At 28.9% G+C, this 57,671-nt stretch carries 62 protein-coding genes and 1 pseudogene; 16 read left to right on the forward strand and 47 right to left on the reverse strand.

Annotation, left to right across the window (positions count from 1 at the left end; all coding sequences use genetic code 11):
- Window positions 1–130 precede the first annotated feature (130 nt).
- A complete protein-coding gene (locus tag CSPA_RS27605) occupies window positions 131–1,039 on the reverse strand; it encodes a PhzF family isomerase (RefSeq protein ID WP_015395704.1) in 909 nt (302 codons plus the stop codon).
- 465 nt (window positions 1,040–1,504) lie between these two features.
- Here CSPA_RS27605 and CSPA_RS27610 point away from each other — a divergent pair, with 465 nt between their 5' ends.
- Window positions 1,505–1,849 (forward strand): winged helix-turn-helix transcriptional regulator, encoded by a 345-nt coding sequence (locus tag CSPA_RS27610; protein ID WP_015395705.1) that lies wholly within the window; start codon window positions 1,505–1,507, stop codon window positions 1,847–1,849.
- Between the two features lie 205 nt (window positions 1,850–2,054).
- Here the strand turns inward: CSPA_RS27610 and CSPA_RS27615 are convergent, their stop codons facing one another.
- From CSPA_RS27615 to CSPA_RS27640, 6 genes are all read right to left on the reverse strand, one after another.
- The gene (locus CSPA_RS27615; RefSeq protein WP_015395706.1) at window positions 2,055–4,658 is read right to left on the reverse strand and encodes a family 43 glycosylhydrolase; all 2,604 of its coding nucleotides are present in this window, start codon (window positions 4,656–4,658) and stop codon (window positions 2,055–2,057) included.
- A gap of 275 nt (window positions 4,659–4,933) precedes the next feature.
- Complete coding sequence (locus tag CSPA_RS27620; protein ID WP_015395707.1) at window positions 4,934–5,632, reverse strand: LiaF transmembrane domain-containing protein; 699 nt, start codon at window positions 5,630–5,632, stop codon at window positions 4,934–4,936.
- A gap of 1 nt (window position 5,633) precedes the next feature.
- Window positions 5,634–6,089, reverse strand: coding sequence for a LytTR family DNA-binding domain-containing protein (locus tag CSPA_RS27625; protein WP_015395708.1), 456 nt, complete (start codon window positions 6,087–6,089; stop codon window positions 5,634–5,636).
- Between the two features lie 177 nt (window positions 6,090–6,266).
- Entirely contained in the window at window positions 6,267–7,982 is a 1,716-nt protein-coding gene (locus tag CSPA_RS27630) for a methyl-accepting chemotaxis protein (protein ID WP_015395709.1), read from the reverse strand.
- Between the two features lie 347 nt (window positions 7,983–8,329).
- Window positions 8,330–8,866, reverse strand: coding sequence for an HXXEE domain-containing protein (locus CSPA_RS27635; protein ID WP_015395710.1), 537 nt, complete (start codon window positions 8,864–8,866; stop codon window positions 8,330–8,332).
- Between the two features lie 523 nt (window positions 8,867–9,389).
- Window positions 9,390–10,550, reverse strand: coding sequence for an iron-containing alcohol dehydrogenase (locus CSPA_RS27640; protein WP_015395711.1), 1,161 nt, complete (start codon window positions 10,548–10,550; stop codon window positions 9,390–9,392).
- Between the two features lie 657 nt (window positions 10,551–11,207).
- Here CSPA_RS27640 and CSPA_RS27645 point away from each other — a divergent pair.
- The 4 genes from CSPA_RS27645 (at window position 11,208) to CSPA_RS27660 (ending at window position 16,646) form a co-directional block, all read left to right on the forward strand.
- A complete protein-coding gene (locus CSPA_RS27645) occupies window positions 11,208–11,930 on the forward strand; it encodes an alpha/beta hydrolase (protein WP_015395712.1) in 723 nt (240 codons plus the stop codon).
- Window positions 11,931–12,178: 248 nt separating this feature from the next.
- Complete coding sequence (locus tag CSPA_RS27650) at window positions 12,179–13,489, forward strand: esterase/lipase family protein (RefSeq protein ID WP_026106464.1); 1,311 nt, start codon at window positions 12,179–12,181, stop codon at window positions 13,487–13,489.
- Window positions 13,490–13,957: 468 nt separating this feature from the next.
- The gene (locus CSPA_RS27655) at window positions 13,958–14,395 is read left to right on the forward strand and encodes a MarR family winged helix-turn-helix transcriptional regulator (RefSeq protein WP_015395714.1); all 438 of its coding nucleotides are present in this window, start codon (window positions 13,958–13,960) and stop codon (window positions 14,393–14,395) included.
- 1 nt (window position 14,396) lies between these two features.
- Window positions 14,397–16,646, forward strand: coding sequence for an ATP-binding cassette domain-containing protein (locus CSPA_RS27660; RefSeq protein WP_015395715.1), 2,250 nt, complete (start codon window positions 14,397–14,399; stop codon window positions 16,644–16,646).
- A gap of 196 nt (window positions 16,647–16,842) precedes the next feature.
- Here the strand turns inward: CSPA_RS27660 and CSPA_RS27665 are convergent, their stop codons facing one another.
- On the reverse strand, window positions 16,843–17,697 hold the full coding sequence (locus CSPA_RS27665) for a helix-turn-helix domain-containing protein (RefSeq protein WP_015395716.1): 855 nt from the start codon (window positions 17,695–17,697) through the stop codon (window positions 16,843–16,845).
- Window positions 17,698–17,845: 148 nt separating this feature from the next.
- Between CSPA_RS27665 and CSPA_RS27670 the strand changes: the two genes are divergently transcribed.
- Entirely contained in the window at window positions 17,846–19,000 is a 1,155-nt protein-coding gene (locus CSPA_RS27670) for an epoxide hydrolase family protein (protein WP_015395717.1), read from the forward strand.
- 1,244 nt (window positions 19,001–20,244) lie between these two features.
- On the opposite strand, the gene CSPA_RS30855 is transcribed toward CSPA_RS27670, so the two are convergent.
- Window positions 20,245–20,379, reverse strand: coding sequence for a hypothetical protein (locus CSPA_RS30855; RefSeq protein ID WP_015395719.1), 135 nt, complete (start codon window positions 20,377–20,379; stop codon window positions 20,245–20,247).
- A 488-nt stretch (window positions 20,380–20,867) separates the two neighbouring features.
- Between CSPA_RS30855 and CSPA_RS27680 the strand changes: the two genes are divergently transcribed.
- From CSPA_RS27680 to CSPA_RS29885, 5 genes are all read left to right on the forward strand, one after another.
- A complete protein-coding gene (locus CSPA_RS27680; protein WP_015395720.1) occupies window positions 20,868–22,274 on the forward strand; it encodes an aldehyde dehydrogenase family protein in 1,407 nt (468 codons plus the stop codon).
- Between the two features lie 95 nt (window positions 22,275–22,369).
- On the forward strand, window positions 22,370–23,023 hold the full coding sequence (gene ctfA / locus CSPA_RS27685; RefSeq protein ID WP_015395721.1) for a butyrate--acetoacetate CoA-transferase subunit A: 654 nt from the start codon (window positions 22,370–22,372) through the stop codon (window positions 23,021–23,023).
- A complete protein-coding gene (locus CSPA_RS27690; protein ID WP_015395722.1) occupies window positions 23,024–23,689 on the forward strand; it encodes a 3-oxoacid CoA-transferase subunit B in 666 nt (221 codons plus the stop codon).
- Between the two features lie 72 nt (window positions 23,690–23,761).
- Window positions 23,762–24,502: an acetoacetate decarboxylase gene (adc, locus tag CSPA_RS27695; RefSeq protein WP_015395723.1), complete on the forward strand. Its 741-nt coding sequence runs from the start codon at window positions 23,762–23,764 to the stop codon at window positions 24,500–24,502.
- Window positions 24,503–25,182: 680 nt separating this feature from the next.
- Window positions 25,183–25,371 carry a hypothetical protein gene (locus CSPA_RS29885; RefSeq protein ID WP_158399840.1) on the forward strand — a complete coding sequence of 63 codons (189 nt, stop codon included), beginning with the start codon at window positions 25,183–25,185 and terminating at the stop codon, window positions 25,369–25,371.
- A 39-nt stretch (window positions 25,372–25,410) separates the two neighbouring features.
- Here CSPA_RS29885 and CSPA_RS27700 read toward each other — a convergent pair whose 3' ends face one another.
- From CSPA_RS27700 to CSPA_RS27720, 6 genes are all read right to left on the reverse strand, one after another.
- A complete protein-coding gene (locus CSPA_RS27700) occupies window positions 25,411–25,602 on the reverse strand; it encodes a hypothetical protein (protein WP_015395724.1) in 192 nt (63 codons plus the stop codon).
- 24 nt (window positions 25,603–25,626) lie between these two features.
- Window positions 25,627–25,806, reverse strand: a complete 180-nt coding sequence (locus CSPA_RS27705; protein ID WP_015395725.1) for an aspartyl-phosphate phosphatase Spo0E family protein — start codon at window positions 25,804–25,806, stop codon at window positions 25,627–25,629.
- Window positions 25,803–25,994, reverse strand: a complete 192-nt coding sequence (locus CSPA_RS27710) for a hypothetical protein (RefSeq protein ID WP_017810903.1) — start codon at window positions 25,992–25,994, stop codon at window positions 25,803–25,805. Before CSPA_RS27710 ends, CSPA_RS27705 begins: the two co-directional genes overlap by 4 nt.
- A 51-nt stretch (window positions 25,995–26,045) precedes the next feature.
- Entirely contained in the window at window positions 26,046–26,210 is a 165-nt protein-coding gene (locus tag CSPA_RS27715; RefSeq protein WP_026106463.1) for an aspartyl-phosphate phosphatase Spo0E family protein, read from the reverse strand.
- Window positions 26,211–26,512: 302 nt separating this feature from the next.
- Complete coding sequence (locus CSPA_RS30380; RefSeq protein WP_015395727.1) at window positions 26,513–26,674, reverse strand: hypothetical protein; 162 nt, start codon at window positions 26,672–26,674, stop codon at window positions 26,513–26,515.
- A gap of 112 nt (window positions 26,675–26,786) precedes the next feature.
- On the reverse strand, window positions 26,787–28,067 hold the full coding sequence (locus CSPA_RS27720) for a helix-turn-helix domain-containing protein (protein ID WP_015395728.1): 1,281 nt from the start codon (window positions 28,065–28,067) through the stop codon (window positions 26,787–26,789).
- A gap of 1,214 nt (window positions 28,068–29,281) precedes the next feature.
- Here CSPA_RS27720 and CSPA_RS27725 point away from each other — a divergent pair.
- Window positions 29,282–29,965: a hypothetical protein gene (locus tag CSPA_RS27725; RefSeq protein WP_015395729.1), complete on the forward strand. Its 684-nt coding sequence runs from the start codon at window positions 29,282–29,284 to the stop codon at window positions 29,963–29,965.
- 472 nt (window positions 29,966–30,437) lie between these two features.
- Here CSPA_RS27725 and CSPA_RS27735 read toward each other — a convergent pair whose 3' ends face one another.
- Complete coding sequence (locus CSPA_RS27735; RefSeq protein ID WP_015395731.1) at window positions 30,438–30,917, reverse strand: N-acetylmuramoyl-L-alanine amidase; 480 nt, start codon at window positions 30,915–30,917, stop codon at window positions 30,438–30,440.
- On the opposite strand from CSPA_RS27735, the pseudogene CSPA_RS27740 reads away from it, so the two are divergent.
- A pseudogene (locus tag CSPA_RS27740) lies at window positions 30,918–31,772 on the forward strand (tyrosine-type recombinase/integrase); the annotation flags it as partial. It lies immediately after the preceding gene.
- A 262-nt stretch (window positions 31,773–32,034) separates the two neighbouring features.
- Here the strand turns inward: CSPA_RS27740 and CSPA_RS29890 are convergent.
- The 9 genes from CSPA_RS29890 to CSPA_RS27775 form a co-directional block, all read right to left on the reverse strand.
- Window positions 32,035–32,208 carry a hypothetical protein gene (locus CSPA_RS29890; RefSeq protein ID WP_017810901.1) on the reverse strand — a complete coding sequence of 58 codons (174 nt, stop codon included), beginning with the start codon at window positions 32,206–32,208 and terminating at the stop codon, window positions 32,035–32,037.
- A gap of 58 nt (window positions 32,209–32,266) precedes the next feature.
- Window positions 32,267–33,979 (reverse strand): methyl-accepting chemotaxis protein, encoded by a 1,713-nt coding sequence (locus tag CSPA_RS27745; protein WP_015395733.1) that lies wholly within the window; start codon window positions 33,977–33,979, stop codon window positions 32,267–32,269.
- 1,892 nt (window positions 33,980–35,871) lie between these two features.
- Window positions 35,872–36,045, reverse strand: a complete 174-nt coding sequence (locus CSPA_RS30385; protein ID WP_015395734.1) for a hypothetical protein — start codon at window positions 36,043–36,045, stop codon at window positions 35,872–35,874.
- A gap of 127 nt (window positions 36,046–36,172) precedes the next feature.
- Window positions 36,173–36,823 carry a hypothetical protein gene (locus CSPA_RS27750; protein WP_015395735.1) on the reverse strand — a complete coding sequence of 217 codons (651 nt, stop codon included), beginning with the start codon at window positions 36,821–36,823 and terminating at the stop codon, window positions 36,173–36,175.
- 38 nt (window positions 36,824–36,861) lie between these two features.
- Entirely contained in the window at window positions 36,862–37,323 is a 462-nt protein-coding gene (locus CSPA_RS27755) for a hypothetical protein (protein WP_015395736.1), read from the reverse strand.
- Window positions 37,324–37,430: 107 nt separating this feature from the next.
- Entirely contained in the window at window positions 37,431–38,231 is an 801-nt protein-coding gene (locus CSPA_RS27760) for a sunset domain-containing protein (protein ID WP_015395737.1), read from the reverse strand.
- Window positions 38,232–38,554: 323 nt separating this feature from the next.
- On the reverse strand, window positions 38,555–39,229 hold the full coding sequence (locus tag CSPA_RS27765; protein ID WP_015395738.1) for a hypothetical protein: 675 nt from the start codon (window positions 39,227–39,229) through the stop codon (window positions 38,555–38,557).
- Between the two features lie 86 nt (window positions 39,230–39,315).
- On the reverse strand, window positions 39,316–39,645 hold the full coding sequence (locus tag CSPA_RS27770) for a hypothetical protein (RefSeq protein WP_015395739.1): 330 nt from the start codon (window positions 39,643–39,645) through the stop codon (window positions 39,316–39,318).
- A 45-nt stretch (window positions 39,646–39,690) separates the two neighbouring features.
- Window positions 39,691–41,580: a DEAD/DEAH box helicase gene (locus CSPA_RS27775; RefSeq protein WP_015395740.1), complete on the reverse strand. Its 1,890-nt coding sequence runs from the start codon at window positions 41,578–41,580 to the stop codon at window positions 39,691–39,693.
- Window positions 41,581–41,748: 168 nt separating this feature from the next.
- Here CSPA_RS27775 and CSPA_RS27780 point away from each other — a divergent pair, with 168 nt between their 5' ends.
- Both CSPA_RS27780 and CSPA_RS27785 read left to right on the forward strand, forming a co-directional pair.
- Window positions 41,749–42,384, forward strand: a complete 636-nt coding sequence (locus CSPA_RS27780; protein ID WP_015395741.1) for a hypothetical protein — start codon at window positions 41,749–41,751, stop codon at window positions 42,382–42,384.
- A 468-nt stretch (window positions 42,385–42,852) separates the two neighbouring features.
- Complete coding sequence (locus CSPA_RS27785; protein WP_015395742.1) at window positions 42,853–43,200, forward strand: Rha family transcriptional regulator; 348 nt, start codon at window positions 42,853–42,855, stop codon at window positions 43,198–43,200.
- A 200-nt stretch (window positions 43,201–43,400) separates the two neighbouring features.
- On the opposite strand, the gene CSPA_RS27790 is transcribed toward CSPA_RS27785, so the two are convergent.
- The 4 genes from CSPA_RS27790 to CSPA_RS27805 form a co-directional block, all read right to left on the reverse strand.
- The gene (locus CSPA_RS27790; RefSeq protein WP_015395743.1) at window positions 43,401–43,640 is read right to left on the reverse strand and encodes a hypothetical protein; all 240 of its coding nucleotides are present in this window, start codon (window positions 43,638–43,640) and stop codon (window positions 43,401–43,403) included.
- A complete protein-coding gene (locus CSPA_RS27795) occupies window positions 43,641–44,375 on the reverse strand; it encodes a sigma-70 family RNA polymerase sigma factor (RefSeq protein ID WP_015395744.1) in 735 nt (244 codons plus the stop codon).
- Window positions 44,376–44,607: 232 nt separating this feature from the next.
- A complete protein-coding gene (locus CSPA_RS27800; RefSeq protein WP_015395745.1) occupies window positions 44,608–44,814 on the reverse strand; it encodes a helix-turn-helix domain-containing protein in 207 nt (68 codons plus the stop codon).
- A gap of 148 nt (window positions 44,815–44,962) precedes the next feature.
- A complete protein-coding gene (locus CSPA_RS27805; RefSeq protein WP_015395746.1) occupies window positions 44,963–45,547 on the reverse strand; it encodes a recombinase family protein in 585 nt (194 codons plus the stop codon).
- Window positions 45,548–45,792: 245 nt separating this feature from the next.
- Between CSPA_RS27805 and CSPA_RS27810 the strand changes: the two genes are divergently transcribed.
- Window positions 45,793–46,398, forward strand: coding sequence for a hypothetical protein (locus CSPA_RS27810; RefSeq protein ID WP_015395747.1), 606 nt, complete (start codon window positions 45,793–45,795; stop codon window positions 46,396–46,398).
- Window positions 46,399–46,785: 387 nt separating this feature from the next.
- On the opposite strand, the gene CSPA_RS27815 is transcribed toward CSPA_RS27810, so the two are convergent.
- The 18 genes from CSPA_RS27815 to CSPA_RS27860 form a co-directional block, all read right to left on the reverse strand.
- Window positions 46,786–47,067 (reverse strand): hypothetical protein, encoded by a 282-nt coding sequence (locus tag CSPA_RS27815; RefSeq protein ID WP_015395748.1) that lies wholly within the window; start codon window positions 47,065–47,067, stop codon window positions 46,786–46,788.
- A 23-nt stretch (window positions 47,068–47,090) separates the two neighbouring features.
- On the reverse strand, window positions 47,091–48,536 hold the full coding sequence (gene terL, locus CSPA_RS27820; RefSeq protein WP_015395749.1) for a phage terminase large subunit: 1,446 nt from the start codon (window positions 48,534–48,536) through the stop codon (window positions 47,091–47,093).
- An 8-nt stretch (window positions 48,537–48,544) separates the two neighbouring features.
- Window positions 48,545–48,970 carry a DNA-packaging protein gene (locus CSPA_RS27825; protein WP_015395750.1) on the reverse strand — a complete coding sequence of 142 codons (426 nt, stop codon included), beginning with the start codon at window positions 48,968–48,970 and terminating at the stop codon, window positions 48,545–48,547.
- 22 nt (window positions 48,971–48,992) lie between these two features.
- Window positions 48,993–49,943: an NlpC/P60 family protein gene (locus CSPA_RS30685; RefSeq protein ID WP_015395751.1), complete on the reverse strand. Its 951-nt coding sequence runs from the start codon at window positions 49,941–49,943 to the stop codon at window positions 48,993–48,995.
- A gap of 34 nt (window positions 49,944–49,977) precedes the next feature.
- Complete coding sequence (locus tag CSPA_RS30690; protein WP_015395752.1) at window positions 49,978–50,964, reverse strand: phage tail tip lysozyme; 987 nt, start codon at window positions 50,962–50,964, stop codon at window positions 49,978–49,980.
- Between the two features lie 6 nt (window positions 50,965–50,970).
- The gene (locus tag CSPA_RS30390) at window positions 50,971–51,108 is read right to left on the reverse strand and encodes a hypothetical protein (protein WP_015395753.1); all 138 of its coding nucleotides are present in this window, start codon (window positions 51,106–51,108) and stop codon (window positions 50,971–50,973) included.
- A gap of 490 nt (window positions 51,109–51,598) precedes the next feature.
- Entirely contained in the window at window positions 51,599–51,748 is a 150-nt protein-coding gene (locus CSPA_RS30395) for a hypothetical protein (protein ID WP_015395754.1), read from the reverse strand.
- Window positions 51,749–51,785: 37 nt separating this feature from the next.
- Window positions 51,786–51,947, reverse strand: a complete 162-nt coding sequence (locus CSPA_RS30400) for a hypothetical protein (RefSeq protein WP_015395755.1) — start codon at window positions 51,945–51,947, stop codon at window positions 51,786–51,788.
- Window positions 51,948–51,961: 14 nt separating this feature from the next.
- Entirely contained in the window at window positions 51,962–52,252 is a 291-nt protein-coding gene (locus CSPA_RS27835) for a hypothetical protein (protein WP_015395756.1), read from the reverse strand.
- A gap of 48 nt (window positions 52,253–52,300) precedes the next feature.
- Complete coding sequence (locus CSPA_RS27840; RefSeq protein WP_241393356.1) at window positions 52,301–53,140, reverse strand: hypothetical protein; 840 nt, start codon at window positions 53,138–53,140, stop codon at window positions 52,301–52,303.
- A 176-nt stretch (window positions 53,141–53,316) separates the two neighbouring features.
- Complete coding sequence (locus tag CSPA_RS27845) at window positions 53,317–54,243, reverse strand: hypothetical protein (RefSeq protein ID WP_015395758.1); 927 nt, start codon at window positions 54,241–54,243, stop codon at window positions 53,317–53,319.
- Window positions 54,244–54,287: 44 nt separating this feature from the next.
- Complete coding sequence (locus CSPA_RS30405) at window positions 54,288–54,431, reverse strand: hypothetical protein (RefSeq protein ID WP_015395759.1); 144 nt, start codon at window positions 54,429–54,431, stop codon at window positions 54,288–54,290.
- 81 nt (window positions 54,432–54,512) lie between these two features.
- The gene (locus tag CSPA_RS30410; protein WP_015395761.1) at window positions 54,513–54,683 is read right to left on the reverse strand and encodes a hypothetical protein; all 171 of its coding nucleotides are present in this window, start codon (window positions 54,681–54,683) and stop codon (window positions 54,513–54,515) included.
- Entirely contained in the window at window positions 54,683–54,853 is a 171-nt protein-coding gene (locus tag CSPA_RS30415; protein WP_015395762.1) for a hypothetical protein, read from the reverse strand. Before CSPA_RS30415 ends, CSPA_RS30410 begins: the two co-directional genes overlap by 1 nt.
- Window positions 54,854–54,958: 105 nt before the next feature.
- The gene (locus CSPA_RS30420; protein WP_015395763.1) at window positions 54,959–55,111 is read right to left on the reverse strand and encodes a hypothetical protein; all 153 of its coding nucleotides are present in this window, start codon (window positions 55,109–55,111) and stop codon (window positions 54,959–54,961) included.
- A gap of 10 nt (window positions 55,112–55,121) precedes the next feature.
- Window positions 55,122–56,432 (reverse strand): replicative DNA helicase, encoded by a 1,311-nt coding sequence (gene dnaB / locus CSPA_RS27850; RefSeq protein ID WP_015395764.1) that lies wholly within the window; start codon window positions 56,430–56,432, stop codon window positions 55,122–55,124.
- 11 nt (window positions 56,433–56,443) lie between these two features.
- A complete protein-coding gene (locus CSPA_RS27855; protein ID WP_015395765.1) occupies window positions 56,444–57,127 on the reverse strand; it encodes a hypothetical protein in 684 nt (227 codons plus the stop codon).
- Between the two features lie 122 nt (window positions 57,128–57,249).
- Complete coding sequence (locus tag CSPA_RS27860) at window positions 57,250–57,543, reverse strand: helix-turn-helix domain-containing protein (protein ID WP_015395766.1); 294 nt, start codon at window positions 57,541–57,543, stop codon at window positions 57,250–57,252.
- Between the last annotated feature and the right edge of the window lie 128 nt (window positions 57,544–57,671).

Raw genomic sequence — 57,671 nt, forward strand, 5'->3', positions numbered from 1 at the left:
ATATCTTCATAACATTTCTCATTATTTTTAAGACTCTTATTTAATTACTTAATTAAAAACTACCTCACTCACAAAAATTTCTCCTTTCACTATTAAATTAATTACATATTAGCACTAAACGAATAATTCTTCAATCATTTAATACTAATTCTGATTTAAATATTATTACAGCCTCTCCTGAAATCTTAACCTCAGCAGGCTCATTATTTTCTATTTTCACCTCAACTTCAATAATTCCTTGTCTCTTAATAGCTTCACCCTGCTTAGCCTTAAATTTTAATATAGAACCATCGTGTTCAACGAGATTATAATGAACAAGATATGCTCCCAAAGGTCCATTAGCGTTACCTGTAACAGGATCTTCATTAATCCCTATTGCAGGCGCAAACATTCTACCATTTACTAAAATATCACTATCCTCTGTCACTGTAAAAACGTAATATCCATTACATTTAATAGTTTCACTAAGCTTAGAAAGTGCATCATAATTAGGCTGCAAAGCATTTAAAGTTTCAATGCTTTTTATTCCAACCATAACCTTAGAGTGACCTGTTGATACAATTTGAATTTTATAATTTTCCAATAAATCACTAGGTTTAATATTCAGCGCTGCTAAAAGTTCTTCTTTATTCCTACCTTCAATTACATTACCAAACTCAATCTCCCCTTGTGTCATAACAATTTTATAATCTTCATTTTCTCTTATTATATCTACAGGCAAAATTCCTGCTCCTGTCTTATGATATATCCGTGAAGTATCTAATCTTTTTTCAATTGCACGTGCATAATGAGCTGCAATAGTCGCATGTCCACATATAGGAACTTCCTTCATAGGCGTAAAATAACGTAAATGAACTTCATATTCATTACTATCTGAAGAAAATATAAAAGCTGTTTCAGAGTTATTAAGTTCTCTAGCAATTTTCTGCATTTCAAATTCACTTAAACCATCTGCATTTGTTATAACACCTGCTGGATTTCCAGTAAACTTTTCTTTTGTAAATGAATCAATTTGATATAAATTATATTTTCTTATCATGATTTCCCTCCTATTTTATAATGAAAGTCATTTTTTAATTCATAGAAATTAATATCCATATATAGATATCCAAAGCAAGAATTATACATAGGCGGAACTTACCGAAATATGATCCATTTATCTTCCGCAGGACTAGTGAAATTTTCGCTGGATGGGTTCTAAGTGGAAGGTTGCCCCCATTTCTGCATGTTCCTAAAGTAAATTTATGACAAGCAGAAAGTGGAACAACCTTCCACTAATAACCATCACAGCTCAATTTCACATGCCTGCTCCAGAAAAAAATGTATCATATTTCTAGTGTAGTTTAGTAATTTTAATTTCTCAAGAGTGTATACATATTCCATTTATAAGTTTGATTATTCATTTGTATATCTATATAATTAATTATAATTTTACATCAACCTACAAACAAGTACGCACTTTTTAATCATATACTTACCATTTAGAAAGAAGGATTAAAAATATATGAATAAAGAACTATTTCCAAATCAAGAAAAAAGACAGAAGGATTTTAATTGTTCAATAGGTTTTGCTATGACTGTGATTGGAAGTAAGTGGAGAGCCATAATCTTATGGCATATTCTAAAAACAAGTTGTGTAAGATATGGTCAATTAAAAAAATCTATCCCTAACATAAGCCATAAAATCCTCGCTCAAGAATTAAAAAATCTTGAAGCTGATGGTCTTATTAATAGGATTGCTTATGCCACAATACCACCCAAAGTAGAATATACCCCTTCAGATAGAGGAAAATCTTTAGAAAATATCTTAAATGAATTATGTATTTGGGGTAAAAAATATATGTATTAATTTTAATTTGTCATTAATTTGACACATTAGAGAATTATAATAAAAACATAGAATTGATAAAATCTTTTTTTCATAAATATTTACCCCATAAATATTTAAATAATGAAGAGTAACATGCATATCCCCGTATGTATGTTACTCTTTATTTATCAGTATTTTTAGTCCTACCTCAATACCTTAATTCAAACTGTGATTATTAAACATCCTATTTTCCTACAGTTTCTGAAGCTTCTTGATTATATAGTGCTTCTACTTCTTCATCTGTTAATGAAGTATTATAAATAGCTATATTATCAAACTTTGCAGCTGCTATATCTGTATCTGACCAAATATCTCCACTTCCAACTCTAACGTCCTTCATATTTGAAAGGAAATCATCTTTAAAACATGCAGCTAAATCTTTTTGGGCACTTCCAACTTCATTTCCATTTACATACACATGAATTCCTTTAGAATTTACTGTATAAGTTACATATTCCCAAGTATTGACCTTTAATCCTTCTGAAATTTCTGTTGCATCTGTATAGGATCCATTAGCATTAATCCTTCCATAAAGATTTGCACTTATTCTTGTAACAGGATATTTGCCTTGTCCACCTCCGTTTGCTTCAAACAATGCGCTATGCTCCCAATAATTGCTATCACTAGTATTAACATTTACCCACATACCTACTGTATAACCTCTATCTGTAATTTTGCTGAAGGTATCAGTTGGTAAAGCTAAATAATTAGCTTTAATGGCACCTTTATTATTTGTAATGTTAAGAACTTTCCCTCTATTTTGATCTTTAACAATAGAGGCTGAACCTTTTAATATTGCATTTCCATTCTTACTTCCACTATTCGAAACCTCACTTAAACTATTTAATTTTTCAAAATCAAATTTATAAATTGGTGTTTCACTTATATTAGCTAATTTACCTTTAACAGTAACAGAAAATGTTTTAGTATAAACCGCTTGTCCTTTAGTTATTTTTGCTGTTAATATTGTACTTTCATCATTACCTGTACGCTTAATTTTTCCATCAACATCTATGGAATTTTTATTACTTGAAGACCAAGAAATTGTTGTATCAAGTGCTCCTGTTTTTGGTAATGTTATATTTGTTTTTGTAGTATTAGGAATTGAACTTTCTAAAGCTTTTGCTGCAAATTCTACTGCTTGCTTATCATTTAATTTAATCTTGCTGCCCCAAATACATTGATTATTGCTGCCAACAGCAGTAAAAGTCATTACTTTATTTTCATATTTAGATTCATCTTGTTGTTTAAAGAACACCCCCTTATAAGTCACTCCAGCTATTGTTGCATCCATATAATATGAACCATTTTTCACACTCCAAGTACCCGTTATATCACCAGTTATTGTGTTATCAGAATTCAATTTTGCAGTTACTGTATTCAACATTTTCGAACTATTCTCACTGCCATGATTGATAAATTGATAATAACCAACTATATCATCTTTTGAATAACCACTTGTATATATCTTGTCTCCATTATATTCATAAGGTGCAACTACAGGCCATCCTTCTTCATTAATAAACATTTGATGAACTCTTACTTGATGTTCTTCTGTTCCATTATTAAATCTTGTGTGATAAATTAGGTACATTTGACCATCTGAATCTATAAAGGATGAATTATGACCTGCTGACTTATATCCTACATCTAAACAATCAAATTTGTAGTTACCAATAAGCTTAATTCCACAATAGGTATTATCAACATTTCCTAATAGAGCTGCATTATTCCCTGCTTCATCTAAATATGGTCCATTTGAATTTTTAGCTCTGAACAATCTAATATTATATCCACCATTTGCAGCTAAACCACCATAAGACATGTAAAGATAATAATAACCATTTTCTTTATCATAAACAATTTCTGAACCTTCACCAGACTTAGTATATCCTCCAGCTATTCTAGTTCCAAAATATCTATCAGTAGGATTAACAGAATCTGCATTCTTATCTTGACCTGGATATATTGCTTTACCTGTTTCTTTATTTATTTGTAACATATATATACCGCCGGACCATGAACCATAATTCATCCATAGTGTTCCATCCTTATCATAAAACAATTCTGGATCAATAGCATTTGGAGCATAACTTGTATTATAAGCACCATCATTTGCAAACCAATTTGAATTTACTCCTGATAATGTACCATTATCAATAAGTTTTTTAATATTTGTATTTATATAATTTGTATTTTTAGTACTTTTACTATCATAGGCATCGCCCTTAGTAAACCCTGAATATATAATAGTATCTATATAAGTATATGGTCCCTCAATATTTTTAGCTACAGCATACCCTATATCAGAACGTTTATAGGTTGAAGATGTACAATAATACATCATATATGCTCCTTTTGTTCCATCTGCATTTATATAATCATTATTCCAAAAAACACAAGGTGCCCATACAGAATATCCACCATAACTATCAGAATCGTTTTCACCTGCCCATGCAAAAGACCCTGCTAGGTTTTTAGACAAATCTCCAAAAAGAGTATTATTAGGAGTAGTATAACTATTGGTAAACTTAGTCCAATTCTGCAGATCTTTAGATTTTGCAGCTTCTATATGAGATCCAAATACATAATATTCATTCCCATCCTTCACTATAGATGGATCATGGACAGATACTCTTTCCTTTGCTGCTATTGTTACTTTATTTTCAATATTGGCAGATGCTTGTACATTTTGAGTTGTCTCTTCTGCAAATGCCATTTTAGGACTAATTATTGTTGTAGCTATCATTCCTGCTAATAAATACGATGTTAATTTTCTTATTTTCATAATGATATCTTCACTTCCATTTCTTATTGTTAATCTTTTAGTCCAGTAAACCTTTTCTTTTATTGCGTTCCCTCCTTTATTTTATATTTACTTAAATCAACTTTGTTTTAATGGGATTTATAGTGTTTTATTTTAATAAACTTTATAATAATATTCTATATCTCAATTATATAAAAGTAAACATATTTTTCCAAAGTATGAAATATTTATTTATTCATATTTTTATGCACAAAAAAGGCTTAACTATTAAAGTTAAACCTATATCTCATTAAAAACTATATATAAATTATTTCTACTCCTGCAAAGCTAATATCACCGACTAATATTAAAGTATTTGTTTTTATTTGATCACTTTTATTCTTTTCACTGATTCCACCTAAAAATACGTGAGTTCTATCCTCAATCTTCCACGTTCTTGGTACAAATAATTCTATTCCCGAAAAAGAAGCATCAATTCTTACTACCGCAGTTTCATTGCTCATAACAGCATTATCGAAATAAACCTTCATACCTCCAAAAGAACAATTTAAATCTGCTTGTTCAAACTTATCTGTATTTATATATTTTATGCTTTCTCCAAAAGAATTTCTAAAACTAACATGACTTTCATCTTCAACATCAATTTTCTCAAACTTGTAATCTTCACAAAAATGCTTGTGCTTAAGGAAAGTAACGTGTTTATTAAAAATCATTGAAAGACCAATGCTACCAAATAATGCTGCAAGTAATATAGTCCAAGGTGTAATAGCTGTAATTCCTAATTGTTTATCATATATTATCCCAATAAATGCAATTGGAAATAGGATACCTGAAAAATTAAGACGTGGTACACTTTTTACAATAATTGAAACTAAAAAAACTGTTAATATTAAACTAATTGCATTCACACCTTCAAAATATCCAAGTTTGCTAATAACTAAGAAAATGCCAGCTACTATAAATAAAACTCCCCAAAAAACTCTTTCTTTTTTCATCTTACTTCCTCTTTTCTAATAATTTAATTTTTAATGGCTTATAATAATATCTTGAAACATATACCTGTTTGTGAGTATTCTGAAATTCAACTTTACTTGCTGATGATAAACTGCGGGTTATGGAGTAAATATGATTCGTATTTAAAATTGTCGATTTTGAAACTCTCATAAAATATCCTGGTAATAATTCCTCAAGTTCATAAAGCTTATATTTTACGTTATAAATATTGTCTGTGGTATGTGCACAAATACCACTTTCTTCAGTTTCAAAAAATAAAACTTCTTCTAATGATAAATAATACTCAGTTTCACCTTTGTAAAAAGTTAAGCTCTTGTTACTTGATAACATGTCACCCAGAACGACTTGAATGTTTTTAACTTCTTCATTTAGTTCATTACATTTAATAATTACTTCATTTTCCTCAATTTTATTATCCACTTCTATTCGTATTTTCATATTTTCACTCCCCACAATCTCATTATATTCAATGAATTTTCCCTTGTAAATGCAATAACAGTAAGTGGTTAGTTATCGCTGGTAAGTGGTATATTTTTTATGGTGATATGACAATTTACTATATTGTGACAAATTTAAAGAGAAGTCACTTATGGACTTCTCTTAATTCACATTTTACTAAAGTTTAAATTCTTGTACCATATCATTAAGTTTTTGAGCAAGTTCTGCTTGACTTTGTGCTGTTAAAGATACTTGTTCAATAGCTTTTGTGGTTTCATACATACTGTCTTTTATCATTTCAGCTCCTTCACTTGATTTTTGTGACGTTTCAGCCATGGTTTGAACTGCTTGGCTGACTTGACCCACAGTAGCTGTAATTTCTTCAGACATAGCAGCAATTTCTTCAGACATATTGCTTACAAAATCTGAATCCTTATAATATGTATTACCAACTTCACTATAATTATTGAATTGTTCATTAACATTTTTATTTATAAAGTCTAACATGTCTCCACCTGTACTAATACTACTGTTAAATGCTAACTGAACTTTAGTAATAGTGTCTTGAATATTTATTACTGCTTCAGAGGATTGCTCTGCCAGTGTTCTAACTTCTTCTGCTACTACTGCAAACCCTTTGCCCATCTCTCCTGCTCTCGCAGCTTCAATTGCTGCATTCAAAGCAAGTAGATTTGTTTGTTCTGCAATACTTCCAATTGTTTCTGCCATAGTCTTTATACTATCTACTACTTTTCCATCTTCTATAGCCTTTTGCATCTTTTCTTGCTTTTCAATATATATTGCTCTAGTTTCTTTAATTGCTTTTTGACTATTATTTTTAACTTCCATAGATCTTTCCTTCGATTGATTTGCATTGCTACTTCCTTCCATGGCTTTTGATGAAAGTATATTAACACTTGAATCTACTTCTTGAATAGAAGCACTTATTTCTTCACTTGTAGCACTAGATTCCTGCATTGCAGTTGCAATATTATTTACTGCTTGGTCTATTGTAATTGCTTTAGAGGATATTTCTTCAACAGTTGCTGAAAGTTCTTCTGAGGCTGCACTTAAATCTTGTGAATTTTCCATAATTGCTCTTACTAAAGAACTTACATTTTCTTGTGCCTTATTTAATGCCATACCTGTTTGTCCAAATTCATCTTTTCTTGTTATTAAAATTGGACTTGAAAAATCATAAACTGCTAGTCTCTCTGCAAGTTCTTTTATTTTTCTTAATGGAACCATTATATTTTTACTTAATATGTACGACATAAATAAAATAATAAAAAATGATACTGCTGTATAGATTATTGTTAAGTTTCTAACACTATTAAACTGGGTTGTATTATTTTGATTAACTTGCTCTGCAACTTTTTTATTTGCATCAATACTTTTTTGTATATTCCCCAGTAAAGAATTTTTAATTGTAGTTAGATCACCATTACTAATTTTGATTGCTTCATCATAGTTATCAGCCCTAGCAAGCTCAATTGTTTTATTCCTAATCTCAACATATTTTGCTAAGTCACTTTTTAAATCAGCATATGTTTTTTTCTCTTCTGAATCCGTAATTAATTTTTCGTACGCACTCATACTTTGATCATTTTTCTTGTCTATATCCGTTATGACCTTTACATAGTCATCCAATTTTGTTTTATCCCTTTCAAAAACCAACCTATTATAGGTAGCTCTCATATCATTAATATTACCTTTTATTTCTCCTAAATTTTCAATGGACATTAAATTATTTTTGTACATGCTTTCTGCATTACTATTTATTTTTGCAGAGCTTAATATTCCTTCTGCTCCTATTGCAATTATAAAAATGCAAATAACAAAAAATACTGAAATTAGTTTCTTCTTGACACCTAGATTAATAAATAAATTCATTCAATACTACTCCTTTTTATATTTTAAATTATTTTTTTTAGTCATGTAATTTACTTCAACCCATAAAATAACTGTCCTTACACAACTGATAGTTTAAATTTTGCTTGGTAAAATTACAAATCATATCTATAATAACTTTTACTACAATTTTATGTATTATATTATATTTTTTGATAATTTTCCCTTTAATAATTCTATCACAATTGTATAAATATGTATATGAATTTACATTTAGATTTATTTATAAATTTTAATTATGCTTTATTATATAATTGATAATTGAACAAATTTTTAAGAGAAGCCTTAAATGACTTCTCTTAACTCCAATTTTACTAAAATTTAATTTTCTATTTGCTTTGTCGTTCATATTTAACTAACCATTCGTTGAATATATCCATCCCTTTGTGAATAAAAACTAAATTAATCAACATTAACATTAAAGCCAAAATAGAATACAAAATAATAGTATCAAACTGAAATAATAATATTATATGCATAATTACATAAATACATATAGGTAAGCAAATAATACTTGTAATAATAGCTGGAACATATTTTCTTAATATTAAGGTTTGCATACAATGTATTACCAAATGTAAAGTAAATGCAATAAATAATCCTACCCATAAGGTATACCAATTTGTAAGATAAGAAATAACTGTGATTATGCTAATCAAAATAAATTCTTCTGCTACGCCAAATGCAAAAGATGACGTTGTAATATTATCAAAATGAGATAATAGCCTTTTTGATAAGGTAGGAAATCTTTCAATTAAGTATCCCCTATTCTTACAGATCCACGATTGCATAAAAATTATTTCTTCAAAATCATGAAATATAAAAAGCATAGGAAACAGCCATACTATTACTTTCATATTATCCATCTTTATCCTCCCATAAAAGCCATTATATATGTTATTTCCATGTATTATTATAGACAAAAATTACATCATAGTGTGCTTATATGCTAATTATAACATTCAGCTAAATATATTGTTACTATAACAAATTATTATTTCCCGTATAGTTAATATTACATTTTACTGCGATTGTATGGCATTCATATTATTATATACCTATAAATTATCTATTTTTGATTAAATTTATATATTAATATTCTAATGTATGCCTTATATATTCTATTTATATTACAATTACCTTACTATTTGAGAGTTATATAATAATGGATGTATTAATTGTATAGATAATATATACAATTAATACATCCTAGTATCACTAAATAAAACAATTTGAAATTAGCTTTCTTATATTTCTAATTAATGTTTATTTTTCATCGTCGCTCTTAATTCTTTCTTACTATTTTAAAATATACTTAATTTGATTTCCAATTCCTACTTTTTCTATTATCTCGTTTTTTCATAAGACTGTTAAATAATTATATTTATCTTAAAGGGACATTTCTAAAATTTTATATACATCCTCGGCATTTAATGAAACATATGCATATTCTAAAGCACCATGTTCTACTGCAGCTTTTGCCATCTTTTCAAAGTTTGCTTTATCTATTCCAAGTTCAGTTAAAGTCATTGGAATACCACAAGCTTTAAAGAATTTTTCTGTTGCATCTATTGCTTCATTTGCAAGAGCAAATTTATCTTCTTTTTGTTCTAAATGCCATACGTTAACAGCATAGTCAACAAACTTATCAACTGTTACATCACTTAAGATATATCTCATCCAACTTGGAGTTAAAATTGCAAGACCTACTCCATGAGTTATATCATAAAATGCACTTAATTCATGTTCTATTGGATGACAAGTCCAAGCTCCAGCTTTCCCACTTCCTAAAAGTCCGTTAAGAGCCATTGAACTAGCCCACATTATATTTGCTCTAGCTTCATAATTCTTTGGTTCCTTTAAAGCAACAGGGCAATATTTTATACAAGTTTGCAACAAACCTTCCGCAAATTTATCTTGTACAAAAGCATCTGTAGTTTTATTAAAATATTGTTCAAATATGTGTGACATAATATCAGCACAACCTGCAGCTGTTTGAATTGCTGGCAATGTATACAAATATTCTGGATCTAAAATAGAAGTTTGAGGAATCATCTTAGGTGATCCTGTTCCAAGCTTTTCATTTGTATCCATCTTTGAAATAACAGCATTTCTATTCATTTCAGAACCAGTAGCTGCCATTGTTAAAACTGTCACTATTGGTAAAACCTCACCTATTTTAGCTGGATTTTTTACAAGGTCCCATGCATCTCCAGCATAATAATAACCTGCCCCTATAACCTTTGAGCAGTCTATTGTACTCCCTCCACCAACAGCTAAAATAACATCTACTTTATTTTTTCTGCAAAGTTCAACTCCACGTCTTACAGTTTCAATTCTTGGATTTGGTTCAATACCACTTAATTCAACAATATTAAAATCTTTCAATAGCTTTTGGATAGTATCATAGAGTCCATTCTTTTTTATACTTCCACCACCATATGCAAGTAATATATTTTTACCATATCTTTTTAAAACCTCTGGAAGCTTCTCTATTTGTCCCTTTCCAAAAAGCATCTCTGTATATGCATTAAATCTAAAATTCTCCATTTCTTTTCCTCCTCTTACACACGCAATTTATTGCGTTTATCTTTACAATTAAAAGTATACTCCTTAGAGTTAACTCAAGGTCAATAAAAATTTTTAATTTCTGGGCTAAAATGAAAAAGTAACTTCATGATTGCAATAGTAAATTCATCTTACAAGAAGTTAGTCTTGCACATAAATCTAGTTGAACTATTTTTATCATGCATTTGAGATGATTGATCCTGGTAGTGGCTTAACTATTTCCTAATTATCTAAATAGAACTATTGAAAAAAACCGTATATGCAGTTCTGCTGTTCGTCTTACCATTGACATTCTATTGCCGTTGTGTTATTTATATCATATCTTATAGCAGAATACTAAGTTCAAGAATTTAGTATTGCAAATAATAAGGTAGGCGGAATTTAGTCTTGCACAGAAAGTTCGGCTACCTATTTCTGATGCCCAAATATGCTTATAATGATAAAATAACTGCATTATTTGGCATTTAGCTAACTTATTTTATCATCTAAATTTGAATTTAGTGTTGCATTTTCAATGCCTTATCTAAATCACGAATTTAACTTTTCACTTAACGCAATAAAAATAATAAGCTTTGGCTACTTACAACTTAATATGTCTAACAAATTTTATAAAATCTTTTAAGGAGTAAATATAAATGTATGAATGGAATCATTGAAAATTTAAACATAGATGAATATAATTGCTCATTATATCTTCCACCAGACTACAATAAAAATAATGCTAATTATCCTGTAGTCTATGTAAATGGTGGAAGTAATATAGAAGAAATAATAAGCTCCATCGAACCCCATTTTAATATAGACTGCAATTCCTTTATTCTTTTAAACATAGAATCAAAAGATTGGAACAAGGATTTTTCTCCATGGCCTGCACCAGCCTTAGGAAAAAACATGGACGCTTTTAGTGGCAATGCCTCTGAATATCTTAATGTTCTTTTCAATATTATTAAACCTTTCATGGATAAGAACTATAAGACAAAAGCTGATTCTGAAAACACTATACTTATTGGCTATTCTCTAGCTGGCCTTGCTACTTTATACAGCCTTTATAAATTTGAAATCTTTGGTAAAATAGGCTGTCTTTCTGGTTCATTATGGTATGATAACTGGATTGAATTTATAACTTCAAATTCACCTCCAAATTCTAAGGCTAAAGTATATCTTTCTCTTGGCAATAATGAAGAGCGAAGTCGAAATAAACGTATGTCCATAGTTGGAGATAATACTAGAAAAACTTATGATATATTATCAGAACAACTTACGTCCAAAGAAAATGTATTATTAGAATGGAATAATGGAGGCCATTTTACAGAAATCACTCAACGATTCATTAAAGGCTTGTTATGGTTAATGCACCTTTAACGATTGTTCAATAAACTTAAATATTTCCTTTTGAGAACTATACTTTTTATATAATTTTTTCATACATGGAGTCTTTTGGAGAAGACATAAAGAAAAGCGTACTAATTTTAAGGAATTTAAAGCTTTTTACTTATACTAATCAGTACAATGACTTGCTTTATTAATTACAGTATTTTACATTTTTGTGCTAAATATATAAATAGTGCTATATTATACTTGTCAGTATAATATTAATTAATGGGGGTTTTATGATGAGAAAACATATAAAAAATTTTTTAACTTTAATGTTATCAATTACGCTACTAGCATTTGCTCCTTCAACCAAATCTTTTGCTGTAACTGATAACTCTGAAAATTCTAGTACAAGTTCATCTTCTTACAAATTAGATAATAATTATCCTATAGTAATGGTTCACGGGTTATTTGGATGGGGAAATGATGAACTTTTTGGAATAAATTATTGGGGAGGACATAACAGTTTAAAAGATCTGTTAACTGAAAAGGGATATACTGTATTTACTCCAACTATCGGTTCCATATCTAGTAACTGGGATAGAGCTTGTGAATTATATGCATATCTAAAAGGTGGTACAGTAGACTATGGCGAAGAACATTCAAACAAAGCTGGCCATTCGCGCTATGGAAGAACTTATCCTGGAGTTTATCCTGAACTAGGAACTGAAGGTAAAAATGGATTAAAAAAAATACATTTAATTGGTCACAGTATGGGTGGAGAGACAATAAGAGTATTAGCTCAATTATTAGAAAATGGTGATCCTAATGAAATAAAGCACAACACTACTGATATAAGTCCATTACTTGCAGGAAATCATCATTGGATTGAAAGCATTACCACAATAGCAACTCCTCATGATGGAAGTCAAGAGGATGAAAAAAAAGACACTTTAGAACCACATTATCATAAATTTTTCGCTGCTATAGCAGCAGCTACTGGAGTGACTCATTCTGATAATCCTTGCTTCGATTTTAGAATGGATCAATGGGGACTAAAAAAGCAATCCTATGAATCTTTTGATAGTTATGTCCATCGAGTGTTTAACAGTAATCTTTGGAAGCAAACTAAAGATTTAAGCATATGGGATTTATCACAAGAAGGTGCTAAAGAATTAAACAGCTGGGTTAAAGCACAAAGTGATATTTACTATTTCTCTATCTCTTGTTTAGACACACATGAAGATTCATTAACCAAACATCAAATTCCTAATATTAACATGGATCCTCTACTTTTAAAAAGTTCCATATTTATGGGACAATATACAACTACCACTGGAGCACAAGTTAAAGTGGACAGTAGTTGGTGGCCAAATGACGGCATAGTCAGTGTTATATCTGCTATAGCTCCTCATCAAGGATCTAAAGATAAAATTGTAAACTATGACCCAGACTCTACTCCTGAAAAAGGGGTGTGGAATTATATGGGAGTAATAGATGACGTAGATCATATTGAAGTAGTATCTCAAGATAACCCAATTTATAGGAAAGTTCTTCAAGACAAGTTTATAGATTTAGCTAAAATGCTAAACCAACTTCCATCTTAATTAATTCAAAATAATATATTTTGATTAATAATTATATATAATAATTTTCTATTACAATTAAAAAGACTGCAACCTAGTCACTTGAAAAGTTGCGGTCCTATGCTTAGTACTCTCAGCAAGTAAAATATCACTTGTCTCATAATGTGATATAATATAAATAAGAAAAAGTTAGTGCTGGTAACACTAACTTTCCCTAGAACGTTTTTTAGGTTTAGGGCTATTAGATTTATATAATACTTACAGAATTATGAACGCTTAATCTTGGTCTGATGGGGCGTTCTTTTCTGTTGTCTTAAAATTTATTTTAAAACCTTTTTTGTTAACTCCGAGATTAAACTCGCAGCTCTTTGAATTACTTCTTAGTGCTCTATTAAAAAATAGTTTCCATATTGCAATCATCTTGCAAAAATGTTAAAATAGTTTCCATAAAGAAACTACTTTTATAAATATCAAGGAGATACTTACTTTATGAACAAACAATTATATACTTCTAAATTAGAAGAGGGATTATCGAGGCTTCAATGTGAACTTGTTGCCGAAAGGAATACGATAAATACAGAGAATATTTCTTGGTTTCAATATGATTTATTAGAATCCTTATATCACACAAATGGAAGTCGCCCTGCAGAATTAAGTATTAACTTAGGTGTTTCACGTTCTAAAATATCTAAGGGATTAAAAGCTCTTAAAGATATGGGATATGTAAAACAAGAAAAAAGCGATTACGATGCAAGGACACTATGGACAATATTAACAGATAAAGGTTTCAAGTTTTTAAAAGAAATAAAAAAAGGTCATGAACATTTAGCTGAAATTGCATCCTCTGCCTTAACTCCAAGTGAACAAAAACTTTTTGCTGAGCTATGCCTAAAAGTGAGCAGTGTTTTTGAAGAGAGAAGGCGCTAATATGTCAAAAGAAATGATTGAAATCTTCCATGCAAATGAAAATAATCTTAAGGATATATCTATAAATATACCTAAGAAGAAAATCACAATAATTACAGGTTTATCTGGTTCAGGAAAGTCTTCTCTAATCTTCGATACCTTAGCTGCTGAATCTCAAAGGATGTTAAATGATACATATTCCACTTATGTTCAACAATTATTACCTCACTATGGCAGACCTAATGTTGAAAAAATCAACAATCTTCCTGTTTCTATAATTATAGACCAGAAGAAAATAGGTGGAAATGCACGTTCAACAGTTGGTACCGTCACTGATATATATACCTTATTGCGTCTTCTATTCTCTAGAATAGGGAAACCTTTTGTTGGCTACTCAATGAATTTTTCTTTTAATAATACAAATGGTATGTGTACTCATTGCCAAGGATTAGGAGTAATTAAAGATATTGATATTCATAAATTAATAGACTTTAATAAAAGCTTAAATGATGGTGCTATTAAGTTTCCAACATTTCAACCCGGAGGATGGAGATTAAGCCGTTATACAGAGTCTGGTTATTTTGATATTGAAAAACCAATTAAAGATTACTCAGATTTAGAACTTAATACTCTACTTTATGAAGAAGAAAAAGCTCCTGATAATCCCACAAGTAATTGGCATAAGACAGCAAAATATATTGGCCTTATTCCAAGAATCAGAAGCTCATTTTTAGAAAAAGATCAAAAGCAATATAAAAAAGAACTTGAGCAGCTTGTTGATGAACAAATCTGTCCTCATTGTAATGGAAAACGTCTTAATGATACTACTTTATCCTGCAAAATCAATGAAAAGTCAATTGGTGATTGTACTGATATGTCAATAAGTGAATTGAAGTCTTTTCTTCAATTAGTCCATGATCAAAAAGTTCAAACAGTTATTGATGATATTCTCAAGCGTTTACGCACATTAGAAGAAGTGGGATTAAATTATCTTACATTGAATCGTACAACTAATACTTTATCTGGTGGTGAATCTCAACGAATTAAAATGTCAAAACATTTAAACAGCAGTCTGAGTGATGTCCTCTATATATTCGATGAACCTAGCATTGGATTACATCCTCATGATATAACTGGTATAAATAAGATATTCAAAGGGCTTAAAGAAAAAGGAAATACAGTTATAATTGTGGAACATGATCCTGATGTAATAAATATAGCAGATCACATTATTGACATGGGGCCTGAATCAGGAATTAAAGGTGGAGAAATTACTTTTGAAGGTACATATAAGCAGCTCTTAAATAGTGATACTACCACTGGAAATGCTTTATCTAATAAACATGATATAATTACAAAGAATAAGGAGTTTCACGAATTCTACGAGCTTAATAATTCAAATATGTTTAATTTGAAAAATATCTCTATAAAAATACCTAGAAATGCCTTAACAGTTGTAACTGGAGTAGCAGGTTCAGGTAAAAGTACATTAATCACACGTCTTTTCCGTAACAAGTATCCAAGCAGTATACTTTTAAACCAAAAAAAAATCCATACCACTTCTAGGTCAATACTCGCAACTTACATAGGCTTCTTTGATAAAATTAGAACCATCTTTGGTAAAGCAAATAGTAAGTCCCCTTCATTATTTAGCTTTATTGGAGACGGTGCATGTCCTTTGTGTAAAGGGAAAGGTATACTAAAAACAGATTTAGCTTTTATGGATGATGTTGAAGAAACTTGCGAACTATGTAATGGAACCAAATACAAACAGGAAATATTAAATTATAAGTACAATTCATACACAATAAGTGATATCCTTGACCTCTCTGTTGATGACGCTATGGAAGTCTTTATTGACAAAGAGCTAAAGAAAATATTGTATACTATTTCTGAAGTAAATCTAGGGTATATTAAACTTGGTCAATCTCTTGACACCATGTCAGGTGGAGAACTTCAAAGATTAAAAATTGCTATAACGCTTTTAAGTAATACTGGTGAAATTTACATATTAGATGAACCAAGCACAGGATTACATGAGTCAGATATAAAAAAATTGATAAAGTTATTTAGTAAATTAATTAATAAAGGAAAAACAGTTATAATATTAGAACATAATTTAAGTATAATGTGCCAAGCTGATTGGATTATTGATTTAGGTCCACTAGGAGGCTTTAATGGAGGAGAACTAGTATATATGGGATATCCTAGTGGCATTACAAAATGTTCTTCATCTTTTACAGGAAAAAGATTATTAGAATATATATCTTAAAATATATATTAATAGAATTGCTTTCTCTTTCCATCTTTGTGATTCCATGAATTCTACTGTCCTCATATATGAAGATAGTCTGCCAATTTTAGCATAATAACATGGTCATCAAATTTTAATTGATATTATATAATAGTTAAACCTTTATTATTATATATTTTGCAAATATCACATTCTTTGATTTAATTAAAATTTATTAGTGGCAATTTCCAAATTCCCGTGAAGCAATTCTAAATTTTGTTGGAGTCATACCTATTTTTGCAGTAAATTGTTTTATAAAATATGTATCATATTCAAAGCCAGTAGCACGTGCAATTTCATTTAAGCTCATATCTGTATGGGTTAGAAGACTCTCTGCAACTTTTAATCGATATGATAATAAATATCCCATCACTGTAGATCCGCATGAATCCTGAAACATTTTATTTAATGACACTCGATTCAAATGAACATATCTTGTTAAATCTTCTAAAGTTATTTTATCAGAATAATTTATATGTATATATTCTAACGCTAAGTTAACAGGTAATTTTCCGCTATGGTGGTTCAACTCTTCAAGTAAGCCAAAGATTTGTATTAAATACTTTTTTACTCTACACACCCAAAGAGAATCGCTCTGTGCATATACTTCAGTTCCCATAATAAAAAACCACTCATATAATTTTGGATAGACTTTCTCAATTGCAGCATATACACCAGTATTAATATTATCCTTTTTGAAAAGCGAAAGACCTCTCTTTATTTTTAGATTAGTTGAAAGATAGTCATTAGATTCTGAGAAATGAGCTGTATTAAAAAAATCAGGATGGAAACAAAATGATTGAGAAGCTACATTACACTTTTCAAGGACTTGTATTTGATCATTCGTAGATAAACAAAGAATACTTGGAGCCGCAATTTTTATGGAGCGGTCATTCAGTTGTAAATTCATGCTTCCACTCGTAATAAAAGTTATAGTTAAACGCTCCTTATAAGGGAGATTTACAAAATCTTCATTTGCAATAAATTCGATATATACATTTCTATTCTTGTGACGGTCTACTTGCGGCATAAATATTCCTCCATAAACAAATAGTATAGTTAAAAGCTTCATTTATCACATTGTATCATATTTTTTGAATGATAAACTATTATTAAGAACTAAAGAAAGTTATGGTCAAAAAAAACTGCACCATGACTTATATGAAAGGAGAATTATTATGTCTATTGAAAAATTCCATATCCAAGTATCTGATGAGGTACTTAATGATTTAAAATACAGATTGGAACATGTACGCTGGCCTGAGCAAATAGAAGGCTCAGATTGGGAACGAGGTACTGATATAAATTATTTAAAATCACTTGTTTCATATTGGAAGGACGAATTTGACTGGCGTGCACAAGAAAAGGAATTAAACCATTTTTCACATTTTCGCTGCAACGTGGATGGAATAGATGTTCACTTCATACACGAAAAAGGTAAAGGACCTAATCCAACACCAATTATCCTTACTCATGGATGGCCTGATAGTTTCATACGTTATCAAAAGATTATCCCACTTCTTACTGATCCTGCAAGTTATGGTGGTGATCCTAATGATTCTTTTGATGTAATTGTACCTTCACTACCTGGCTTTGGGTTTTCTAGTGCTTCAAAACATAGTGGCATGAATAATTATCGTGTTTCCGAGCTTTGGGCAAAACTAATGACTGAAAAGCTTGGCTATAGTAAATTTGCTGCTGCAGGTGGTGATATTGGTTCAGGGGTTACAAGATACTTGGCATTAAACCATCCAGAACTTCTAATAGGAATACATCTAACAGATATCGGCATTATTAGAAATCTTATGGTTTCTCAAAGTGAAGCAGAACTTTCAGAAGAAGAACTACAATATAAGAAAAATGCCTCTGAATGGATTTCAAATGAGGGAGGTTATATGTCTATTCAATCTACAAAACCTCAAACCATTGCCTACGGACTTTCTGACTCACCTGTGGGCTTGGCCGCATGGATTATAGAAAAATTTCGCAGCTGGAGTGATTGTAATGGTGATTTAAATAAGAACTTTAGTAAAGATGAACTTCTCACTAATATAATGATCTATTGGATCACAAATACCATAGGCTCATCAGCAAATGCATATTATGAAAATGTACATTCATTGCCACCAATGGGACATATAAACGTACCAACAGGCATAGCCCTTTTCCCAGCTGATGTATTGCTGCCACCTAAAAAATGGGCTATGAGCAATTTAAATGTCACTCGATGGACTACAATGCCCAAAGGTGGACATTTTACTTCTATGGAAGATCCTGAACCTCTCGCTAAGGAAATTCGAGCATTCTTCACACCTTATAGATCTAAAGAATAATAAACAATAATAGCTTTACTTTTATAAAGTCACAGATATAACACAATTGTTAAACAGAATTAAAAAAAGAAATGTCAAGCTACATTGAAATAACAAATTCCATACACATAGTTAATAATTTTTACAATTTAGTATCTATTTCCCTAAATTGATACCGAAATAGATATTATAGAAAAAGTGGGCGGTAAATAACCTATCATATTACCCGCTATTTACCGCTTGCCTTATACTTCTTCACACCATGATATACAAGTTATGAATCATAACTTCCGTAATAGCCCTAACCAATCCTTGATGCATTGTCAAGTCTGCTCGGCTGTCTTTGTCAAAGTATACCATAACATCTACAACTTCTGAATCATCTGCACTAAATATGATCTAACGTCCACCATATTTATGTGTATGCTTTTCCCCATTTTTAGTATAATTCAATACATAATTCTGCCCAATAATACTTCCATTATTTAATTAATATCTTGTGTTTATTTTACTTTAATTTACTTATTATCTTTTATTTGTGATAAGGTTCCCCCTTCATTATCCTAAACGCTTTTTTCTTTACTTATATAGGATTATTTAATCTATAATAAGTTTTTCAGTCAATTATATTATATTTGAATGCTTTTGTATGGTGTTTGTATTACCACATTCTTATGAGCCAATTAATTAAATTCAATATATACTTTAATATTCTTTTGTATTCTTTTTATATGGTCTTTATTCTACCTTCACCTTACAAGGCTTAACATAACATTAATTCTATGCATATGCTGTATATATTGTATTGCTTGTCTATATGATGTATACAATATTTTATCTAAAGTAAGTATATTTCTAAACACTCTCTTTATAATTAATATCTTAAACATTATTAAAATTACTTTTCTCTTCATAAGATATATTAAATTCGCGCTTATCCACACAAAATTAATAATAATTATTAATAATGAAATTATCAATGCTTTCATTATTAGGTCCGTCAGAATAGATTTAAGCATGATATTTCCCCCATAAGTAAAGTAATAATTTTTCAATTTATCACACCATATATTTCAAATATCACATTATTCAATTATAAACGAACACTATTTCCATAAATCACTACACAAAATATACACATTGTAATTCAAATTTGCCATTATTCTGACACAATAATTTACTATAATAAAATCATAAACTTGATAAAAACTTTTTTTCATAAATATTTACCCTATTAAATAATGAGTAACATTCATAATTCCCATTTATGATATGTTACTCTTTTTATTTTTGTAGCCACAACAGTCTAGCAATAGTAAATCAAAATAAGTTTTAGCCGCTATTTTACCGTATAACTCACCCATTTTTCTATCCACATAGTCAATATTAGGTATTATCATTGTTACACCTATTTTCCCTTTACTTATTTTCCTTATAAATTATCAATTAATTTCTGGATTTATGTCAATATATTAGAAATAAAAGTTTTAACTTTTTAAGATTCTTGATCTAACTATTAATCATATTTATAAAAATTATGCATTTAATGGATAATTATAAGAAATATTATCAATAATGTTTGTTCTATACTACAATATCATGGTCATTATTTGAAATTCCACTAATATATTAAATAAATTTCCTTAAAAAACAATATATAACAATATTTTAAAATAATCTGATAATTTGCCTCTAAAAGCTATATAAAAAAAATATCCTACAGTCTTGTCATTTGATAACGTTTTTTCTTCCTTATATTTACTTTTTTGTCTTAAAAGGTTGACTCTGTAAATTTTAGTGATAGCATATATTTAATAACATTAAAAATTTAATATTTCATATAGAATTTTTAATGTTATTAATTTTTAAATCATAAGGAGGATTAGTCATGATTAAAGACACGCTAGTTTCTATAACAAAAGATTTAAAATTAAAAACAAATGTTGAAAATGCCAATCTAAAGAACTACAAGGATGATTCTTCATGTTTCGGAGTTTTCGAAAATGTTGAAAATGCTATAAGCAATGCCGTACACGCACAAAAGATATTATCCCTTCATTATACAAAAGAACAAAGAGAAAAAATCATAACTGAGATAAGAAAGGCCGCATTAGAAAATAAAGAGATTCTAGCTACAATGATTCTTGAAGAAACACATATGGGAAGATATGAAGATAAAATATTAAAGCATGAATTAGTAGCTAAATACACTCCTGGGACAGAAGATTTAACTACTACTGCTTGGTCAGGAGATAACGGGCTTACAGTTGTAGAAATGTCTCCATATGGCGTTATAGGTGCAATAACTCCTTCTACGAATCCAACTGAAACTGTAATATGTAATAGTATAGGCATGATAGCTGCTGGAAATACTGTGGTATTTAACGGACATCCAGGCGCTAAAAAATGTGTTGCTTTTGCTGTCGAAATGATAAATAAAGCTATTATTTCATGTGGTGGTCCTGAGAATTTAGTAACAACTATAAAAAATCCAACTATGGACTCTCTAGATGCAATTATTAAGCACCCTTCAATAAAACTACTTTGCGGAACTGGAGGGCCAGGAATGGTAAAAACCCTCTTAAATTCTGGTAAGAAAGCTATAGGTGCTGGTGCTGGAAATCCACCAGTTATTGTAGATGATACTGCTGATATAGAAAAGGCTGGTAAGAGTATCATTGAAGGCTGTTCTTTTGATAATAATTTACCTTGTATTGCAGAAAAAGAAGTATTTGTTTTTGAGAACGTTGCAGATGATTTAATATCTAACATGCTAAAAAATAATGCTGTAATTATAAATGAAGATCAAGTATCAAAGTTAATAGATTTAGTATTACAAAAAAATAATGAAACTCAAGAATACTCTATAAATAAGAAATGGGTCGGAAAAGATGCAAAATTATTCTTAGATGAAATAGATGTTGAGTCTCCTTCAAGTGTTAAATGCATAATCTGCGAAGTAAGTGCAAGTCATCCATTTGTTATGACAGAACTCATGATGCCAATATTACCAATTGTAAGAGTTAAAGATATAGATGAAGCTATTGAATATGCAAAAATAGCAGAACAAAATAGAAAACATAGTGCCTATATTTATTCAAAAAATATAGACAACCTAAATAGGTTTGAAAGAGAAATCGATACTACTATCTTTGTAAAGAATGCTAAATCTTTTGCCGGTGTTGGTTATGAAGCAGAAGGCTTTACAACTTTCACTATTGCTGGATCCACTGGTGAAGGAATAACTTCTGCAAGAAATTTTACAAGACAAAGAAGATGTGTACTCGCCGGTTAATCTCTTGCTAAACTTATATATATATTTATTCATATAACTTTAATACGCAATGTTCCCACAAAATATTAAAAACTATTTAGAAGGGAGATATTAAAATGAATAAATTAATAAAATTAACAGATTTAAATCGGATTTTCAAAGATGGCATGACAATTATGGTTGGGGGTTTTTTAGATTGCGGAACTCCTGAAAACATCATAGATATGTTAGTTGATTTAAATATAAAAAATCTGACTATTATAAGCAATGATACAGCTTTTCCTGATAAAGGAATTGGAAAACTTATTGTAAATGGTCAAGTTTCTAAAGTAATTGCTTCACATATTGGAACTAATCCCGAAACTGGAAAAAAAATGAGCTCTGGTGAGCTTAAAGTTGAGCTTTCCCCACAAGGAACACTGATTGAAAGAATTCGTGCAGCTGGATCTGGCCTCGGAGGTGTATTAACTCCAACAGGGCTTGGTACTATCGTTGAAGAAGGTAAGAAAAAAGTCACTATCGATGGCAAAGAATATCTATTAGAACTTCCTTTATCTGCTGATGTTTCATTAATAAAAGGTAGCATTGTGGATGAATTTGGAAATACCTTCTATAGAGCTGCTACTAAAAATTTCAATCCATATATGGCAATGGCTGCAAAAACAGTTATAGTTGAAGCAGAAAATTTAGTAAAATGTGAAGATTTAAAAAGAGATGCCATAATGACTCCTGGCGTATTAGTAGATTATATCGTTAAGGAGGCGGCTTAATTGATTGTAGATAAAGTTTTAGCCAAAGAGATAATTGCCAAAAGGGTTGCGAAAGAACTAAAAAAAGGCCAACTCGTAAACCTTGGAATAGGACTTCCAACTTTAGTAGCAAATTATGTGCCGAAAGAAATGAACATTACTTTTGAATCAGAAAATGGCATGGTTGGTATGGCTCAAATGGCCTCATCAGGTGAAAATGATCCAGATATAATAAATGCTGGTGGGGAATATGTAACCTTATTACCTCAAGGTGCATTTTTTGATAGTTCAATGTCTTTCGCACTAATAAGAGGAGGACATGTTGATGTTGCTGTTCTTGGTGCTCTAGAAGTTGATGAAAAAGGTAATTTAGCTAACTGGATTGTTCCAAATAAAATTGTCCCAGGTATGGGAGGCGCTATGGATTTAGCAATAGGTGCCAAAAGAATAATAGTGGCAATGCAACATACCGGAAAAGGTAAACCTAAAATTGTAAAAAAATGCATTCTCCCACTTACTGCTAAAGCTCAGGTAGATTTAATTGTTACAGAGCTTTGTGTAATTGATGTAACAAATGATGGTTTACTTTTAAAAGAAATTCATAAAGATACAACTATTGATGAAATAAAATTTTTAACAGATGCAGATTTAATTATTCCAGATAACTTAAAAATTATGGATATCTGAATCATTCTATTTTAAATATATAACTTTAAAAATCTTATGTATTACAATCTAAGAAAAGAGGTTGATTATTTTATGTTAGAAAGTGAAGTATCTAAACAAATTACAACTCCACTTGCTGCTCCAGCGTTTCCTAGGGGACCATATAGATTTCATAATAGAGAATATCTAAACATTATTTATCGAACTGATTTAGATGCTCTTCGAAAAATAGTACCAGAGCCACTTGAATTAGATGGAGCATATGTTAGATTTGAGATGATGGCTATGCCTGATACAACTGGTCTAGGCTCATATACAGAATGTGGTCAAGCTATTCCAGTAAAATATAATGGGATTAAAGGTGACTACTTGCATATGATGTATCTAGATAATGAACCCGCTATTGCTGTTGGAAGAGAAAGTAGCGCTTATCCAAAAAAGCTTGGTTATCCAAAGCTATTTGTTGATTCAGACACTTTAGTTGGAACACTTAAGTATGGTACATTACCAGTAGCTACTGCAACAATGGGATACAAGCACGAGCCTCTAGATCTTAAAGAAGCTTATAATCAAATTGCAAGACCCAATTTTATGCTAAAAATCATCCAAGGTTATGATGGTAAGCCAAGAATTTGTGAACTAATATGTGCAGAAAATACTGATATAACTATTCACGGTGCTTGGACTGGAAGTGCACGTCTGCAATTATTTAGCCATGCACTAGCTCCTCTTGCTGATTTACCTGTATTAGAGATTGTATCAGCATCTCATATCCTAACAGATTTAACTCTTGGAACACCTAAGGTTGTACATGATTATCTTTCCCTTAAATAAAAATAATATAGAATAACCACTACAAAAGTAGTCGTTATTCTATATTATAAATCAAACTGTAAAACTTAGGTTTTATATTACCTAGCAATATTTCACTACTAGCATTAGATTAGTTAAAATACAAAGTGTCTGTGCATTGCGGAAGCATCCTTAATCTATCTTTTTCTCTCCTTCTTCATATATTAATAAAATTTTCAACATCTCATGTAATTTTTTTTTGCTTTGCATATTTAATTCCCAGAACTATCATTCTTAATATGTACATTATAATAATCCCCACGACATAAAACAAAAAAGGCTTAACCATTTCAGTTAAGCCATTCTTCATTATACATTGGTACTCCCAGCGGGATACCACCTATATATTTAACTATATTCATCTATATTGATTTATATTATTCTACATTCGATGTTCACTTAACTTAAGCACATTTCAATATTGATTTAATATGATCTAAATTTATCCTCATATTTGCAAAGTGTCCCCTTTGTGTCCCCTTTTTACTCTCCTATTTTAAAAGTAAGATAGTTGTTATTGCTTGTTTTATATGCTAATCGTCTTATCATTTGTTTTCCTCCTTAGTTTGGATAATTTGATTTTACTATATTACAATTTTTCGTTGTGATCCTGGGAATGAAATTGATCTTTACCAAAAATCATATTGAAATACTAAATACAAATGATAACAATAGGAAAAAAGAGCAAATATGAAGTACACTTATTAAATGAAATGGCAAATGCTATCGAGTGTCATTATCTCAAAGCTGAAAGGGAATTAACTAACTTCTTGTATTCAATTGATGATAATCAATTGTTTAAAGCCTACATAAGTAATGGCTTATACTGTTGGCATAAAAGACTAGGTTAATATCATAAATTAAATAAAAACTCGTAGGTAGCTTAATTGTTACTTACGGGTTATTTTTCTGCTATTGAATAAATCTGGATCAACTACAATTCCATCTTGACACAACTTCACATAATCGTCGTTTTCCTCAGATACTTCATATCCAGCACTTTCTATTAATTCAATTTCTTTTTTAAAATCTTCAGTTGAAGTATTTTCTCTATATATTTCTATTGATTCCTTAATTATCATCTAAGCCCCACCTTTATATAAAAATCAAACTTTTCTTTTCATACTTATGTTTATGTATATATCTAAATTCCTGCTAACAATTATTACCTCATTAGAACTCCGTCCATATATTTCAATTGCCTTATATAGATTTGCCCTAGCTTTTCCCATGGCTTGGTTAAGCTTAAAAATAGCTTCATCATTTTTCAATTTAAATTCCCTCATTTTCCCCCGTATATTATCTCCTTATTTTTCTTAAATGCTTTAGGCTTATGCCATTCTATTGGTACATTTGCTATACACATACATTCAGAGCTATTATCCTTGAAAATACAATTACCACAACTGTCCTCATGGATTTCACAATATTTAACTAATAATTTATATATCATTATTGCTAATATATTTTTCATATCTACTACCCCACTTTTGCCACTTCTTTAAATCAAAATTACATTCCATTTTCAAAAATTTTCTTTCATACTTATGTTTATATATGTATCTAAATTTTGACTTGCAATTACCACCTCATTAGAACCCAAGCCATATATTTCAACAGCCTTGTATAAATCTGTCCTAGCTTTTTGTATAGCTTGGTTGAGCTCAGAAATAGCTTTATTATTTTTCAACTTTAATCCCCCCATTTTACTGATAACGGTGTAAAATAACTGTAGGTTACTATGAATTTCTTTCTTCCAAACACAAACTGGTGTTCGTTTCAAAGCAACAACAAATTTCATTTTCCGCTCTTAATACTATTGCTTATTTATTTTAAATGCCTACTGCCTGAATAAATTATATTGCCATCTCTAATATTTGTAAAATTAAAAAAAAACAAGTGAACTTGTCCAAGTTTACTTGTTTTTTGCTTGACTTTTTTCCTGCTTTTAATAACGATTTTTTCTATTTTTTTGTTGCTCCCGTATTGTTATTAATATGGGTCAGTTGTGTTTAAATGATACATGCTATTTTGCTTTACACTAGACACTGTGGTGTTTTTGCCAGTATTAGTATGTGTAGTTTTAGTTGAAGCAAATGCAACATTTGTTAGTAACATTGACGTTGCTATTACTGCTAATATAATTTTCTTCATAAAATCACCTCCCTGAAAAATAAAGTACATTCTACAATTTCTACCTTTTCTGCCTTTACAGTGTAACATAAAATTGAAATTTGCGATTGATTTTTCTTATTTCTATTTTTTTTTAAACCTGCTTAAGTTTATCAATTAATTCATTAGTAAAATATGTACTTTTCTCTTCATTTCGACCTTTATAATATTTTGAAATCCTTGCATAACTTAAGCAATAATTTATATTTAACACCTTTGCTTTATCTGCCATTAACATTAAATTTTCTTCTTCCTCTCTTTCTATATAAATCAACACTAATTCATCTATTATGTCTTTAATCAGATCTAGATTCTCTCTATCTTTTCCTTCACATATTTCGAGTGCTTGTAAGAGATATGTTTCTACATCTTCATTTACGTGTGTAAGCACTTTTGCTGCAAAGAATAGACTTTCATCAAGATATACATTCTTTTCATTATATATTAAAGATTCTTTTATACATTTTGCAGATTCTTTGTATTTTTTATTGTTTAAATACAACTCTGATAAATTTTTATAAGCAAGAGCTATAAAATCTTTATCGTTAATACTCAATATTTCAAAATATTCTTTTTCAGCTTCTTCAAATTCATTTTTCTCAGTTAGACAATTCGCATACATCATTTTTATTTTTAACAACATCGTTTTATCTTTTACATTTTTCTCTTTTAGTATTTTAAAATACTTTAAAGCGGTATCATACTCACCTAGCTTTTTATATGTCAGTCCTCTGTGATATAATATCATTATAGAAAGATTATCGTCCATTATGTGACTATTTAGTTTTTCTGCGTAGTCTAATTGTTGTAATGCTTTAATATAATTCTCAGTAAATATATAATTTCTAGAGTGATATATATAAAAAATGGCTTCTTCAAAATTATTTAGGGAATTAATACATATTTTTAATCCATTATCACACATTTTATCACTTTTAGTATACTGATATCGGTAGTAGTAAAAATCAGTAGCTAATTTATACAACTCTATTTTATTACTATCTGTAATAACATGCTCTCTAATTATATTTTCTGCTTTAAGCAACTTTTGTTCAAACAAATCTATTGTTTGAATTTCTTTTAATTCGCTGATAATGTTATTACTGAAAATATAATTTGCTTGCTCATCTTCATCTATCATTAATTCCCCTGGAGTAATTGTAGATATATTTATTTCTTTCTCTTTCGCAATTCTATTGAATTTTTTAGCAATTGCATTTGCTAGATTAACAGATATCTTTTGTTTATTGTTTTCAATTAAACTTATATTTTGTTTTGAACAAATTCCTTCTGCAAGTTCTTCCTGCGTCATGTGAAGCATTTTTCTTATTCTCTTTATTTTTTCTCCTTGTTTCATAATTTCATTATTAAACATTTAAGTTTTCTCCTCTCTCTTTAAAGAGATAACAAAAACTAAATACAAATTTTGCACATTATACAATTCATTTCTATTATTATAGACAAAATTATACGAAATGTATTATAATTACAGTGCTTGCAATAAGTTGTTAGCTCTCTTTAGACTCTGCAATGCTCGAGCTCTAATCAACCATTGCAGAGTTTATTTTTATCCTTTAATAATAATCCTAATTCTATATTACTAAAAATTAACTAAAAGCAAAATGCACTTTCATTCCTTTTTTTAGACGTTTTATTCTATTATTTATATATATAACGTAAATATTTAACATATATTTCTATATATAATATATTATACTAATTCAGATCAATATTCAATAAGTCTTAAATTAATCTTCGTGTTATATATACTTAAACAAAAATGTATGAAATAACAATCCCTTTGTTATTTTGTATATTCCGGTTCACACACCTAAAAGAGAAAATTAAATTATTAGAAAGTGCTGACTATGTATGAAGTATTTGAGCAACCTAATAATTATGTTAAGTTTTATCAAACTGGAATTGTAATAAATTCTGATTTACTAAATAATAAAAAATATATACAAAAAAATAAAACCCCATAAGTAAAACTTAGTTACCTACGGGATTATTCCATTATTTATTGTATATTAGTACTCCTAGCTGGATACCACCTATATGATCTTTCGCATTTATTCAAATACAATCAGATGTCTTAATATAGCTATTTTAATACATTTTAAAACATATTTATATATCTTAAATCTCTCTTAATTTTAATGTGATATTTACAATATGTCCCCTTTTTTATTCTCCTGCTTTAAAAGTAATCTTATTATTATTCTTTATATGACATGATAGTATTCCCCCCCCTATTTTATAGCGTATAAATCTATAATAGTTATACCAATTTCGATTACATCAAATTATCTGATCTAATTTACCATTAACATATGTGCTATCTGAGTCCGCTAATCAATTTTAAATTTATACATATTTCTTTTTTTCTTTCACCAATTTATTGCATATAATACTAATAAATAAATAAAATTGCAATCACATTATATCTAATAATTAGGATTACACACACTATCTATCCAATACACTATTTATTTGTCACAGCTTTCTTGTTTACATAATATTCAAAATATGTATAATTATAATTGTAATTGCAATTATAATATCTAATGTATAGGGGAGGAGATTTCTATGATGAAAAAAAATCTTATTATATTAATTACCACATTATCTCTTTTAACTACATCTGTACCTACATTTGCAAGTACTACTCAAAATCTAAATAATAATTCTACAAATTTATCTACAGTATCTAAATCTTCAGATGAAGAAAGCTTTTTAGAGAGTGATGCTGCCAAAGCACTACATGCTCGCAAACTAGACAAGCTACCTAAAGATGCAAAGGTATTAAAATTCAACACTTGGGATGAAGCATTGAACTTCGTAAAATCAACTAAAGCTAATTTGGATTCAAAATATACTAAAAACAATAGTTTAGCATTAAAAAGTGAAAGTCCAGACGATGAATTGGGCACAGATTATTACGGTGTTGGTTATGTTTCCTTTGGTTCTGGAAGTGGTACGGTTCCAAAAAAAGTTAATTGGGATGTTCCTGGTGCATCCTATCAAACAATATATTCTGAACACTACTTTGACTACAGTGACGGAGTAGTAACAAATTCTTCTAGAGGTTCACGTATTTCAGGAGTAGGTCTTTCTACTTGGACCAGCGATTATAGTGGATTAACACATCCTGAATCCAATGAATGGCACAGTATTATTAAAGGAACTTGGGGGTACTATGTATCTGTTTCAGGACACAATGTAGGTTTAAGTGCTACTTTAGGATTAATGGCTATATGTTCACACTCTTAAACTATTAGAATTATGAGAGTGATATGTGATATAATAGTTATATATCGCTCTTTTTGCATAAGGAGGAATTATGAAAAATCCATTTTTTTTTAAATTAACCCTTTTAATACAAATATTATTAACAATAGTTATACCAGCGGAAGCAACATCTAGCTCACTCATTATTAATTATAAGTATGGTTTACCATTTAGGTATTTAAATATTTATTCAAAAGAGAATGTAGATTCTCAACTAATTAATATATTATTTAAAGGTAATAATGGTATAAACATAGATATACTTTATTTAATAATCAATATCGTACTTACTTATTTATTTTTATATTTAATAAATTTTATAATTCAAAAACTGAACTTTAAAAGCACGAAATAACCATGATTATTTCGTGTTTTTAATTTTCTATTTCATAAAACCATGATCCCAATATATTTTTTAACTCTTGGCACTTGCTTAATGGTATGTATTGTGTTTCTATCCATACGCTTTTTGATTATCTGTAGGCGGTTCTATTGGGATATTTGGATCGATCGCATTTGCGAACCTATAAGCTAATTGATCCCATGAGTATTTATTATATATTTCGATATCTGTTTGGCTATCGCAAAAACAAATCTCAAAAATTACATTCGGGGGTTGAATATGGTTCATTTCGTAAAGGCTCTCGTATTTAACGCCCCTATTAATGAATAATGATCCAAAATTATTACAAAGGTTTAAGGCGTACTTATACGCCCCACTATTTGCTGAACTGACTAACGCCTCTACGCCGTGCCCTTGTCCGTTACTTGCGTTCATATGGAGGCTAACGAATAAATCAACGTTCGCCCCGTTCGACTTGTTCGCCCCCTCTGAAAGTTCAGCACCCGCAGTCAATCCATTCGAGTTGCATTCAATCACGGTATGACCGTATTTTTCTAATACGTTTTTAACTGCGGTATAATATTTTTTCATTTCCTCTTAAGTAAAATTACTAATATCGATATACAAAATTTTTATAATAGCCTCATAAATGGCGGACAAAAACCATCAAGTGCAAAAAAAATTATGGAAACTTTGAGTAATTGCCTTAGATATGCACAAAAAAATAAATTAATATTTTATCTACCAACTGATATTGAGCGGGTATCAATCGAAAAACCTAAAGTTGAATTTTGGCATAAAAATGAGGTTGATTTTTTCTTAAATGAGATTAAGAACGATTATTTATACTTTCCAACCCTTGTGGATCTTTTAACGGGTTTAAGAATTGGAGAACTATGTGGATTGCGTTGGTGTGATATTGATTTAGAAAACGGGATCTTAACTGTTAGAAATCAAGTAATAAACGATAAAAAAAATAAATCTTTAATATTTACAGATAAATTAAAAACTAATCCTAGTTATAGAAAACTTACCTTACCCGATATATTAATCACTAAATTGAAAAAAATTAAAGGAAAATCACTAGATACTGATTTTGTTATTTTAAGTCGTGAAGGTGAAATGTGTAACCCCCGTAATTTATCAATGGAGTTTACTAGATCAGTTTCAAAATATAAACTGTCGGTCGAAGAACTTAGCCAAGCAGATCCAAGCGCCGATATAAATAATTATATGCAACTACCACAACTTTCTTTCCATGCCCTTAGACATACCCACGCAACATTATTAATTTTTAAAGGTGAAAATATCAAAGTTGTTTCAGAAAGATTGGGGCATAAAAGTATTACTGAAACTTTAGATACTTATACTCATATAATGCTAGATATGAAAAATAATACTGCTAATTTATTAAATGATATGTTTGTGGATACGATCCCCGATTAATCCCTATTTATTTTTTTCGAAAAATAATCCCCAAATAATCCCCTTAGTACAAAACGAAAACGGCTCAACCTGCATGGTTAAGCCGTTTTTCATGTGATTAAATACTCCCAGCGGGAGAAATTTTATATGTTAATATATATTTCACTATGTTTGCTAATGTTATGCAATATGCTTATATTACTAGGTTTATTGAACTTTATATATTTTGTAAAATTATTTAATTTTGTCTTTTGAATTGGAGAATGGTCACCTCTTGGTCATCTTATGGGTTATCATGTCTTTCTCCACTTTTACGTTCCATTTCCATCAATGTCATAACTCTATTTAAGAATTTTTCTTTTAATTTCCTATGCTCATCTTCAGTTGAAAAGAACAAACCACCATACTCTTTTATAAATGATTTCAGTATTATATATTCAATGTTTGGTATTAACATCTTTAATTCATAGCTATCTGTGTTTTCACCAACATCGGTTATTTTTATATTAGTTATATTAAATCTTAAATTTTAGAACTATTTCATTAAGCTTTTGAGCAAGTTCTGCTTGACTTTGTGCCGTTAGTGCTATCTGCTCTATTGCATGTGTAGTTTCATCAATGCTTTCCTTTATTGTTACTGCTTGTTCGCTTGACTGTTGAGCTGTTTGTGCCATATTTTGCACCGCATCACTCACTTGCCCTACTGTTGCTGTAACTTCTTCCGACATAGTTGCAATCTCTTCTGAGATTGTACTTATAAAATCAGCATCATTATAATATTGTTCACCTGTTTTTTCATGAGTTAAAAATTGCTCTTGTACATTTTTATCAATGAATTCCAGTATATCACTTCCAGTATCAATACTATTATCAAATGCTTTATGAACTTTAATAATAGTTTCCTGAATATTTTGTACTGCTTCTGAAGATTGTTCGGCAAGTGTCCTAACCTCATCGGCTACAACAGCAAATCCTTTTCCCTGTTCTCCTGCTCTTGCTGCTTCTATAGCTGCATTAAGAGCAAGTAAATTAGTTTGTTCTGCTATGCCTGCTATTGTATCCGCCATAACTTTGATATTACTAACAACTTTACCATCTTCAATGGCTTTTGCCATTTTTTCTTGTTTTTCAGCAAATACTTTTTTTGATTCTTCCATAGCTTTTTGACTGATATTTTTAACTTCTCTTGCTCTTTCTTTAGATACATTTGAACTACTACTTCCATCCATAGCCTTTTGTGAAAGTATATTTATACTTGAGTCTACTTCTTGAATTGATGCACTTATTTCTTCTGTTCCAGCACTTGATTCTTGCATATTACTTGCTATATTGTTCACAGCTTCATCTATACTTATTGCTTTAGATGATAATTCTTCTACTGTTGCTGATAATTCTTCTGAAGAAGAACTCATATTTTGAGAATTTTCAACAATCATTTTAACAAGCTCTTTTATATTATCCTGGGCTTTAAATAAATACGCTCCTGTCTTTCCAAATTCGTCGCCTCTTGTAACCTTAAATTCATATGACAGATCATAGTTTGCAAGTTTTTCTCCAAATAATCTAATTATTTGGAGCGGCTTATCTATATCATTTGATAATATTAATCCTATTAGAATTGCTAATATTAATCCAACAATGCTTATTACTATCATGATTGTTCTTGATGATGTATGTATTAAATTAATATTATCATTTGCTAATTTTGCATCATTTAAATTTGCTTCTATAAGTTTACTTATACTATTAAACATTTCCTCACTAACATTAGATATCTGTAAATATTGTTTTTCTGCTTCACTAAACTTCTCCTCATCTACTAGATTAATCACATTTTCTCTTAGTAATATATATTGCTTTAATTTTGTATTAAATATTTCATATATGTTTTTTTCCTCACTACTCATAGAAAAACTTTCAAATTCACTTATGTATCTATTATTTTCCTCTTTATTTTCTTCAATGTCTTTTTCCAGTTGAGACCTTTTAGATGAATCTTGCACATATACCAATTGCAACATGTCACTCTTAATTTCTGATAAATTTTCTTTCATATCAGTTAATATGTATACAACCCTAAGATTTCGATTATATATTTTCTCTGCATTTTCTCCTACATTATCAAGTGATTTTATGCCTATAGTTCCTACAATCCCTACTAGTAATGCTACAATTAAAAACGCTCCAATCAATTTTACTTTTACCCTTATTTTTTTTAGTAATCCCATCAATTATTCCTTCTTTCTAGATTCTATTTATAATTTTTCATAAATCTAATATTATTAATAAAAGCATGGCTTTAGCTACACTCTCTTTAATATATTTTATTCACACAATTAACTAAACAATATAGATATTTTGTATAGTAAATTTGCTACCAAACTAATACTTATTCCAACTAATTTAATTAAAATATATTATTTTAATTAAATAATTGTATTATTTTGATATTTAATACATCATTTTAAAGATTTTTATACAATATTTTAATAATTTGTAATATATGTTATAATATAATTATACAAAATATCTATAATGTCTAATTACCATCATTTATATGATTTATCATTAATCTTTTTTTAATAAAAAAATCTCATTTAGTCACAAACTTTTCCCTAAATGAAATTTTATATTAATTCTCTTAAAATATCTCTATATGAATCTTGTAAGGCAATAAATTGACCACCAATAAAAAATCCTAAATAAACAAATAATAAATTAATATAAAATAAATCCATAATAGTCTTAAATAGAAAAGGCACTAACTTAGTATATAAATCTAGGTTAGTGCCTTAAATGTTATATTAACATTTAAGTATTATAATAAAAAACACCTATATTTCTATATATGCTCTATATAATCTGTAATTTAAAACATATTAATAAATTATAAGAAATTCATTTGCTAAAGATTTTTCAATAATAAATTAATAAAAATGACCTCTTTCAGAAAATAAGTGAAAAAGATAAGGTGTGGTACTATCTGCAACGCCTTATCTTTTCACTTATATTGTAAATTCAACTATAGATTACATTTCAATTAATTATAATTAGCCATAAGTACAGTTTAATTATTATTTAAAGACAGTAATATAAAACTACAAAACACCAATATCCTTGCACTTCTAAACAAAAAATAATAAATTAAATAAGAATATCAAATATAAAAGATCTTACTTGGATTTAATCACTAAGTACATATTCTTTATACTTCTAATTTCACTTATGTTCTTGTAAATGTCTTTTTATAAAAACTTAATCTAGATACGTTAATCTATTCTCAGCTATGATTATAAACCGCTTTGTTTCCTTTTTTTCTTTTAAATATTCTCTATCTTAATCTATAATCTTAAACAAATTAATTTAAATAACAAATCTATAGCAGCATTAGACGAATAATTGCTGACTTAACAACAAATTCTAAATGATTATCTTCAAAATGCTTTAAATTAATCTTTACTACTTTCCAGCACAATCATGCCACTATATTTAATTAATTTGTTATTTATATACTCAGTATACAATAGATAATGCCTTAAATTCACAATATTCTTTAGCTTCATTTTAGATCTTAAAGCACAATAGAATACGTTTCTTTCGACTGTCTATTTCTTTTTAATCTTAAAAACAATACAAATAAATTAATTAATAATTAATGATCTTCATTACTTAATAACTACGAAATCTTTATATTTTAAATACTAAGACTAACTCTCTTTAATATTTACACTATTTTGAATACTATCAAAAGTAAATCAAATAAATATAACCTAACTTATTTGGTTTTAATTTGTTATAGCATGATTATAAATCAATTATAATTGCTGCAAGATCACATTTTTAACAAACATTAAATACATAATAAATTATATAAGTATTCTTTATTCAAAGTTAATTAAATTTGCAACTTTAAGTATTCCTTACTCATACTTAAAGCGAAATATAAAATTATAATTATAAGTATCTAGTTTTAATTTAAATTAATTTGTTATAATTATTCGAATGTTGGCTATACTATAAGTAAGAAAAGCTTAGCACTCCTAATACCAAGCTTTTCAACGGATAGATTTAGAATGCTTTTAACTTTAATATAATTAGTAATTGTAATGGGAAATGGCACTTACATTTTCATATATAACGTGTCTTTTTCCATCCTATCCAAACCTATATTAATACGTATATTAAAATTATTCTTTATAATCTCAAGATTTAAATCGAACCTTTTTAAGTTGAAATTTAATACATTATTAATTAATATCATTAGAATAACTGCTCCAATATCATTAATAGTCATATAAAAATCATCTCCTTAACTTTTGTTTCAACCGCTAAGGTAAAAGTATTCCAATATTATAAAATTAGTTATTAAATCTATCCTAGTTATATGATGCCCAATTTTTATATAATTAAATCTTTAAATATTATTTTTTTCTACCTTCTTCATAAATCAATAAAATTTTTAGTGTTTCATGCAGTTCTTTCAACTTTACTTTTTTACTTTTGGGAATTTCCAAACTAATTAAATAAGTTGTAACTCCACATATAATTATCAATATTAAAAAAATAGCTATATTTTTAATTTGTCCATTTAATTTATCTAATAGGTTTCCTGCACCAAATGCAGCACCAAATATTCCGACAACTGAAGTTACCAACTTTATATAGTTATTAATTTCTCCGTAATTTATTTTATACAATCCTCCTGATGTATCCTTAATTAATCTTTCTATTACAGAAACTGTATTTATATTTTCTTCTTCTAGAACCTCCATTAATACTCTAGCATGCCTTTTATAAACTTCTATTTTAAATTTGTCAAAGTAAATACTTATCATTGGTGGACCAATCATAAGTAATGCTCCTATTACAAACTTCCAAGGATTGTTCAGTAAAATACCAGCACCATAAAGTACTGCTCCAATAACTATAGACGTAAAATATCCTACAAATTCTGCTTTTTTCTTAAAACTTAACTCTTTAAATTTCTTTTTGTTATTTATATTTTTATATTTTTCATTATATTTTAGCTCATACTTATCATAAATAGCAATTATCCAGCCTTTATACTTCATTCTAATATATCCCTTCTAACTTATATTATTAAATATTTTTATTCTCTAATTTCTATTGGTATACACTTACTAAACTGTAGATTCCTCAAATTTCCACCAATTAAATTATCTATTTTTACTTTTGCTTTAAGTTCACATATTTCGGTTCTATCACTAAAATTTTCATTTCTAGCTTGTTCAATACTTTTACAAAAAAACATTCCATAGTTTATATTGCTCTGAATTTCCTGATTGATAATATATTCAATTCTGTCTTTATTCCAAAAGCTGAAATATCTATTATCAATTTTTTCTACTACTTTATACACTATTAATTCTATATTATCATAAGAAAGATTCACTTCTGGAATCGCACCTGCTTCTTTTTCCCACAATATATCTATTATTCTATGTTCCTTGACTACCAAATAATAGTTTTGATAACTACTACTATTTTTAAAGCGAAGTTTCTTTTTATATATTCTAAAGTTCTCATCATTCATATATTCTAAAGCAGTCATACAATCTACATCCCCTTTATATAAATTAATAAAGATTTGATAATAAAAAAAATATTAAATTTAATCCTATAATATTAAGAATAGACATTGCTAATTATTAAGATTTCCTATTTTTCTGGTGCTCTATACCCTGCTACTTCTGCTTCTTCAACAGTTTTAAACCATCGTACAACTTTTTTAGTTCTGTCGTAGTATGTACTTCCTGGTATATGATATATATGTTTTTCACTTCCCTTTATAAGTCCATTACCATTTGAATCTACATATTGTTTACCACCAGAAGTTGTATTTGAATTAGTATTAGTATTTGTGTTTAAATTATCTGAACTCTTTTCTTGCATTGCTCCATTAGATGATAAATAATATCCATCTACTGTTGTATTAGATGCCATGGCACCATCAGAATTTAAATAATACCACTTCCCATTGCTTTGAATCCATCCAGTTTGCATTACCCCTAAGTTATCAAGATAGTAATCTTTACCACTATCTTTAACCCATCCTTTTTGCATTGCACCTAAAGAATTTAAATAATAATTTTTATTATTATCCCTTAACCATCCTGTTTTAGGAGCACCATTATCATAATAATACCAATTTCCCTTTTCTTGTACCCATCCCGATTTTTTTGCTTCTTTTGTTGATTCGGCTGTATCGCTTTTCTTTTCTGTATCTTTACTTGTAACAGTCTGGGCTTTATTATCTACCGTTGCTGTAGTAGGCTTAGAAGAATTGTTCTGATTAAATATTCCTACTAATATTAATAATATAATTGTTGCTGTTCCAAAATATTTAAAGACATTTTTCCTAGTTCTATATTTTTCTTGTTTCCAAAATATGATTTTTTGAGGCTTAATAAGCCCTGCAATAAAGCAAATTAAACTCAATAAAAATAAAAATGTTGTCATTATTATTCCCCCCTTAATTCTAATAATTAATTAATTTCTACACGTTTCTCAAAATACCTCTAAAATGTAAAAAAATATAAGGTATTGAATTAATTCCAATACCTTAAAGATCATCTATGACATTTATTATTTTAACATTTACATACTTCATAAACTTCATGAACCTCATTTTAGGCATAATAAAAGAACCCTATTTCTAGAGTTCTTAAGAGTTTTACCATACTATATTATCTTTTTTTCGCAAATAAAGTTATGATTATTTGTCTTTAATCCATTTAAACATATATAATAGTATAACATCTTTATTGCTATCAAGAATTTTACTATTTTTCACTTTCTAATTCCGCTATTATCTTATTAAATCTATTTATTAGTTTTCCCTTTAGCTCTTCTTCTCTCTCTTCACTACCAAACCACCAATCACTATATTCTCTACAAAATGCTTTATATATTGTATTTTCATCTTCTGTATATTGTATATCTAAAATTCTACACATAATACCATTACTAAGGTCTTTACTTAAAATAGAATATAGTCCACTCATTCTTTCATTAAATAATTGTAATACTGTACTTATCGTATGCTCCTTATTAGGCATCATTATTGATATCGTTACCCCATCTTTAATATGTGATCCTTTTGATTTATCTTCTTTTAAAACAATTTTGACGTTATTATTCTTTAAATTATCTCCTTCAATACTATACCAATAACATTTTATATCATATTCTTTTAAAATATCCCCACATTTATCCAATTGTGTATCTAATGCTTCATCTTTCTTACATCTCCATTTTGGGTGAATATTATTGTATATCGAATTATCGAAATAAAATTCACTCTCATCCTTATTTGACAATGATCTGGCATTATAAATTATAGTCAACATATAACTCTTGCTAGCCTTGAATTTATCTTTTTTCAATTCAATAAATTCTCTAAACGCTTCTTGTACCCTAATATCAAAAATATGAGTATTTTTAATAATTAACTGCATGAAATTTCTCAACTCCTAACAAGTTTAGATTTAATATTATGATTCAAAAAGAGAGTGTTTACTAAATAGCACACACTCCCTTAAAACTAACTTATTGATTTTTCTTTCATATGAGTAAACTCATGTATTCTGTCTTTTACATTTTTTATCTCATCATCTCTATTGAACATAACTTCTATGCTTTGATGATCCTTCATAATTATGGTATTAAGTTCATCTTTAATATTAAATTCATAGAAGAATGTTACTTCAACAGCATCCTCGTTTACACATTGCATTTCTGCTATGAGACCATTAGAACCTTTATAGTACTTTACATAATTGTAATTATCTAACTTTGCATTTTCTAAAAGATTATATGGTGTAATTATAGGTGAATGCAATAATGCATATAACTTATCAATATATTTTTCCATAGCGCATACCTCTCTTTATAAAATTCAAATTATATTATCTTCATTTTATCTTAAATTCATAAAACTTTCTATTACTTTTTCTACATACTCTACTACTTCATCCAATTTTTCATTTGCAATATCATAGTCTGATAGCTTCCATTCACTCTTTGGTATTCCCATTGTATTTTTTAAATATGTCTCAAAATATACTGCTAACATTCCACCATTATTCTTTATTCTATTTGAAATCCATCTATACTTATTTGTAAATAATCTGCAATTTTTTAACTCTACTCCATTTTTATCTATGCTATTTTTTGCAATTATTGATGGAACAATATCTTCTTTTATTCTGCTATCAATATCTTTTCTTTTCCTAGAGAAATATTGATCAGGTCTCTTTATATTATTATTTATACCTTCAGTTGTATTTAATATTTGTATAGCTCTTTCTCGTTCTACTTTTAGTATTTCTTGTATTCCCTTTATCTTTTCTTCTCTTATTTTCTCTTCTTCTCTATTACGTCTTATAATCTCTGTATCAACAAAATCAACTCTAGTTGTCGCACCTTGCCCATCTTCTGATGCTATACCAATATCAACCTCATCAACCTCATCTTTATTTGATGATGTTCTTTCTATTGTTTCTTGCAATTCGTCTTCTTCTCTTATTTTCTTAATTATTTCACTTTCTTCTACTTCGATTTTATATTTTTGCCACATATCTTCTAATCCTAAGTGTTTATGGGATATTATATCTCCAATATTATCTGACGCTCTTGTGGCATTATCATCATTAATTCTTCTTAATATTCTTCCTACAAATTGCTCATATGGAAGTGAATTTCTGAATGGTCTAAATATTGCGGCTACACTTAAATACGGATGATCGTATCCTTCACCTAACATTGCAACATTTATTACAACCTTAACTCTATTATTATTAATATCACTTTTGGCCTTTTCAATTTCCTCATTAGATAATTTACTATGAATTATAGTTGCCTCGTATTCATACTCTTCATATAGTTTTTTAATTTGCTTTGCATGCTCAATTCCACAAGCAACCGCTATTATTTTGTGTGGTATTGGATTATTATCTTTCAATTTTTCTTCTAATAATTTAATACTTTCCTCTACTACTTTTTTTGAACATTCAATAGAATATGCAACTGATCTACTTACATAATCCTCATCTTTAATTCCTTGCTCTAATAACTCCTCTACAGTATATTTCTTCGAAGTATCTTCCCCTACTGTAAGATATAGTTTCTCTGGGATATAACTATTATTTCTAAGGCTTTTCACATAATTGTTAGCCATTGCTTGACTTAATTTATACCTGTAAACCAGCTCTCCTGCAATTTCTTTATTATCGCTTCTTAACGGTGTTGCAGTAAGCTTTACAACTTTTGCGCTACTAAAATGTTGTATAGTTTCAACCCATGAATTAGCAGTTGAATGATGTGCTTCATCAATAATTATCATATCAAAATAATTGTTTGGCAAAAAATTCAATGGCGATGAATCCAATCTTCCCTGCAATTTCTGTATATTTAATACAACCATATTTGATAAATCCAAGACTTCTCTAGATGTTTTTGTTCCTTCATATTCTGATAGTGCTGGCAAATTATCTATATCTTTAAATACCTTCCTTTTTAACCAAAAATTATTCGGATTATCAGGATTAAGAGAATCTACCACTTCATCCTTTATCATTAATTGTGGAGTAATTATTAAAACTCTTCCTTTGGAAATACCATATGGTAATATTCCCATTAGCCCTGTTTTACCTACACCAGTAGGAAGTATTAATATCGCATGTGATTCCTTTCTTCTAATATTAAAATGCTCATAGACTCTATAGTATGCAATTATTTGCGGCTCCCTTAATTCTTCATTAGTATCAATGTTAGGTTCACTAACAACAAAATAGTCTTCAACTCCCATAATTACCTCCTGAAACATATCATTTTACCTATTATTGTTAATTATATTACAAATAGTTGCAATAGTCATTATCGTAATAATTATTTTCAATTATCTTCTTTTTATTTGAGCCTATATTTTTATTATTAAAATTTATAATTATAATATAAAGTAAAAGGAGGAATTTCTATGTATAAAAATTTAGAGCCTTTGGATTGTTACGGGGAAGAAACTAGAAAATCCATAGTTCGTGACTACAATATTAAATTATTAATATATGCGAAATTATTAAATGGGAGAACCAAGCACAGTGATGCACATGATACATTGACAGATAGATACTATGAATTTCTGTGCATTAATAAAACAAATGAAAACATCCAAAGAAGTATAACTTGTGGAAGTGGTGCTGGAGAACATTTAATAAAACTTGCTAAACTTAAAAGACCAAAAATATTTAATCCGTTAATAGGTGAAGGAAATGGTGCCCATGGAGGCGGTGGAAACGGTTCTGATACATCAAATGAGACATGGGATCCACTTGCTGAAGAATTGTATAATGCAATTAGATGGCTTATCTGTTGTTGGGATATCATTCCATATGGAAAACTATTGGATATAAAAAAAGGATTAGAAGATTACCCTTACAGAGAACCATTTGCTTCTAAAATAGTTTCTGTAAATAATATTATAAGAAAAGATAAAAGAAAACGGATTATTACTAAAATGATTGATGAATTAAGAGTTAATAATAATATAAGAAACTACAATTTTTATTTAATAAATTCAATTTTGAAAGAAATGGATATCTCATCATTTTTTTAATTCTATAGCTTACCAATTAATAGCTGGTAAGCTTATTTTTATAACATCCTACCTATTTATTTTCTTATATAGCAAAACAGTAATATATAAGAAAGCGTTTCAGAATTTGCTTTTTCAGTATATAGACTTAGTTCTAATATTTTACTTTCAAATTCCGATTTTAGAGCAATATTTACGATATTATCTTATATTTCTCCATTTTGTAGGGCAAAGTCTATATTTACTGCAATTCAGATAGAAACCAATAATAAATGCTCGAGCAGACTCTGAGCCCATACCTATAAGGAAAGCATTTTTTGGATTGCTTTTATTGATAGCAGAGAAGTGGCCGAAATGTTAGAGAAAGAACATAAAGAAATTATGAGAATGATTGATGGCTACGATCCACCCAAAGAAAGTACTTAACGCAGAATAGTAGGAATAACTCCAACTCTAACTAAAGGTAACGTTACCCTTAGTGATAATTTTATGGCTAAAATAGAAACTGAACTAAAAACGTTGGAAACACTAGGTCTAGAAAGCGCCCTAAATTTTAAGGTGGTTAAATACACAGATAAAAAAGGTGAAGTAAGACCATGCTACGAATTAAATCGTGACGGAATGTTAATGCTTCTTAATTCAGAAAGTACACTTGTAAGATTAATAACTATTGAATATATAAACATTCTTGAAGTAGAAAACCAAAAATTAAAACAGGAACGCAAACATTATTATAAACTCGAGGTCGAAGAATTGAAGAAATTCAAAAAGGTAGTTACCGAAAGTAACGACCAAATAATTTCTAATAAAACAACTTTCTGTAGATATCAATTCTAATTTGCCATTATTCTGACACAATAAATTACTATAATAAAATCATAGTTAATGATAAAACTTTTTTTCATAAATATTTACCCTATTATATAAAGTTGAAGAGTAGAATTCATATTCCCCTTATGATATGCTACTCTTTATTTGTTCTTACACACCCCTTTAAAGAGGAAATTGTCTATAATCAATTCCACAAATAAGAACACCTATATTTCTATAGATGCTTCTCTTAATTTATCTATTATCTTTTCCTTAACTTCTTCATCAGAGTAATATTTCTTAGGTTTGTCTTTATCTCTAAAAACATAACCCATCTTATAGAATATTTGAACACTTTCAAGGTACATTTTATCCCATATAGGATTCAGTATTTTTCTTTTAGTATCTGCTTTACACATGACAATCCCTAATTCTTCAAATGTTATGTAAACAGGTTTATTCTCCAATTAAATCACATCCTTAAAATATCGTTCTAGGTCAATCCTTTTTTCAACTGCTCTATAAGTATTATCATAAGTACCAATTAATTCATCTCTATATTTTCTGCCACTAGTCCTTCCCCATAAACTATCCTTAATTTTTCTGAGAGCCTTAACTTCCATCAATCTAGCTTTATCTTCTGGAACAGAAAACATTTCTCCTATTTCTTTTATTTTTATTGGTTCTATATCCCATCCATAATAAAGCTTTAATATCTGTCTTTCTAATAATGTATTATGCTTTATCATAGCCCCTTCTAGTTCGTTTCTAAGTTGTTTAAAGTATATTTCATCCTCTATGTTTTCCATACTCATATCGTGGCTATCTAACATATTTATTAACTCTGTATCTTCTTCCTCCCCTACTGGAACATTAAGGCTATTAACTGTTCTATAAAATTTATTGTTATTAACTTCCCTTGATCCTCTACCATTAGCACAATTATAAATTTCTCTTTCTATATATTGAAAAGCATAAGTAATGAAAGTAGCCTTATTCTCAATATTTAAATCATATTTATTTGCTGCAGTAATCAATCCTAAAATTCCAGATTGTATTAAATCATCTAACTCAAGTAATTTATCTAAAGTATTATATTTCTTTGCTATTTTTCTTACTATTCCTATATTACTATCAATCAAAATATCTAATGCTTGTTTATCTCCTTGTTGATACGATAAAACTAATTCCTCATTAGTCATATTTTTACCCCTTTCTTAATCGAATTCTCAGCTGTGAGTTTTGTATTTACATGATTCCGCTTTGGACTCTATATAATATTTAAATTAATCATCTGTAACCAAAAGTTATGCTTGTTCAATTTGAGCAGTAGCATATACAAATAAAAAGTTAGCTTCGTTCTTAAGTGAATAAATATTATTTACCTGGTTCTTATTAATTTATAAACTTGGCTACAAAATTAAATAAGTGCCTCTATGAAATTAAGTCTTTTGGATTATCTAAATCTGATAAATCTTTTCCCATGCTCCAATTAATAAATCTATCTAATTCACTTGATGAAATTTTAAGACTTCCTAACTTAGTTGCTCTAAGCAATCCTTTATTAACAAGCAAATATGTATCTGTTCTATTAAGTTTTAATTTTTTTGATACGTCTGCAATAGTTAGTAATTCGTCCACTTACAATCTCTCCTCACTATATTTAAATAAAAAAGCTACGAGAATAAACAGGTATCGTACTTTTAGTCGATAACCTACTTATTCCCGCAGCCATTAAGTTCTTAATGCTTTCCACTATTAAAAAGTGGGGTACTTTAGTATTTATTTTTTAATTAATAATTTTTCGCTTATTATTTTCTCTTATTAATGTGCTTTTAGATATTCCTGTAATCTCTACAACTTCATTGTAACTCTTATCGCCACCATTAATTGATAACAAGTTTAATGCATGATCTAATTGCTTATCTGTATATGCTTTTGGTCTACCTTCTTTGAATCCTTCTTTTGTCTTTGCTATTGCCTTACCACTTTGAGTACGTTCTATGATCATTGCTCTTTCAAACTCTGCAAATGCTAATAAATTAGTTACTATTAATCTCCCCATTGGTGTATCTTCTATAAGTCCCATATTAAGTATATGTATCTTGACCCCTTTACCCATGAGCATATCAATATATTGTAATCCCTCTTTGGTTGTTCTACAGAATCTGTCTAGCTTGGTTACTACTAATAAATCATCCTGTTGCAATTCATACAGTACCTTATTAAATATTTCTCTTTCCTTTGCACCTGAATAACTCTCTTCAAAAATCTTAGCATTTGAATACCTTCCTAATATTTTAGATGATTGTTCTTCAATGCTATTACCATCTAATTGCCCTTTAGTTGATACCCTAGCATACCCATAAATCATATATCGTAACCTCATATTTCACAAATTGTTTTGACACTAAGTTTTAACACCGTTCTATATGTCTATTTTACATCATTAACATTGTGGTGTCAATACTGTTAAGTTATGATACTAGTATACAAATACAATAATTCTCTACAGTATAATTTCTATGGTATGATTTCTACGGTATAGTTTTCACACCATAGTTTACAAGCGTATAATATCATGGTATAATTTCATTATTGTAAAAAGGAGTGATGAACATGTTTAATTATGACGATTTAAATTTATTGACAAAAGAAGCTCAAAAAAAAATAATAACTCAAACTTTTGATCAAATAAGTTTACAAACCCATCAGCCCCATTCATTACAAAGTATTATTTCTGAAAATAGAGAGATTGGCATAGCTGCACGTATGTCTTCTAGACCATTAAATTTTACTTGTTATTCTCTTGTAGATAATAACATAACAAGTACTGGTAAAGAAAAATTTTATACTGGTAAAGAAATAGCTGATATATTCATTAATTCTTTTAAGAAATATGGTGAAACCTTTTATCCTATCACTGGATCTATAATTAAACTAATGGCCAAACACCTTATTTTATTTGTAAAAAATGAATATAAATATATTCCTTATGCTCAATTTAATATTGCTGAATCAATAGAAACCTCTGGTTTATCTTTAGATCAAGCAAAAAGCATTGTGGATCTTAATCCTATAATGAATAGCAAATATAAAACATTATTACGCATAAATCAATTAAAAACTGAAAACTTACCAACTACATATTTAGGTAATACTAGTGGAGAAGATATTTACAACAGAGCTTTTAAAGGATCTAGCCCTAATATAGTTATTATTTAACAACTGTATTAATAACTTAATTGTATTACAAAAACAATACAATTAAGTTATTATAGATTCATTATTGTTTAATGTAAATTTCATTGTACTTCTATAAATAATCATTCATTTACAAATAAGGTTTTAGGATTGTCATAAGCTATATAGATTTTAATATATCACCATTCTAATTTATCTAGCATAATTTAAATATTCTTAGTACATTAATCTATAAACATTTCATTCAAAACCGTTAAGTTATTATACTAATAAATTTATTTTGACAATAAAAAAAGAAGTATCTTACTTTTGATACTCCTTAAATTACTACTCAATCATGTAAATGACTATATTGTATAATTCCCTTGGCTTTTAATACCCCCTAATAAGTATGCAACTCAAATATATCTAGTTAATATTATCTTCTTCTGCATCATCTGTGCACAATCCTTCTAAGCTTATTGTAAACATTGGTTCTTTATATTCAAGATAATATTTGTAAAAAAGTTGATTTGTTTCTTGTACCTGATTAATAGAATCAGTAATGTATTTTCGCATTGTTTCATCTACTATTGCACCACAATGAGGGCAGAAATCTACTTTATTTGTTATAGTAAAGTAAATATCAAAATCCTTTTTGCAAGTATGACAATGTATTTTGGCTTTAGTATTAATCATTTTCTTTTTCATTTCTAACACCTTCCCTTTATATTTTATTTAATATTCGTTCTATTTCTAAATTTCTTCAATATCACATCCATTAATGCTGTCGCAGTATCTGGAGCATCATCATGTTCATTTTTACCTTGCAATGTATATCCAGTTAGATTGTCCATAAACTTAGCATATTGACTATTGTAATGATAATCTGAGCGAAAGTAAAAATTCTCTTTAATTTGTCCACTTGATAGTAACATTCTTGTTTCTTTATTGGATGTAGTAAAAACAGGATCAAAATGAATGTAAAAGCCATTTTCTCTGCATTTCTTTTTCAAACTTCTACAGTACATTTCACCAGCACCATTACTTTCTATTCTGCATATGTTGGGACTATATTTATCAAGCATTCCTATTGTCAAAGGCTCTGTTTTTTCAACTGGTTCTTGAGTAAATATACAATCAATAATATAAACATTTCTTTCTATAATAGAACCAATAAGCATACAATAGAAATCTTCTCCTTTATCCGCTAAGTCAATTGCTGCTATAATTCCATTACTATTCTTATCTTTAATATCCGCCATTGTAAATCTATTAAGTTCATCTATAGAGAACAATAATCCTTCTGCTGGCTTAGGATTTTGCTGGTACATTGATTCAAATACATGAGAGTTTTGCCTCTTAATTGCTAATAACCTTTCAAGACTATGTTTGCTTTCCCATAATGCTGTTCCTTCTTCTCTTGGATCTTCTTCTGTTGGTGGTCCTATTTTAATCGCTGGGAATATAACTACATACCAGTTTTCCTTTTCTCTTTTTAATATTGTTCCTGCTAAATCGTCTTGGTGCCATCTTGTTAGTGTAATAAGTTGTTGACTTTCATTATGTAGACGAGTTTTAAATACTGTATCATACCAATCTTGTACATTTTGTCTTATTGTTGGGCTCCATGCATCTGCCGCATCTTTGTAAGGGTCATCTATTATTCCTATATCTACAGGTCTACCAGTTAAACCACCACCTACACCTACAGTAATAAAACTTCCTCTATGATTAACGACTTCAAACTCTTCTGAATTTCTTAGCCAGTTACTATCTCCTCTAAATCCTTTCCCTGTCAATCTAGTTTCTAGATATACTTGCTTATATTCTTCACTATCAATTATTCTTTGAACATCTCTGTTAAATTTACTTGCAAAACTGTGGTTATAAGATGCTAGGGCAATTCTTAATTCTGGATTATCTCCTAAAAGCTTAGCAGGTAGTCTTCTGCTACATAACTCTGACTTACCATGTTGAGGTGGCATAAATACCATTAAATTTTTTATCTCACCATTTGAGAACTTATCAAGTGCATTTGCATATCTTCTGTGATGATCGCTTATTTCATAATTTGAGAATGTCCATTTAGTAAAATCAATTAAACTTTCTTTCGCATTATCTATTTGTTCAAGTTTTAAAAGGTCCTCTAATTCAAATAGTTCATTATCTGTTAGCATAATATCACCTATTCATTCTCATTCAACTTTTTCTTAAGTTCTTCTATACGTTGCTTTCTTTCTTCTGGTGTCATATTGGTATTTACATTCACACTAGTTTCACCACTATGCTCAATTTCTTGTTTATCTCTCCATCCAAAGTTATTCTTTAAAGCGAATATAGAAAAAGTAACATTATTGTCACCTGTTAATGCTCTTTCTTCCATGGATGCTTCTACTATGTCTTTTGCCTTTTTTATAGTGGGAAAAAATTCATCCCTTGTAGAATAATTATATAAAGTTCTTCTATCTATCCCAATCCACAAAGCAAGACCACTCAATGTATATGGCTTATTATTTTGTTCACATCTTTGCCAATACTCCATTATTTTTTGTTCCAGTTCTTCTTGTGAATTAAATGCCCTTGGCCTCCCTACTTCCTTTTTCTCATCCAATGTGCTCACCACCTTTGTATTCTTAACTTGAAACTGCTGGTATTGTTCCACCTAATTGATCTATGCAGCCAAAATCACAGTACCATTCATTTCCTCTTGTATTTCCTGTATAAGTAACACTTATAATTCGATATATACCATTCTTGTCTAATCCTCTAAAAGTAAATTGACTGTTAGTAGTTGGAGTTGAATTATTTCCGCTTACTGCTGGTAATTCTCCGCCATCTGCATTTATTAAAGGTTTTGGTCTTCCGATTTTATAATCTCCATAGATTGGTCCATATGATACTTGTTCATCTGGTGGCTTACTTACTGATCTAGCTGCATAAATATCATTATTTCCACCATATATCGCTACATGTTTTGTAGTTCCATCCTCATTAAACCAAAATACTAAATCTCCTGCGATTGCTGCTCTAACATCAATATTAATTAATCCTGTTGCATTACATCCTTGCCATTGTGTTTCTGTATCTCTACCTATTGTTAATCCCGCTGTAGCAAAACAATGTTGTGCAAATGATGAACAATCATAATATGTTTTTCCATTCTCTGTTTCACCATTAGCACCATATTCATAAAGCACTGTATTATCATCACATAACTTTTTAGCTTCTGCGATTATTGTATTTCTAACATTATTTAAAGCTGTTCCTGTTTCAGCAGTTGAAGTTGTTGCTTGTGGAACTGAATTATTGTTGCTAATTTGAATTTGTTTTGCTCTGACTAAATTATTATTAACATGAATAAGTGTATTTAGCTTAATCATTGGATTTAATAAGCATTGTCCATTTATTCCGAAGTCTGTTTGCTGAGGTGTTCCAATTAACCCGCTAGATGGATTTAATTCGAATATTTCATCTTTTGGCAAATCATCTAAATGTATAAGGTTTAATTCGCCATTGTCCATGTAATATTGTAAATCATAGCTTTTAGCAATTTGTCTTATGTAATCAGATGCTTTCCCAAACATAACCTTCCCTCTTGTGAGTTTTTGTCCTTGCAATCTATCTGAAATACTTCCTAAATGAAATAGGATTTGAGGCTTTATTTGTAAGGTGGTCTATTATGTCTCTTGCTGTTTGTCCTCTAGCTATCGAATAATTAGCTATATCAAAATTAAGTGCTCTATCACTATCTAATGCTATAATAGTTAACTTAAAAGTATTTCCGTTCTCTCTTTCTCTGATAGTCTGTAGAATATCACCATCGAATATCAATCCAAATTGTTGAGAACCTTCGTAACCAGCTTCTACAGTTACTCTAGTTCCTGTCATCATAATTGCATTTTCTGTTTTAGCTGTTAAATTATAAATAACTATTTCACTTGTATTAGGTTGCATTTGTATAGTTTTTACTATTTTGAATGTACAATGAAGTTCAGACACATCCACCCCATTACCACTAGAATCAATAACAACTATTCGGTATTTTCTACCGTATAAATAATCCTTTACTTTCTCACTATTTTTCACTACTTCATAGTTTGTTGCTTCTATGTTTAATACATCTGAATTACTATTTGCACTTGCTACTGAACCTGTTGGCATAGTGCCTGTAAATTGACTAAAATAAGTATTCGCTGCTGTTTTTCTTCTTGTTAAATTAGCTAATTCTTCTTTTGCTCTTTCAAAACTCGTACAGAAAGCAATTGTCAAATCATCTATACTTCCATTCCCCTTCATAAAGTCATCATGTTTTATATATTCCGATTTATCTATCCAATTATAATATCCTCCAGTTACAGAACCTTGTTGACCTGTTAATTCTGACCAAAAGAAATCCATTTGATGTTGAAAATCTGTTCCATAGGCTTGTAGTGCTATTTTTCTATCATAACTCCATTGAATTAATCCAAATCCATCGCCGCCAACTTCGTGCAAATTTGGATCAAAATCGGATTCTTGTTCAATATTCCCCATGACTGCAGCACATGATTTCTCAGGCAATCCTTTATTTCTTAAGTAACTCCAAACTTGTTCTTGTACACTCATAAAGTTTTATTCCTCCTTCAAACTAATTGATTGTTTTGCTTTCTTATTCCAATATCTATCTTGTGCTGCTTTAACTTTCTCCTTATTCTTTTTACGCCATTCCTTCATATATGCGTTTCTCTGCTCTTTGGCTTTTTCATTCAATGTTAATTCTCCTTCCTAATATTTTGATAAAATAAAAAGGCTACGGTAATAAATAACTTAATCCAATTTTGGACTTAGCTAAATATTTCCCGCAGCCATTAAATTCTTAATGCTTTCCATCATATGATGGGGTACTTAATATTTACTTTTATCTTTATATTTATTATACAATAAAATCACTTTTAAAGCTAGTTTTTTCAAGCATTATAGCCTATTTAACACCCAAATTTTTTCCTCTAGAATCTATATATGAGGTAGGCGAAAAATTTCTCTGTCCTCCTAAATTAAGATTTTTCAATGTTTTAATTTCTTTCATAATCTATAGCATCATGTTCTGCATGATTAGATGTTCGAATTTTTATTCGGAGTTCTCTATAATCTTCATTTTCAGTAAACCCATAATCTTTATATTTATTGAACCATTTTATACACCTCTCAATATAATTGTTATTATGTTAACTTATTAGTTGGGATTTTCAGTCTGTTTATCCTATTTTTGTTTTTCAAAAGAGTTAATTAATTCTTTTAACTCTTCTGCATTTAATTTCTTTAGAGTTATCTTCGCAAGTACATTTGCATAAGCAGTTTCTAAGATATCCTTTCCTTCTTTCGTTCCAGGCATTACTAATGATACTTTCATTATGCTACCCCCCTGTCCATATATCACATAATATGTTTCATGATTCACTTGTGTTACTTTGAATTTTCTCCTTCTTACTTTCTTCTTCAATTTCTTTTCTTGCCATTTCCATTATTAATTCAGCTATTTTTCTCTGAGCGATTGGAATGGCTTCAGGGTTTATTATTTCAACTGTAACCGTTCCTACTTTAAATTCCATTACTTGCACCTCCTTTATTCTGTTTTAAAAGATCCTTTAAAATATTCTTCAACCATTCTTTCATGATAAAGTTGTATTCTTTCTTTAAATTCTTTAGGATTTGTAATACATACTTCGTTAAAAGGTAATTCTGGGTATTCTTCTTTGGTAAACACGACTGGCTCTGTTGTATCTGGAATAGCATTAAAATTAAATTCCTTGACCTTTTTAACATTTGAAATCAATAGTTTCTTAACATTTTCAAAGACAGTTTTTGTTTCTTCTATACTTAAATGATCAACTTGTTCTATTAACTTTTCTCTCATTTTAACACCTCTTCACTATCATTATTTATTTGATATTATAGTTATTTCTTATATTTCCCAACTTTCTTTTAAATTATTTAGAAATTTCATTCCCTCACCATCATCTTTAACAACATCTGGGTGAAGGGCTTTTGCTGCAGTTCTATAAATCTTTTTTAGATATTCTTTTTCTTTGTCTGTGTAGTTACTTTGTTTATTGTTGAAGTAACTACCAAAACTAGAACTATTGTAGTTACTTTTATAATTTTCATAGTAGCTACGTTGCTGTTCTTGTGCTGCTTCATATTGTTTTTTGAATGCTTCAAATTTTTCTTTTTCTCTTAATACTCCAAACACATCATAATAGTAATCATAACTATCTGAATCATATTTATTTCTAAATTCTTCTTTTTTTCTTAAATACTCTTTAATTGTCAATTCATGTACTGTTTTAACAGTATGTTCTTCTGTTTTATAGAACTCTTCTTTTATTTTTTCAACGAGTGGATCTAATTTTAAATATATTAACTCATATATGACGTCTTCCTTTATATCTAATTCATTAGATAATTTTTCAATTCTACTAGCAGCATAATCATACAAACTAAATTCAATTAAATCATAATAACTTGCAGTGCAGATTGACCATTGCTTCTTTTTAACTTTTCCATGCTCTCTATAACTTTTATGAATACTCATCTTATAGGCCTTTCTTATAGACCTTTCAAACCTATTTCCAGTATATCTATGGCTATAATAACTCATATCTTCACCATTCATTGAAAAATTCACTTTATACGCCTCAAGTTCTTTATATGCTCCATAAGTGTTTTCTTTCCTTAATTCTACTTCTTGGATAACACAATACAATTTAATCACTTCCTTTGTAGTTACTTTGATATTTAGCATAGTAACTACATATTAAAAAATTGAGGAAGCCCTTAACTAATAGTCTAGAACCTCTTCACGGATATTACTTGCTACCAATATTGCTATCGCTTTAATACCCGCCCCTATATTAGCCTCTTTTCTGTTTTAGGTATAATTCATCATCTAAAATCAAATCATCTGTATGAGCCTTATTTTTAGCCTATTTTCTTATAGATTCTTGCTATTTCCTTTTTATCTTCCCCGATGATTGAATATACTCCATTGTCTATCCTTTTAATTTTATAAATCGTTTCGTTATCAAATATATTTTTTTGCTTCAACTCACTTATAAATGGCCCTTGGTAATCCCTTATAAGTCCATTTTGAGTTAAATTCTGATATATCTTTTCAACATTTATCACATTCCCTTGAGAATCGAAGGTTGTATATGACATTAACTCTCCAAATTTATCTTCAAAATAATTATCCATTTTCTCTCTTGCTTTTGGGCTTGAATTAATTGCCTTCCACATATAAGAACTAACACAATTAAATAATGGCATCTCCCAATCCGGGCAATCTACAAGATCCTTACATCTGCCTTTTTTCCATCTATACTCTACATGATGCAATATAAAACTATCTGTTATTGATTCGGTACCAGTTTCTTTTTTATTATAATATTCTTTAATTCTTTTTGCTTGAGTATATGATCCACCTAATATTTGAATTATCTCATGTTCTGAAAAATATTTATCCACTAAAGGTATACATGAATATACTAGCATACCACCATAATGATTTATAATTTCTTCTGAATTATCTATATACTCATTTAAGGATTCTATATACTTTTCATACTTATCTCTAGCCCCTACTGTTAAATTTAATTTCATCGTATTTTTACTTATCTTTCTATCTTCATATAATTGATCTAACTTTTTATATATTTTTCTTAGTTTAAATTTTATCTTTATTACAAGATTACTTACTACTAATCTATCATCGCCTTTTGCTTCATCTCTAAATATTCTACACAATCTATCATAGTCTTTCTCAGAAAAGAAATATCTAAGTTCCTCTTTTACCTTTTTGCTTCTTTCTAATACTAATTGCTCTTTATTCTTAAATTCAGTTACCATAAATAATCCTCCTATTCAATTTACAAAGTAGCCCCTTTAAGTTTCTACTCTATATCTAGATAAAGCCTATAATACTTTCCACTCTTAGATTCTTTACTTATTTTTTTAATTGTTACTCCTGCTGATAATATGCTAATCATCTTATTCTTTTCATCATCTGTCTTATATTTAATTTGCAGTTTTATCATTAACAATCCTCTCTTCCTTGATTCCTTCTATCTTCTTGAGTATTTCATATAGTGTTGTTAAGTATGGTTTTGTTACTATCATTATCTATTCCCCCTCTTTCTGATAATTAAAGTAACACGTCTAGTTCTTTTCTTATTAATCAATAATTCAGTAGCATTTAACATACATTCTCTTGCTTCAATTAATGAGCCATCTTTTAGCATTACTATCTTTTTAGCAAGTTCAATTTCTAAATCAAATAATTCTCCCATTAACATACACCTGCCTTATCTATTAATTCGATATTTGTATTACATAAGTCTTTTATTCTTTCTAAATCCTTAAACAATTCATTAATGATATTATTATGTGTCTTTTCATTTACTCTACTTTCTTCACCCTTTTTTAAACCATTTAATTCTTTAACATTTATCTTACTCATATATACCCTCCTTAAATTCTCTTGACTTTTTAGGAGTATCGTTATAACCTAAAGGTGCGAAACTTGTGAGTTATAACGATAACTCTTTTGTGATGAATATATATTTTATTCATCACTTTTTTTATTTTTTTCATAATCCAATTCAATCTTGCCTAACAGTATCTCACCTATAGTTATTCTTAATCCTTTGCTTGTAGATGAATCTAAATACTTATTTCCCACTCTAATTATTACTAGTTTCAAACTTTCTTTACTCATATTTCACACCTTAATCTCTCCTTATATAATCCAGATTCTTTATTGTTTGCATTTTATCCAAGTAACCGAATTTTAAAGTTCCAACTCTTCCATTACGTTGTTTTGCTATAATCCACTCCATTATGTTTTTATCCTCCGTTTCCGGATTATAATACTCATCTCTATATGCAAACATAACTAAGTCTGCATCCTGCTCAATATTCCCACTTTCTCTTAAATCACTCATTATTGGTCTTTTATCAGTTCTTTGTTCTACTGCTCTACTTAATTGACACAATAAGATAATGTTTATATCTAATTCTTTGGCCAATAGTTTCAGTTGTCTAGTAACTTCTCCTATTTCTGCACTTCTATTTCCTTTACTTGGTATATCCATTAATGTAAGATGATCTATAATTAATACGTCTAGTCCGTGGATTTGCTTTACTGCCTTTGCTTTTGATTTTATAGTTAAAATATTTTGATAACTACTGCAATCAGTGAAAATATTATTTCTTTGTGATAAGGAATTAAATGTTAGTGCTAATTTTTCAAATTCTTGACTAGATAGTTTTCCAGTTTGAAGTTTCTGTGCTTGAATATTTGAATTATAGGCTAATCTTCTCATTCCTAGGCTTTCAGGTGTCATTTCTAATTCTACAATAAGCACTTTGTATTTATTTATTCCTAATCCATCTGCTATATTTAAAGCTATTAGTGTTTTCCCCGTACTTGGCCTTCCACCAATCACAAACAATTCTCCTTTTTTTAATCCATTTGTAGCCTTATCAAAATCTATAAAGCCTGTTTGCATACCTGGTATTTCTCCACCAGTTTGATATCTCTTTTCTATTTCTCCTATTGTTCTACATAACAGTTTATCTTCACTCATAATTGATGTTTTATTTTCATCTGTGCAACTAAGTACGTCTGTTAATTCTCCAACTATTTGTCTAGGTTTTTCTTTTTCATCATACATTTTTTCTATACTTTGGGTTATAGCCCTAATTGCCTTTCTGCGATATGATTTTTCTTTAAGTATGTCTATATATATTTTAGGATTTATAGGCATTCCTGATGTCATTAACTCAGTTAAATAAGTAACTCCGCCAACTGATTGGAGGTTCTCTTTTCCTATAACATTTACTAATAATGTTATATTCATATCTTTTCCTTCTGCGAACAATTGACAAATTGCAGTAAATATATTTTGATGGCTTGTCTTATAGAAATCCTCTGCTTTTAAATGTTCTACTGCCTTGACTATTAAATCAGGATTTTGCATTATACTTCCTAATAACTCCTGCTCTACTCTTATGTCTTGTGGTAATTCTCTAATCATAGATTTCCTCCTTAATCAAATTCAAATTTTTTATATTGCTTGGTAGTGGTAGTTGTTTTTATATTAGATTGATAACTATGCTGGTCTTTGTTCTTATTGCACCATGTATTTAATGCTCTATAGTGGTCTTTGTATTTAGTACCTTTTCCATTTGCTATATAATTATCTAGTGCCAATATTTGATTATTAACAAACTTATTACCAAACTTATCTACTAATTTGTTATATTGCTCTTGTGTAAGTTTTACTTTGTCTATTACATCATCAATAAATGCTAGGTCTATATATATGTTTTCTTTTATTTTCTTTTTATTTTCTTTTTGTGGTTCAACTTTTGCACCTACTATTGGTTCAATTACTGCACCTACTATTGGTTCAATTTTCGCACTAGTAATATTTATTGAACTAGGTTCATTTTTTATATCTACTTTTATAAAATATTTGCTTCTTTTCCCCTTACCACTTTCTCTGATTAAAAAGCCCTTATTTATAAGGGAATCAAATAAGTTGTCTAAAGTATTGTTATGTTTTATACCAGTTAATTTTTTGATTAATGTTCTACTTGGATCTGCATATCCAGTTTTGTAATTTATATACCTAAAAATTATAAGCAATAAACCTTTTTCTTTAATATCCAAGTCCTGTGCATCAATTATAAAATTAAATTCTTCCCATCGCTTTTTTTCATCAGCCACATAAACACCTACCTAAAAGCCTTTTTAAAGAACCACAATCCTTCAAATGTTGGCTGCTTATTGAGTTTCTTACAGATAGCAATATATTGATCCATTAACTTTAAACTCATATTTACCCTCCTCTAAATTTCAATGATGTGATTTAAACTACTTGCTACACTTTTAAATGCTTGAATTTGCGTTTCTAGCGATTTAATTTTTCCTTTAAGTTCTGCTATCTCTAAATCTTTTTTTAAACTTTCATCATTGGTTTCAATTCCAAGATACTTGTCCACTTCTGATTTCTCAATTAAATATTCAGTTCCACTTTTTATCGCTTTAATTTTACCTTTTCGTATCTCATTTCTTACTGTTGTAGGTGGCTTGTTTATTTTTTCTGCAACTTCACTAACTTTGTAAACTAACGCATCACTCATTTATATACCTCCATTTAATTTTTATAGACATTGCATCTATTCTAGATGTGATATTTTTAGATATGAATATTTAAAATAAATAGATTTGATTCTTATTTGTTTTTATAGTCTACCTTGAAAAATGATTT

Source organism: Clostridium saccharoperbutylacetonicum N1-4(HMT) (genome assembly GCF_000340885.1).
GTDB classification, from domain to species: Bacteria; Bacillota; Clostridia; order Clostridiales; family Clostridiaceae; genus Clostridium; species Clostridium saccharoperbutylacetonicum.

Excerpts from the sequence above, each read along its gene's own strand:
- CSPA_RS27605 (WP_015395704.1), bottom strand. The coding sequence starts at position 1,039 with ATGATAAGAAAATATAATTTATATCAAATTGATTCATTTACAAAAGAA.
- CSPA_RS27610 (WP_015395705.1), top strand. The coding sequence starts at position 1,505 with ATGAATAAAGAACTATTTCCAAATCAAGAAAAAAGACAGAAGGATTTT.
- CSPA_RS27615 (WP_015395706.1), bottom strand. The coding sequence starts at position 4,658 with ATGAAAATAAGAAAATTAACATCGTATTTATTAGCAGGAATGATAGCT.
- CSPA_RS27620 (WP_015395707.1), bottom strand. The coding sequence starts at position 5,632 with ATGAAAAAAGAAAGAGTTTTTTGGGGAGTTTTATTTATAGTAGCTGGC.
- CSPA_RS27625 (WP_015395708.1), bottom strand. The coding sequence starts at position 6,089 with ATGAAAATACGAATAGAAGTGGATAATAAAATTGAGGAAAATGAAGTA.
- CSPA_RS27630 (WP_015395709.1), bottom strand. The coding sequence starts at position 7,982 with ATGAATTTATTTATTAATCTAGGTGTCAAGAAGAAACTAATTTCAGTA.
- CSPA_RS27635 (WP_015395710.1), bottom strand. The coding sequence starts at position 8,866 with ATGGATAATATGAAAGTAATAGTATGGCTGTTTCCTATGCTTTTTATA.
- CSPA_RS27640 (WP_015395711.1), bottom strand. The coding sequence starts at position 10,550 with ATGGAGAATTTTAGATTTAATGCATATACAGAGATGCTTTTTGGAAAG.
- CSPA_RS27645 (WP_015395712.1), top strand. The coding sequence starts at position 11,208 with ATGAATGGAATCATTGAAAATTTAAACATAGATGAATATAATTGCTCA.
- CSPA_RS27650 (WP_026106464.1), top strand. The coding sequence starts at position 12,179 with ATGATGAGAAAACATATAAAAAATTTTTTAACTTTAATGTTATCAATT.
- CSPA_RS27655 (WP_015395714.1), top strand. The coding sequence starts at position 13,958 with ATGAACAAACAATTATATACTTCTAAATTAGAAGAGGGATTATCGAGG.
- CSPA_RS27660 (WP_015395715.1), top strand. The coding sequence starts at position 14,397 with ATGTCAAAAGAAATGATTGAAATCTTCCATGCAAATGAAAATAATCTT.
- CSPA_RS27665 (WP_015395716.1), bottom strand. The coding sequence starts at position 17,697 with ATGCCGCAAGTAGACCGTCACAAGAATAGAAATGTATATATCGAATTT.
- CSPA_RS27670 (WP_015395717.1), top strand. The coding sequence starts at position 17,846 with ATGTCTATTGAAAAATTCCATATCCAAGTATCTGATGAGGTACTTAAT.
- CSPA_RS30855 (WP_015395719.1), bottom strand. The coding sequence starts at position 20,379 with ATGATAATACCTAATATTGACTATGTGGATAGAAAAATGGGTGAGTTA.
- CSPA_RS27680 (WP_015395720.1), top strand. The coding sequence starts at position 20,868 with ATGATTAAAGACACGCTAGTTTCTATAACAAAAGATTTAAAATTAAAA.
- ctfA (WP_015395721.1), top strand. The coding sequence starts at position 22,370 with ATGAATAAATTAATAAAATTAACAGATTTAAATCGGATTTTCAAAGAT.
- adc (WP_015395723.1), top strand. The coding sequence starts at position 23,762 with ATGTTAGAAAGTGAAGTATCTAAACAAATTACAACTCCACTTGCTGCT.
- CSPA_RS29885 (WP_158399840.1), top strand. The coding sequence starts at position 25,183 with ATGATAACAATAGGAAAAAAGAGCAAATATGAAGTACACTTATTAAAT.
- CSPA_RS27700 (WP_015395724.1), bottom strand. The coding sequence starts at position 25,602 with ATGATAATTAAGGAATCAATAGAAATATATAGAGAAAATACTTCAACT.
- CSPA_RS27705 (WP_015395725.1), bottom strand. The coding sequence starts at position 25,806 with ATGAGGGAATTTAAATTGAAAAATGATGAAGCTATTTTTAAGCTTAAC.
- CSPA_RS27710 (WP_017810903.1), bottom strand. The coding sequence starts at position 25,994 with ATGAAAAATATATTAGCAATAATGATATATAAATTATTAGTTAAATAT.
- CSPA_RS30380 (WP_015395727.1), bottom strand. The coding sequence starts at position 26,674 with ATGAAGAAAATTATATTAGCAGTAATAGCAACGTCAATGTTACTAACA.
- CSPA_RS27720 (WP_015395728.1), bottom strand. The coding sequence starts at position 28,067 with ATGTTTAATAATGAAATTATGAAACAAGGAGAAAAAATAAAGAGAATA.
- CSPA_RS27725 (WP_015395729.1), top strand. The coding sequence starts at position 29,282 with ATGATGAAAAAAAATCTTATTATATTAATTACCACATTATCTCTTTTA.
- CSPA_RS27735 (WP_015395731.1), bottom strand. The coding sequence starts at position 30,917 with ATGAAAAAATATTATACCGCAGTTAAAAACGTATTAGAAAAATACGGT.
- CSPA_RS29890 (WP_017810901.1), bottom strand. The coding sequence starts at position 32,208 with ATGTTAATACCAAACATTGAATATATAATACTGAAATCATTTATAAAA.
- CSPA_RS27745 (WP_015395733.1), bottom strand. The coding sequence starts at position 33,979 with ATGGGATTACTAAAAAAAATAAGGGTAAAAGTAAAATTGATTGGAGCG.
- CSPA_RS30385 (WP_015395734.1), bottom strand. The coding sequence starts at position 36,045 with ATGACTATTAATGATATTGGAGCAGTTATTCTAATGATATTAATTAAT.
- CSPA_RS27750 (WP_015395735.1), bottom strand. The coding sequence starts at position 36,823 with ATGAAGTATAAAGGCTGGATAATTGCTATTTATGATAAGTATGAGCTA.
- CSPA_RS27755 (WP_015395736.1), bottom strand. The coding sequence starts at position 37,323 with ATGACTGCTTTAGAATATATGAATGATGAGAACTTTAGAATATATAAA.
- CSPA_RS27760 (WP_015395737.1), bottom strand. The coding sequence starts at position 38,231 with ATGACAACATTTTTATTTTTATTGAGTTTAATTTGCTTTATTGCAGGG.
- CSPA_RS27765 (WP_015395738.1), bottom strand. The coding sequence starts at position 39,229 with ATGCAGTTAATTATTAAAAATACTCATATTTTTGATATTAGGGTACAA.
- CSPA_RS27770 (WP_015395739.1), bottom strand. The coding sequence starts at position 39,645 with ATGGAAAAATATATTGATAAGTTATATGCATTATTGCATTCACCTATA.
- CSPA_RS27775 (WP_015395740.1), bottom strand. The coding sequence starts at position 41,580 with ATGGGAGTTGAAGACTATTTTGTTGTTAGTGAACCTAACATTGATACT.
- CSPA_RS27780 (WP_015395741.1), top strand. The coding sequence starts at position 41,749 with ATGTATAAAAATTTAGAGCCTTTGGATTGTTACGGGGAAGAAACTAGA.
- CSPA_RS27785 (WP_015395742.1), top strand. The coding sequence starts at position 42,853 with ATGGCTAAAATAGAAACTGAACTAAAAACGTTGGAAACACTAGGTCTA.
- CSPA_RS27795 (WP_015395744.1), bottom strand. The coding sequence starts at position 44,375 with ATGACTAATGAGGAATTAGTTTTATCGTATCAACAAGGAGATAAACAA.
- CSPA_RS27805 (WP_015395746.1), bottom strand. The coding sequence starts at position 45,547 with ATGATTTATGGGTATGCTAGGGTATCAACTAAAGGGCAATTAGATGGT.
- CSPA_RS27810 (WP_015395747.1), top strand. The coding sequence starts at position 45,793 with ATGTTTAATTATGACGATTTAAATTTATTGACAAAAGAAGCTCAAAAA.
- CSPA_RS27815 (WP_015395748.1), bottom strand. The coding sequence starts at position 47,067 with ATGAAAAAGAAAATGATTAATACTAAAGCCAAAATACATTGTCATACT.
- terL (WP_015395749.1), bottom strand. The coding sequence starts at position 48,536 with ATGCTAACAGATAATGAACTATTTGAATTAGAGGACCTTTTAAAACTT.
- CSPA_RS30685 (WP_015395751.1), bottom strand. The coding sequence starts at position 49,943 with ATGTTTGGGAAAGCATCTGATTACATAAGACAAATTGCTAAAAGCTAT.
- CSPA_RS30690 (WP_015395752.1), bottom strand. The coding sequence starts at position 50,964 with ATGAGTGTACAAGAACAAGTTTGGAGTTACTTAAGAAATAAAGGATTG.
- CSPA_RS30395 (WP_015395754.1), bottom strand. The coding sequence starts at position 51,748 with ATGAAAGTATCATTAGTAATGCCTGGAACGAAAGAAGGAAAGGATATC.
- CSPA_RS30400 (WP_015395755.1), bottom strand. The coding sequence starts at position 51,947 with ATGGAATTTAAAGTAGGAACGGTTACAGTTGAAATAATAAACCCTGAA.
- CSPA_RS27835 (WP_015395756.1), bottom strand. The coding sequence starts at position 52,252 with ATGAGAGAAAAGTTAATAGAACAAGTTGATCATTTAAGTATAGAAGAA.
- CSPA_RS27840 (WP_241393356.1), bottom strand. The coding sequence starts at position 53,140 with ATGCTAAATATCAAAGTAACTACAAAGGAAGTGATTAAATTGTATTGT.
- CSPA_RS27845 (WP_015395758.1), bottom strand. The coding sequence starts at position 54,243 with ATGGTAACTGAATTTAAGAATAAAGAGCAATTAGTATTAGAAAGAAGC.
- CSPA_RS30405 (WP_015395759.1), bottom strand. The coding sequence starts at position 54,431 with ATGATAAAACTGCAAATTAAATATAAGACAGATGATGAAAAGAATAAG.
- CSPA_RS30410 (WP_015395761.1), bottom strand. The coding sequence starts at position 54,683 with ATGGGAGAATTATTTGATTTAGAAATTGAACTTGCTAAAAAGATAGTA.
- CSPA_RS30415 (WP_015395762.1), bottom strand. The coding sequence starts at position 54,853 with ATGAGTAAGATAAATGTTAAAGAATTAAATGGTTTAAAAAAGGGTGAA.
- CSPA_RS30420 (WP_015395763.1), bottom strand. The coding sequence starts at position 55,111 with ATGAGTAAAGAAAGTTTGAAACTAGTAATAATTAGAGTGGGAAATAAG.
- dnaB (WP_015395764.1), bottom strand. The coding sequence starts at position 56,432 with ATGATTAGAGAATTACCACAAGACATAAGAGTAGAGCAGGAGTTATTA.
- CSPA_RS27860 (WP_015395766.1), bottom strand. The coding sequence starts at position 57,543 with ATGAGTGATGCGTTAGTTTACAAAGTTAGTGAAGTTGCAGAAAAAATA.